38 protein-coding genes and 2 pseudogenes are annotated in these 41,364 nt (G+C 72.6%); 31 read left to right on the top strand and 9 right to left on the bottom strand.

What is annotated here, in order from left to right; all coding sequences use genetic code 11:
- Both KR546_RS16440 and KR546_RS16435 read left to right on the top strand, forming a co-directional pair.
- A pseudogene (locus KR546_RS16440) lies at positions 1-674 on the top strand (galactokinase); the annotation flags it as partial.
- A gap of 77 nt (positions 675-751) precedes the next feature.
- Positions 752-1,468: an HD domain-containing protein gene (locus KR546_RS16435; RefSeq protein WP_238445805.1), complete on the top strand. Its 717-nt coding sequence runs from the start codon at positions 752-754 to the stop codon at positions 1,466-1,468.
- A 12-nt stretch (positions 1,469-1,480) separates the two neighbouring features.
- Here the strand turns inward: KR546_RS16435 and KR546_RS16430 are convergent, their stop codons facing one another.
- The 4 genes from KR546_RS16430 to KR546_RS16415 form a co-directional block, all read right to left on the bottom strand.
- A complete protein-coding gene (locus KR546_RS16430) occupies positions 1,481-1,744 on the bottom strand; it encodes a DUF4031 domain-containing protein (RefSeq protein WP_238445804.1) in 264 nt (87 codons plus the stop codon).
- On the bottom strand, positions 1,741-2,208 hold the full coding sequence (locus KR546_RS16425) for an HAD-IA family hydrolase (protein WP_338019183.1): 468 nt from the start codon (positions 2,206-2,208) through the stop codon (positions 1,741-1,743). Before KR546_RS16425 ends, KR546_RS16430 begins: the two co-directional genes overlap by 4 nt.
- Positions 2,209-2,420: 212 nt before the next feature.
- The gene (locus KR546_RS16420) at positions 2,421-3,374 is read right to left on the bottom strand and encodes a S66 peptidase family protein (RefSeq protein WP_238445802.1); all 954 of its coding nucleotides are present in this window, start codon (positions 3,372-3,374) and stop codon (positions 2,421-2,423) included.
- Complete coding sequence (locus KR546_RS16415; RefSeq protein WP_238445801.1) at positions 3,371-5,680, bottom strand: DUF6351 family protein; 2,310 nt, start codon at positions 5,678-5,680, stop codon at positions 3,371-3,373. Before KR546_RS16415 ends, KR546_RS16420 begins: the two co-directional genes overlap by 4 nt.
- A gap of 169 nt (positions 5,681-5,849) precedes the next feature.
- Here KR546_RS16415 and alaS point away from each other — a divergent pair, with 169 nt between their 5' ends.
- The 12 genes from alaS (at position 5,850) to nusB (ending at position 17,695) form a co-directional block, all read left to right on the top strand.
- A complete protein-coding gene (gene alaS / locus KR546_RS16410; RefSeq protein ID WP_238445800.1) occupies positions 5,850-8,486 on the top strand; it encodes an alanine--tRNA ligase in 2,637 nt (878 codons plus the stop codon).
- Positions 8,479-8,952 carry a Holliday junction resolvase RuvX gene (gene ruvX / locus KR546_RS16405; RefSeq protein ID WP_238445799.1) on the top strand — a complete coding sequence of 158 codons (474 nt, stop codon included), beginning with the start codon at positions 8,479-8,481 and terminating at the stop codon, positions 8,950-8,952. The genes alaS and ruvX overlap by 8 nt, the downstream gene beginning before the upstream one ends.
- A 31-nt stretch (positions 8,953-8,983) precedes the next feature.
- Positions 8,984-10,054, top strand: a complete 1,071-nt coding sequence (gene mltG / locus KR546_RS16400; protein WP_238445798.1) for an endolytic transglycosylase MltG — start codon at positions 8,984-8,986, stop codon at positions 10,052-10,054.
- Positions 10,039-10,911, top strand: a complete 873-nt coding sequence (locus tag KR546_RS16395) for a shikimate dehydrogenase (protein WP_238445797.1) — start codon at positions 10,039-10,041, stop codon at positions 10,909-10,911. The genes mltG and KR546_RS16395 overlap by 16 nt, the downstream gene beginning before the upstream one ends.
- Positions 10,908-11,711, top strand: a complete 804-nt coding sequence (locus KR546_RS16390) for a prepilin peptidase (RefSeq protein WP_238445796.1) — start codon at positions 10,908-10,910, stop codon at positions 11,709-11,711. Before KR546_RS16395 ends, KR546_RS16390 begins: the two co-directional genes overlap by 4 nt.
- Positions 11,712-11,843: 132 nt before the next feature.
- A complete protein-coding gene (aroC, locus tag KR546_RS16385) occupies positions 11,844-13,022 on the top strand; it encodes a chorismate synthase (RefSeq protein WP_238445808.1) in 1,179 nt (392 codons plus the stop codon).
- A 37-nt stretch (positions 13,023-13,059) separates the two neighbouring features.
- Positions 13,060-13,608 (top strand): shikimate kinase, encoded by a 549-nt coding sequence (locus KR546_RS16380; protein ID WP_238445795.1) that lies wholly within the window; start codon positions 13,060-13,062, stop codon positions 13,606-13,608.
- Positions 13,605-14,786: a 3-dehydroquinate synthase gene (aroB, locus tag KR546_RS16375; protein ID WP_238445794.1), complete on the top strand. Its 1,182-nt coding sequence runs from the start codon at positions 13,605-13,607 to the stop codon at positions 14,784-14,786. Before KR546_RS16380 ends, aroB begins: the two co-directional genes overlap by 4 nt.
- On the top strand, positions 14,783-15,250 hold the full coding sequence (gene aroQ, locus KR546_RS16370; RefSeq protein ID WP_238445793.1) for a type II 3-dehydroquinate dehydratase: 468 nt from the start codon (positions 14,783-14,785) through the stop codon (positions 15,248-15,250). Before aroB ends, aroQ begins: the two co-directional genes overlap by 4 nt.
- Entirely contained in the window at positions 15,247-16,353 is a 1,107-nt protein-coding gene (locus tag KR546_RS16365; protein WP_238445792.1) for a M24 family metallopeptidase, read from the top strand. Before aroQ ends, KR546_RS16365 begins: the two co-directional genes overlap by 4 nt.
- Positions 16,354-16,488: 135 nt before the next feature.
- On the top strand, positions 16,489-17,046 hold the full coding sequence (gene efp, locus KR546_RS16360) for an elongation factor P (protein ID WP_238445791.1): 558 nt from the start codon (positions 16,489-16,491) through the stop codon (positions 17,044-17,046).
- Between the two features lie 67 nt (positions 17,047-17,113).
- Positions 17,114-17,695 carry a transcription antitermination factor NusB gene (gene nusB, locus KR546_RS16355; protein ID WP_238445790.1) on the top strand — a complete coding sequence of 194 codons (582 nt, stop codon included), beginning with the start codon at positions 17,114-17,116 and terminating at the stop codon, positions 17,693-17,695.
- Positions 17,696-17,736: 41 nt separating this feature from the next.
- Here nusB and KR546_RS16350 read toward each other — a convergent pair whose 3' ends face one another.
- Positions 17,737-18,009, bottom strand: a complete 273-nt coding sequence (locus KR546_RS16350) for a hypothetical protein (RefSeq protein ID WP_238445789.1) — start codon at positions 18,007-18,009, stop codon at positions 17,737-17,739.
- 544 nt (positions 18,010-18,553) lie between these two features.
- On the opposite strand from KR546_RS16350, the gene KR546_RS16345 reads away from it, so the two are divergent.
- The 10 genes from KR546_RS16345 (at position 18,554) to KR546_RS16300 (ending at position 31,630) form a co-directional block, all read left to right on the top strand.
- Complete coding sequence (locus KR546_RS16345) at positions 18,554-19,369, top strand: transglycosylase family protein (protein WP_238445788.1); 816 nt, start codon at positions 18,554-18,556, stop codon at positions 19,367-19,369.
- A 338-nt stretch (positions 19,370-19,707) separates the two neighbouring features.
- The gene (gene pyrR / locus KR546_RS16340; protein ID WP_238445787.1) at positions 19,708-20,277 is read left to right on the top strand and encodes a bifunctional pyr operon transcriptional regulator/uracil phosphoribosyltransferase PyrR; all 570 of its coding nucleotides are present in this window, start codon (positions 19,708-19,710) and stop codon (positions 20,275-20,277) included.
- Positions 20,274-21,212, top strand: coding sequence for an aspartate carbamoyltransferase catalytic subunit (locus KR546_RS16335; protein WP_238445786.1), 939 nt, complete (start codon positions 20,274-20,276; stop codon positions 21,210-21,212). Before pyrR ends, KR546_RS16335 begins: the two co-directional genes overlap by 4 nt.
- Before the next feature lie 5 nt (positions 21,213-21,217).
- A complete protein-coding gene (locus KR546_RS16330; RefSeq protein WP_238445807.1) occupies positions 21,218-22,528 on the top strand; it encodes a dihydroorotase in 1,311 nt (436 codons plus the stop codon).
- Positions 22,525-23,715, top strand: coding sequence for a glutamine-hydrolyzing carbamoyl-phosphate synthase small subunit (carA, locus tag KR546_RS16325; RefSeq protein ID WP_238445785.1), 1,191 nt, complete (start codon positions 22,525-22,527; stop codon positions 23,713-23,715). The genes KR546_RS16330 and carA overlap by 4 nt, the downstream gene beginning before the upstream one ends.
- Positions 23,716-23,717: 2 nt before the next feature.
- The gene (gene carB / locus KR546_RS16320; protein ID WP_238445784.1) at positions 23,718-27,086 is read left to right on the top strand and encodes a carbamoyl-phosphate synthase large subunit; all 3,369 of its coding nucleotides are present in this window, start codon (positions 23,718-23,720) and stop codon (positions 27,084-27,086) included.
- On the top strand, positions 27,083-28,054 hold the full coding sequence (locus KR546_RS16315) for a dihydroorotate dehydrogenase electron transfer subunit (protein WP_238445783.1): 972 nt from the start codon (positions 27,083-27,085) through the stop codon (positions 28,052-28,054). The genes carB and KR546_RS16315 overlap by 4 nt, the downstream gene beginning before the upstream one ends.
- Positions 28,051-29,025, top strand: coding sequence for a dihydroorotate dehydrogenase (locus KR546_RS16310; RefSeq protein ID WP_238445782.1), 975 nt, complete (start codon positions 28,051-28,053; stop codon positions 29,023-29,025). Before KR546_RS16315 ends, KR546_RS16310 begins: the two co-directional genes overlap by 4 nt.
- Before the next feature lie 78 nt (positions 29,026-29,103).
- Positions 29,104-30,138 carry an adenosine deaminase gene (locus KR546_RS16305; protein WP_238445781.1) on the top strand — a complete coding sequence of 345 codons (1,035 nt, stop codon included), beginning with the start codon at positions 29,104-29,106 and terminating at the stop codon, positions 30,136-30,138.
- Positions 30,139-30,232: 94 nt separating this feature from the next.
- Complete coding sequence (locus KR546_RS16300) at positions 30,233-31,630, top strand: NCS2 family permease (protein WP_238445780.1); 1,398 nt, start codon at positions 30,233-30,235, stop codon at positions 31,628-31,630.
- Between the two features lie 62 nt (positions 31,631-31,692).
- Here KR546_RS16300 and KR546_RS16295 read toward each other — a convergent pair whose 3' ends face one another.
- The 4 genes from KR546_RS16295 to KR546_RS16280 all read right to left on the bottom strand — a co-directional run bounded on the left by KR546_RS16295 (position 31,693) and on the right by KR546_RS16280 (position 35,121).
- Entirely contained in the window at positions 31,693-31,845 is a 153-nt protein-coding gene (locus KR546_RS16295; RefSeq protein ID WP_238445779.1) for a hypothetical protein, read from the bottom strand.
- Between the two features lie 252 nt (positions 31,846-32,097).
- Complete coding sequence (locus KR546_RS16290) at positions 32,098-33,369, bottom strand: aspartate aminotransferase type Ic (RefSeq protein WP_238445778.1); 1,272 nt, start codon at positions 33,367-33,369, stop codon at positions 32,098-32,100.
- A gap of 85 nt (positions 33,370-33,454) precedes the next feature.
- A complete protein-coding gene (pyrE, locus tag KR546_RS16285) occupies positions 33,455-34,117 on the bottom strand; it encodes an orotate phosphoribosyltransferase (RefSeq protein ID WP_238445777.1) in 663 nt (220 codons plus the stop codon).
- Positions 34,118-34,200: 83 nt separating this feature from the next.
- Positions 34,201-35,121, bottom strand: coding sequence for a 1,4-dihydroxy-2-naphthoyl-CoA synthase (locus KR546_RS16280; RefSeq protein ID WP_238445776.1), 921 nt, complete (start codon positions 35,119-35,121; stop codon positions 34,201-34,203).
- A gap of 108 nt (positions 35,122-35,229) precedes the next feature.
- On the opposite strand from KR546_RS16280, the gene KR546_RS16275 reads away from it, so the two are divergent.
- The 7 genes and pseudogenes from KR546_RS16275 to KR546_RS16245 form a co-directional block, all read left to right on the top strand.
- Positions 35,230-36,072 (top strand): class I SAM-dependent methyltransferase, encoded by an 843-nt coding sequence (locus tag KR546_RS16275; protein ID WP_238445775.1) that lies wholly within the window; start codon positions 35,230-35,232, stop codon positions 36,070-36,072.
- 143 nt (positions 36,073-36,215) lie between these two features.
- Entirely contained in the window at positions 36,216-36,527 is a 312-nt protein-coding gene (mihF, locus tag KR546_RS16270) for an integration host factor, actinobacterial type (RefSeq protein ID WP_238445774.1), read from the top strand.
- Positions 36,524-37,135, top strand: coding sequence for a guanylate kinase (gmk, locus tag KR546_RS16265; protein WP_238445773.1), 612 nt, complete (start codon positions 36,524-36,526; stop codon positions 37,133-37,135). Before mihF ends, gmk begins: the two co-directional genes overlap by 4 nt.
- Before the next feature lie 205 nt (positions 37,136-37,340).
- Positions 37,341-37,568: pseudogene (gene rpoZ / locus KR546_RS16260) on the top strand (DNA-directed RNA polymerase subunit omega); the annotation flags it as partial.
- A 131-nt stretch (positions 37,569-37,699) separates the two neighbouring features.
- A complete protein-coding gene (gene coaBC / locus KR546_RS16255) occupies positions 37,700-38,995 on the top strand; it encodes a bifunctional phosphopantothenoylcysteine decarboxylase/phosphopantothenate--cysteine ligase CoaBC (protein WP_238445806.1) in 1,296 nt (431 codons plus the stop codon).
- A gap of 72 nt (positions 38,996-39,067) precedes the next feature.
- Positions 39,068-40,249, top strand: a complete 1,182-nt coding sequence (gene metK, locus KR546_RS16250) for a methionine adenosyltransferase (RefSeq protein WP_238445772.1) — start codon at positions 39,068-39,070, stop codon at positions 40,247-40,249.
- 52 nt (positions 40,250-40,301) lie between these two features.
- On the top strand, positions 40,302-41,364 hold a 1,063-nt coding region (locus tag KR546_RS16245; RefSeq protein ID WP_338019178.1), incomplete at its 3' end, for a primosomal protein N' family DNA-binding protein.

Raw genomic sequence — 41,364 nt, 5'->3', positions numbered from 1 at the left:
GGATCCTCGACCAGGTGACGGTGGCGCACGCCCGTGCCGGCCACGCCATGTTGCTCGACTGTGCGACGACGACGTGGGAGCACGTGCCGGTCCCGGACGACGTCGAGGTCGTGGTGCTGGACACGGGAGCACGTCGCCAGCTGGTCGCGTCTGCCTACGACGAGCGCCGCCGGGAGTGCGACCGGGCCGCCTCGGCGCTCGGCGTGGCGACCCTCCGGGAGCTGGGGTCCGGCGACCTCGGTCGACTCGACCGGCTGCCGCCGCGGCTCGCCGCGCGCGTCCGCCACGTCGTGACCGAGAACGCGCGCGTCCGCGTGGTCGCCGCCGCCCTGGCCGCGGGGGATGTCGCGTCGCTCGGGGCGGCGCTGGCGGCCTCGCACGCCTCGCTGCGGGACGACTACGAGGTGACCGGACCGGAACTGGACACGATGGCCGACCTCGCCAACGCCACCGAGGGGGTGCTCGGGGCGCGCATGACCGGGGGTGGCTTCGCCGGCGCCGTGGTCGCCGTCGCCCCCGCCGACGTGGTGGCGTGGGACGAGTTGGTCGCCCGGTACCGCCGGGTCCACGACCTGCCGGGCCGGGCACGGCTGGTCCGTTCCGTCGACGGGACGGGACCGTCCGGCGACATGCCGGTCGACGGGTCGGCGCCCACCCCGGGCCGACGTGGTTGACTGGACGCTCGGGGCGCCCCGCCCGCACGTCTGGGACGAGCCGGACACGCGGGCGGTGAACGCGGTGAGGAGGGGCGATGGGCGGCACGTCGATCGATCCCCTCGTGGCGCGCTGTCGTGACGCCCTGCTCGCGGCCCGTGTCCGCGAGCCGGCACTGCGCGAGTCCGCGAGCATGCCGGACCCGGAGGTGTTCGCCACCGTCGCCCACCGGGAGCTGGGCCATCACGACCGGCCCGGTCGCCACCACCATTCCCGCCGGCACCTGGCGGAGGTGCTCGCGGAGGTCGATCGACTGGTCGCGCTCGACGGCAGCTGGGGCCAGGTGCCGCTGCAGGTCGAGCTCGCCGTACTGTTCCACGACGTCGTGTACGTCCCCGGCCGCGACGACAACGAGCAGCGCAGTGCCCAGCACGCGGACGCCGTCCTGGGCGAGCTCGGCGTGGGGCGGGTCGTCCGCGAGGAGGTCGCCCGGCTGGTCCTGCTGACCGCGACGCACGACCCGGGCCGTGACGATCCGCCCGGCCGGCTGCTCGTGGACGGGGACCTGTGGATCCTGTCGTCGCCTCCGGACCGCTACGACGCCTACGTCCGCGACGTCCGCGCCGAGTACGCCGGCCTGGACGATGCGCAGTGGCGACGGGGCCGCACCGACGTCCTCGACCGGCTCGCGACCCGGCTGGACCGGTCGGGCTTCCTGGTCGGGCCGTCGGAGGATCGCGCCCGTCGCACCGCGGCGGCCCTGGCCAACATCACCCGCGAGCGCCGGGCGTTGCAACCCGACGACGAGTCCTGACTGCCGAAGGGGTCAGCGGCGGCCCCGGCGCGGACGACGCAGGCCGGCTGCCCGCAGGCGTCGGACCAGCTCCCGGGCTGTCACCGGGACGGCACCGGCGTCGACGGCGTCCTCCCAGCGATGCTCCGGCAGGTCGTAGTGGTCGCGGTGGAACGCGCGGCCCGGCAGGCCGAGCTCCGCGGCGAAGGTGTGCAACTCGACCACCGAGGTGTCGCTGACCAGATGTGACCACCGCCTGCCGTGGGCATGCCAGATCGGCCGGTCGACCAAGATCACGCCACGTCCAGCACGTGGGCGACCGCTGCGACCGTCGACACCACCGGGTCCGGCGGTCCGGGCAGGTGCCACCGGTCCGGTCGTCGGGCCAGCAGCACGCCCTGCAGTCCGGCGGCCCGCGCCCCGGCGACGTCCCAGTCGTGCGCGGCCACCAGCGTGACCTCGTCGGCGAACGCGTCCAGTTCGCGACACAGGTGGACGTAGGCGGCCTCGGCGGGTTTGAACCGACCGCCACCGTCCACCGAGACGACGAGGTCGAGGTGCTCGTCGAGGCCGGCATGGCCGAGCTGGGCCGCCAGGGCCTCCGTGGACGAGTTCGAGAAGGCGACCAGTCGGTGTCCGTCGGCACGCAGCGCGACCAGCCCACCGACGACGTCGTCGTGGGGAGGCAGGTGCCGCATGGCGTCCACCACGCGCGTCGCCTGGGCGTCGTCCAGGGTGCGGCCCCGGTNCGGCCGCGACACGTCCCAGGGCGCGGACCGCCACCCGGTCGAAGGGCTCGTGGTGGTCGAGGTGGTCGACGACCAGCGAGGTGTGCAGCAGCCGAGCGAACCACTCGCCGGTCGCGGCGGGATCGCCCACCACGTCGCCGAGGACCGGCCCGAGCGGTGCCAGGCTCAGCAGGGTCTCGTTCACGTCGAAGGCGATCGTGGCCACGTGGGCTCCGGTGCGGATGTCAGGGTCGAGGTGCCTGGGACAGGGTCGCCGTCGCCGGGTCCAGTGTGGCGGGTCGCCCCAGCCACAGCGAGGCCTGGCGCGGTCCGTGTCCGAAGGACAGGCCGACCACGACCGGGAGCGCCACCCGCCGGGCGAAGTCCGCCACGACCGCCATCGTCTGGTCGGCCGGCTCGCAGTCGACGAGGTCGCCGACCGCGATCCCACGACAGCCGTCGAAGAAGCCGGCACGGAGCAGGTGGGTGAGGAAGCGCTCGATCCGGTAGGGGCGCTCGCCGACGTCCTCCAGGACCGCGATCGCCCCATCGGCGCGCTGGTGGCCCGGCGTGCCCACCATCGCCGACAGCAACGCCAGCGTGCCGCCGACCAGTGGTGCCGTGACGGCAGGACCGTCCACGAGCGTCTGCCCCGCCAGCACCAGCGGGTCGCCCCGGCCCGTCAGTGCCGCCAGCAGTCCGGCCCGGGACCACTCGTCCGGCGCGGTGCCGCCAAGCACCGCCGTGCCGGGCATCGGTGACCACAGCGTGGCCCAGCCCAGGCGTCGGGCCAGCGCCTGGTGCAGGCAGGTGAGGTCGGACAGCCCGGCGACGATCGTGGGTGGCGCCGCGGCCAGCTCGTCCCAGGGCATCGCGTCCAGCAGGCGTGGGGTGCCGTCGCCGCCACGTGCCGCGACGACCGCGCGGACGTCCGGGTCGCGCAAGGCGGTGACCAGGTCGTGGCGCCGGCGGTCGTCGTCGCCGGCAAGGAACGGCAGACCGTGGCCGCTGCGCCCACGCAGCGCGGCCGCCTCGACGACGTCGAAGCCACTGGCGCGCAACCAGGCCAGGCCCCGATCCAGGCGGTCGCGTGGCACCGGCCCCGCCGGGGCCAGGACCACCACGCGGTCCCCGGGTCGCAGGGGCTCGGGCATGGTCAGCGACGTCGCGCTGCCACCCACCGGGTCGGAGGTGTTCACCAGTCGCACACGCCGGTCGGGAAGATCGCCTCGAGGCGTGCGACGGCCGCGGCGTCCAGGACGACGTCGCCGTACACGCCGGCCTGGACCGCGTCGGCGACCGGCTGCAGGTCGCACTGGAACACGTCGCCGGTGATGGGTCCGCCGGCCCGGATCCGTGACGTGGAGTACAGCGGGAACGCCTCGGTGCACGGTCCGGCCGGTGCATCGTCGAGGATGCCGGCCCAGGCGTCCTCGCCGGCCGCGAGGAGGGTGCCGGAGGCATCGAAGCACGAGTCGACGGCGGCGGGGGGACGATTGTCGGCCACGGAGCGTCGCGGGTTGGCCACGATCGCGGCCATCCAGTCGTCCATCACCTCCAGGGCGAGCCCGGTCTGGTCGTACTCGTCGCCGTCGTCGTTGCCGTCGGTGAACCAGATCACCTGGTTGCCGGCGTCGCCGTCGTGGTCGAGCAGCCGCTGGCGGGAGGCGAACGACTGGTGCGAGTTGTGCATGTCGAGCTCGCGCTCGAGGTAGTTGCGCCAGTCGATCACGGGGATCTCGAGCTCGCCCCTGAACACCAGGCCCGCCTCGTGGGCGGCCTCGACGGCCCCGGGGTCGGCACTGGCACGGGGTGCCGGCGTGGCGCCCCCGTCGGGCGACAGCGCCATGTTGCGCCACGACCACGGGTCGACCAGGTCCGGCCAGATCTCGCCGAAGCCCAGCCCCGCGAGGTCCGCGGGGTCCGGGCAGGCCGGCTGGATGAACGGGCAGCCCTCCTGCACCATGTCCGGCTCGTTCTTCCACGATCCCGCCCGGGCGTTGACGTCGAGGAACTCGGCGACCGTCAGGTCGCCCGCGACCAGGGACTCCAGGCCGTACTGCACGCCGACGTTGTCCCACGTGCGTCGGGCGAACCCGTCGTCGGCGAGCCCGTAGACGTTGATCGCGTCCCCGAAGTGGGTCCACTCGGTGGCCGCCTGCTGCGCCGGGGTGATGCCGGGGGCGGTCCCGAAGTTCGGGTTCAGCACCAGGGGGGACAGGCCGCGCCAGCCGTTGATGCACTCCGAGCTGCCGGCCGGGAAGCCCGGTGGCATGACGGCCAGGTAGTCGTTGTCGAACCCGTTGATGGCGTTCATGCCCTCCAGCAGGGTGCGGTTCGTCCAGTCGGCCCACTTCGCGGACCCGGACACGACCTGCAGGTCGATCCAGCGCTCGAGCAGCTCGCAGTCACCGACGTGGATCGTCTGGGTGATCATGTCGGGGTAGGAGTACACCGGGATCGCCGCGTCGATCAGGCCCGGGTGGTTCTGCCCGTAGACGTACTGCTGGATCGCGCCCCCGGACGCGCCCAGCCCGACCGTGTAGTCCGGGTCGGCGTAGTGGGTGACGAACCGGTCCTTGACCATGATCGCCGTCTCGCCGCCCACCACCAGGTTGTAGTGCTCGCCGGCCTTGGTGCCGGTCGAGTAGGCGATCGCGTAGCCCCGTGACAGCGCCTGGTCCTCGAGCATCCGGCTGCGTGACGGATCACCCTGGTAGTGGCCGATGCCGACCCCACCCTGGAAGCGGTAGATCAACCGGCCGTTCCACGCCGACAGGTCCGGGGCCGTCTCGGGGTCGTTCGACGCGCCGCCGGGGGACAGCACCGCGATCGAGTAGATGAACCGGTTGATCGTGCCCCGCTCCCACCGCACGACGTAGTCCACCGTCGTGCCGTCGATCGTGGTGGTCGTGGCCATGTCGTCGGGCCGGGGGGCATCCGGGTCGTAGTCGACGAACCTGCCGTCGGTGGTGCGGTACTTGTGGCTGACGACGGTGTCCATCGAGCAGTCGTCGTCGACCGGTCCGGCCAGCTCGGCGTTGCCGTAGTCACCCGGGGTGGAGCACAGGAAGGGCTGCTGCTGGGGCCCGGAGAACATCGGTCCGGTGATCGGGTGGTTGGTCAGCACGGTCTGGGACATCGCCACGCGGCTGTTGTTGGCCCGGACCACGCTCACCGTGTTCGGTCCCAGGTCGAGGCCGTCCACGACCCCCTCCAGCCGGCCCGCGCCGGTCGGCACGAAGGCGTCGGTCTGGTCACGGTCACCGACGAGCACCGCCACCTTGCCGACCTGGCCGGGGGGCAGCTCGATCGCGAGCCGGGCGTCGCCACCCGACACCTGGTCCGGCGGCGACGACAGGACCTCGATCGACCAGCCACCACGGGCCGCGGGGGGCGCGGCGGCGGAACTCGGTGTCGCCAGGGGGAGCGCGAGGGCCAGCAGGGCCAGCAGGACGAGCGGGCGCAGCCACGGTCGGGTGGTCACGTTGGTCGTGCGGTCCATCGCGTCGATCCTTCAATCGGTGGCCCGCCCCGTGGGCCCGTGCCTCGACCCTAGGGGGCGCAGCGCCGCTCCGGCCCGGGATCGCGCCCTGCTCCCGGTCGGCGAGGTGGGCCGGGATAGCATGCAGGGTCCGTCCCGACCGGCCCCGAGCCGCAGGAAATCCACCCCCGTGAACACCTTCGAGATCCGCGAGACCTTCCTCGACTTCTTCGTCGAGCGGGACCACCGGCGCGTGGCGTCGGCTCCCCTGATCCCGCAGGACCCCACCGTCCTGCTCAACATCGCCGGGATGCTCCCGTTCGCCCCGTACTTCGCCGGTGACGCCGAGCCCCCCGCACCGCGGATCGTCAGCTACCAGAAGTGCGTGCGCACCAACGACATCGAGAACGTCGGTCGGACCGCGCGGCACCTGTCGTTCTTCGAGATGCTCGGCAACTTCAGCTTCGGGGACTACTACAAGCGCGACGCGATCCGCTGGGCGTGGGAGCTGTCGGTCGACCACTTCGGGCTGGACCCGGAGCGGATCTGGGCCAGTGCCCACGTCAACGACGACGAGGCCGTCGAGATCATCCTCGAGGAGACCGACATCCCGCGCGAGCGGATCCAGCGCTTCGACAGCGACAACTTCTGGTGGACGGGCCAGGCGGGGTCGGCGGGCTACTGCGGCGAGTTCTTCTACGACAAGGGCCCCGAGTACGGCGAGGACGGCGGCCCCGCGGTCGACGACGAGCGCTTCGTCGAGTACTACAACCTCGTCTTCACCGAGTTCGTCTGTGACGACGACGGCAACATCGTCGGCGAGCTGCCGGCGAAGAACGTCGACACCGGGCTGGGCCTGGCCCGGCTCGCGACGATCCTGCAGGACGTGCCGACGCTGTACGAGACGGACGTGTGGGTCTCGCTGCTCGCGGCCGCCAGCCGGGTGACGGGGGTCGAGCGCGGCGACAGCGACGAGCACGACGTCAGCCTGAAGGTCCTGGCCGAGCACGCGCGTGCGACCGCCTTCCTGATCGCCGACGGGGTGCTGCCCGCCAAGGAGGGTCGGGGCTACGTGCTGCGACGGCTGCTGCGACGCGCGGTGCGCCACAGCCACCTGCTGGGTGTCACCGACGCCGATGCCCGGGTCCTGCCCCCCATGATCGACGCCGTGATCGAGGTCATGCGACCCGGCTATCCCGAGCTGGAGCGCCAGCGCGAGCTGATCATGCGGGTCGCGACGGCCGAGGAGGCAGGCTTCCGGGACCGCCTGGCGGCCGGACTGGCGATGCTCGACGACGAGTTGGCCGACCTCGGGGACGGCGACCCCCTGTCCGGCGACGTCGCCTTCCAGCTGCACGACACCTACGGCTTCCCGATCGACCTCACCGCCGAGATCGCCGCCGACGCCGGGCTCGAGCTCGACCAGGACCGGTTCGACGAGTTGATGACGGCCCAGCAGGAACGCGCGCGGGCCGCGGCCAAGTCCGGGTCCGGGGGAGTGCCGGCCAGCGTCTACCGCGAGGCCGCCGCGGCCACCGGCAGCACCGAGTTCGTGGGCTACGACCACCTCCGGGCCGAGTCGACCGTGGGGGCCCTGGTCACCGTGGCCGGCCTGGTCGACGTGGCCAGCGAGGGTGACGAGCTCGAGGTCGTGCTGCCCCGGACCCCGTTCTACGCCGAGGGTGGTGGCCAGGTCGGCGACGCCGGACTGCTCGTGACGCCCAGTGGCCGCCTGGAGGTGCTCGACACCCAGGAGGCCATCGAGGGCGTGTCGACCCACCGGGTCCGGGTCGTCGCCGGGGAGGTGACCCCCGGCCAGGAGGTCGTCGCCACCGTCGACCCCGACCGCCGGATCGCCACGGCCCGGTCGCACTCGGCCACCCACGTCCTGCACGCCACCATCAAGGAGGTGCTCGGCGAGCACGCCCAGCAGGCGGGTTCGCTGGTCACGCCGGGGCGGCTCCGGTTCGACTTCCCCCACTTCGAGGGCGTGGCCGACGACCAGCTCGCCACCATCGAGGGCACGATCAACGAGCGTGTCCTGCGGGACCCCACGGTCCGGACCGAGATCATGGACCTCGACGACGCCCGTGCGGCCGGCGCCGTGGCCAACTTCGGGGACAAGTACGGCGACGTCGTCCGGGTGGTGACGATCGGTGACTTCTCCAAGGAGTTGTGCGGTGGGACCCACGTGCCCCACGGTGCGGAGATCGGCACGATCGTCATCGCCCGCGAGGAGTCGATCGGCGCCAACACCCGACGGGTGGAGGCGCTGACCGGCATCGACGCCTACCGCTACCTGACCAACGAGCGGTTGGTGGCCGAGGAGGTCGCGCGCACGCTCAACACCCGCTCGGACGAGGCGGTGGCGCGCATCGAGTCGCTCGTCGAGCGGCTCCGGGCCGCCGAGAAGGAGTTGGTGCGCCTGCGCCAGGCCGACCTGGCCGGCCGTGCCGTCGACCTGGCCGACGAGGTCGAGCGTGACGCCGACGGGCTGGGGATCGTGGCCGTGTCCCTGGACGGGCTGGACATGGACGGCCTGCGCCAGGTCGCCGGTGACATCCGCCAGCGGCTCGGTGAGCGGGGCGTCGCCGTGGTGGGCACGGGCAGCGACGACGGCAAGGCCCAGCTGGTCGCGGCCCTGACCGACGACCTGGTCGAGGCCGGCGTCGCGGCCCGGGACGTCCTGCAGCCGGCGGCGAAGCTGGTCGGTGGCGGCGCCGGTGGCAAGGGCGGCATGGCCCAGGCGGGTGGCCGCGACGGCTCCCGGCTGGACGAGGCGCTCCAGCGGGCGGCCGACGAGGCGCGCGAGCTCGCCCGTGGATGACGTCGCCCTTGGCAGCCGCGGGCTGGACACGCTGCCGGCGGCGGGTCGGTTGCTGGGCGTGGACGTGGGCGACGTGCGGGTCGGGCTGGCCGTGACCGACCCGGGCCAGGTCGTGGCCACGCCCCTGGACACGGTCCCCGGATCGACCGATCCCGAGGAGGTCGCCGACGTCGTGCTGGCCGCGATCCACGACGAGCAGCCCGTCGCCGTGGTCGTGGGCTACCCACGTACCATGGCCGGCCGCGAGGGCAGCGCCGCCCAGCAGTGCCGGGTCGTCGCCGAGGAGATCGCGAGTCGCTCCGGCCTGCCGGTCCTGCTGTGGGACGAACGCCTGTCGACCGTCGAGGCCGAGCGGGCGCTGCTGGAGGGCGACGTACGTCGTCGCCGACGACGCGACGTCGTGGACCGGGTCGCCGCCAGCCTGATCCTCCGAGGCGTGCTGGACGCCCGGCGCCTCCGCCGATGAGTGGACGCGTCCCCAACGGGAGAGGAACGTCGTGGCGCTGAGCCGGGGATCCAAGATCTTCGCCGTCGTGCTGGTCGCGATGGTCGCGGCGGCCATCTGGGGGCTCAGCAGTGGGCTCGAGCGCATCGCCGGCGGGGTCCTGCCCGACCCCGTGGAGCCCGGCCTCCCGGTCGACTTCGAGATCGCGCCGGGCCAGTCCGCGACGATCGTCGCGAGCAACCTCGACGACCAGGGCGTGGTGGGCGCCAACGACTTCATCGACGAGGTCAACCGACGCGACATCGCCGAGACGATCGCGCCGGGCAACTACGAGCTCGAGACCGGCATGGACGTGGTGTCGGTCGTGGACGTCATCGAGGCCGGCCCGAGCCTGCTGCGGATCACCGTCGCGGAGGGGCTGCGGATCGACCAGACGCTGACCCGCCTGGCCGAGCAGACCTCCTTCGAGGCCATCGAGTTCGCCGACGTCCTCGACGCCCAGCGCAACGACCCGGAGGGCGGCCCGCTGGTCATGCCGGAGTGGGTGCCGCCCCTGGACGAGCTGCCCGATTCCAACCAGGCCTTCGAGGGCCTGCTGTTCCCGCTGACCTACGACTTCGAGCTGGACGCCGAGCCGACCGAGATCCTCCAGCGGCTCATCGACCAGACCGGCCAGACGATGGACGCCGTGCCCCCCGAGCAGGTGACGGCCGCCGCCGAGGACGACGTGGACCGCTACGACGCCCTGATCATCGCCTCGATGATCGAGCGCGAGGCCCAGGTCAGCGAGGACCGGCCGCTGATCGCCTCGGTGATCCGCAACCGGCTCGACATCCCGATGCGTCTGCAGATCGACGCCACCAACGAGTACGCCCGTGCGATGGAGGGCGAGGCCGAGGGCTCCGCCTGGAACACCTACGAGATCGACGCACTGCCGCCGACCCCGATCGCGGGAGCCCGCGCCCAGGCCATCCAGGTGGCGTTCAACCCGGCCGAGACCGACTTCACGTTCTACGTGCTGGACGACGCCTGCGACGGCACCCACGTGTTCGCCGAGTCGGCCGAGGAGCACGAGGAGAACGTCGCGGCCTACCGGGAGGCCGGCGAGTGCGCCGACGCGTGATCACGTCGTCGACCGGGCTGTTGGCCGTCATCGGCCACCCCGTGGCCCACTCGGTGTCCCCGGCCATGCACAACGCCGCGATCGCGGCCGCCGGGCTCGACCTGGTCTACGTCGCGCTGGACGTGGTGCCGGCGTCACTGCCGGGCGCGCTGGACGGGCTGGTGTCCCTGGGCCTGCGGGGGGCGAACGTCACGGTGCCCCACAAGCAGGCCGTCATGTCGGCGTGCGTGGACCTGACCGCGACCGCGCGGGCCGTCGGCGCGGTGAACACCCTGACGGTGACCGACGCCGGGCTGGTCGGCGACAACACCGACGTCGCGGGCTTCCTCGCCGGCCTCGGGGACCTGGTCGTCGACCGCGCAGTGGTGCTCGGTTCCGGTGGGGCCGCCCGCGCCGTGGTGGCCGCGCTGGTCGGGCGCGGGACCACCGTCACGGTCGTGGCACGCGACCCCGGGCGCGGTCACGAGCTGGTCGCGGCCGTCGGGGCGTCGTCGTCGACCGTGGCGGTGACCGCCGTGGACCGCACGGAGCACGTCGCGGCCGCCGTGGCCGGGTCGGACCTGGTCGTCAACGCCACCCCGCTGGGCTGGCACGGTGAGCGACTGCCCGCACCCCTGCACGAGCTGCATCCGGGCCAACTCGCCTACGACTGCAACTACGCGTCCCCGCCGTCGCCGTTCCTGACCGATGCGCGGCGGGCCGGTGCCGCCACGGTCGACGGACTCGAGATGGTGGTCGGGCAGGCCGCAGCGGCCCTGCAGGGCTGGACCGGGACGGCGCCCGACGTGGATGCCATGCGTTCCGCTGCCCGCGACGAGCTGGCGGCACGCGCCGACGGTGGTGGGGAGGGGTCGTGACGGACTGGTGGAGTCCGTGGGGGCAGGTCCTGGCCGCGATCCTCGTGTTGGCGTCGATCCATCCCGCCACCACCGCGGTCGTGCGTTGGGGTGACGGGCGGGCCGTCCGCCGGCCCTGGCGGCCCCGGTGCCTCACCGACGACCACGACCTGGCGTGGGGCGACGTCGTCCCGGTGGTGTCGTGGATCCGGCTGGGCAGGACCTGTCGCACCTGTGGCGTGGCGATCCCGTGGGCCCTGCCGGTCGTGGAGCTCGCGGTCGTGGTGGTCGTGGGTGGTGTCGTGGTCGTCCACCCGGGACCGGTCCTGGTCCTGCTGGCCCCGGTGGCGTGGTCGGTCGTGGTCGCGACCCCCATCGACCTGGCCCACATGATCATCCCCAATCGCCTGACCCTGCCGCTGGCTGGCTGGAGCCTCGCGGCGGTCACTGGCCTCGCGCTGACGGTCGGCACGTGGGTCGACTGGCGCCGGGCCGTGCTGGTCGGGCTGGCCGTGCCGGCGGTGATGCTGGCGATGTCGCTGCTGTTCGAGCTGGTCCGGGGCGAGCCGGGCATGGGCATGGGCGACGTCAAGTGGGCGCCGTCACTGGGGATGGCGGTCGGGTGGCTGGGCGCCGACGTCGCGCTGGTGTTCGTCTACACCACGGTGGTGGCCGCGGGCGTGGTCGCGATCGTGCTGCTGGCCACGGGGCGGGCCGCCAGCGCCCGTGTCCCGTACGGGCCGTACCTGGCGGTCGGGGCCGTGACGGCGCTCCTCGTGGGTGGCGACCTGCCGGGGCTGGGGGGGCTGGCCCTCGCCTGACGGTCACCGTCGGGGCGCGTGGCGGATCGGCCTCGCGCGGACACGCCGTAGGCTCGTCCTCCGCCCGGTCCGCACGACGCGGTCCGGTGCCCCGACCAGCGAGACCCCGCCCCGGAGCCGACCGTGACGCGACTGCGCTACCTGACCGCCGGCGAGTCCCACGGACCCGCCCTGGTGGCCACCGTGGAGGGGCTGCCGGCCGGACTGGAGCTCGAGCGCCAGCAGTTCGACCACGAGCTGTTCCGACGTCGGCTCGGGCACGGTCGCAGTCCGCGGATGGACTTCGAGGTCGACCGCCTGGAGTTCCTCGGCGGGCTCCGCCACGGTCGCACGCTGGGGACGCCGCTGGCCGTGGTGATCCACAACACCGAGTGGCCCAAGTGGGTCGACGCCATGGACCCGCTGGCCCGGGACGACCTCGACGAGGTCCGCGACACCGGCCGTGGGCGACGACTGACCCGGCCTCGACCCGGCCACGCCGACCTGGTCGGTGCGCTCAAGTACGGCTACGACGACGTCCGCGACGCGCTCGAACGAGCCTCGGCCCGCGAGACTGCGGCACGAACCGTGGTGGGCACCGCCTGCAAGGCGCTGCTGGCCGAGGTCGGGGTGACGGTGGTCAGCCACGTGACGAACATCGGCGGGGTGACCCTGCCCGACGACGCCCCGCGCCCGGGACCCGACGACCTCGCCGCGGTCGACGCCAGCCCCGTGCGGACCCTCCACGGGCCGACGGCCGAGGCGATGGTGGCCCGCATCGACGCGGCCCACGCCGACAACGACACGCTCGGCGGGGTGATGGAGGTGATCGCCCACGGCCTGCCGCCCGGGCTCGGCAGCCACGTCCACCGTGACCGGACGATCGACGCCCGCCTGGCCGCGGCGGCCGTCGGGGTGCAGGCGATGAAGGGCGTCGAGTTCGGCCTGGGCTTCGCGGTCGCGGACACGCCCGGGTCGGCCGCCCACGACGAGATCGGGCACGACGGCGCCCGGTTCACCCGCGCCACGAACCGGTCGGGCGGGATCGAGGCCGGCATGACGACCGGCGAGCCGCTGGTGATGCGGGTGGCGATGAAGCCGCTGTCGTCCCTGCCCCGTCCCCTGGCCACCGCCGAGCTCGACACCCACGAGGACGCGGTCGCGATCACGCAGCGGTCCGATGCCTGTGCCGTCCCCCGGGCCGGCGTGGTCCTCGAGCACGTCGTGGCGTTCGAGCTCGCGGCGGCACTGCTGGAGAAGACGGGGGGCGACACCGTCGACGAGGTCGTGCGCAACCTGGCCGCGTACCGCGACGCGATCGCGGACCGATGACGGGCTCGGCCAGCCCGGCACGGCCGGGGCGTCGTCCATGAGCTCCACGATCTCGCTGTCGGGGATGATGGGCGCGGGCAAGTCGACCGTCGGACGCGCGCTCGCGGCCCGGCTCGGCCGACGACTCGTCGACACCGACGAGGAGATCGCCCGCTGGGTCGGACGCAGCATCCCCGAGATCTTCGCCCAGGAGGGCGAGGGTGCCTTCCGCCACTACGAGGCGGTGGTGGTGCGCGAGCTCGCCGCCGTGCCCGACCTGGTGCTGGCGCTGGGCGGTGGCACGGTGCTGGCCGACGGCCCGGTGGCCGACCTGACCCTCACCGGGGTCCTCGTGCACCTGGACGTGCCCGTGGACACGCTGGTGGCCCGGGTCGGGACGGGTGACGGCCGCCCGCTGCTCGGTGACGATGCGGCCACCCGGGTGGCCGAGGTGAAGGCCGCCCGCGACGACCGCTACCTGGCCGTGGCCGACGTCGTGATCGACGCCGACCAGCCCGTGGACGAGGTCGTGGATGCAGTCCTGGGTTGGTTGCGCCACCATCGTGACGTGCTGACACCCTCCGAGCTCGAGGCGATCCTGCCGTGAAGATTCCCGTCGAGGTTCCCGACCATCCCTACGACGTCCACGTGGGGCCCGGCATCCGTGGCCGGGTGGGCCCGCTGGCCGCCGACCACACGCGCGCGTTGCGTGCGCTGGTCGTCACCCAGGACCCGGTCGCGGCCCACTGGCTCGACGACGTCCAGACCTCGCTGGAGGAGGCAGGGCTGGAGGTCACCGTGGTGACCGTCCCCGACGGCGAGACCGCCAAGACGTCCGAGACGCTGGTGGACCTGTGGTCGCGGTGCGCAGCGGCCGGCCTGCAGCGACGCGACGTGGTCGTCGCGCTCGGTGGCGGCGTCGTGTGCGACCTCGCGGGCTTCCTCGCCGCCACCTACAACCGCGGGATCGACGTCGTGCAGGTCCCGACCACCCTGCTGGCCCAGGTCGACGCCGCGATCGGTGGCAAGGCCGGGATCGACCTGCCGGTCGGCAAGAACCTGGTCGGGGCCATCCACCAGCCGGCCGCCGTGGTCGCCGACACCGACCTGCTGGAGACCCTGCCCCGCCGGGTCCTGCGCGAGGGGTTCGGCGAGGTCGTCAAGCATGCGTTGATCGCGGCCCCCGACCTGTTCGACGACCTCACGACCGCCGGGGCAGCCGTGCTCGACGACCGCGACGGCCGGGCGGACCTGGTCCGGCGCAACGTCGAGGTGAAGGCGGCGGTCGTGGCGGCCGACGTCGACGAGCAGGGTGTGCGAGCCCATCTCAACCTCGGACACACCTACGCCCACGCCCTGGAGTCCCTGACCGGCTACGACACCTGGTGGCACGGCGAGGCCGTCGCCGCGGGCATCCTGGTCGCGCTGGCACTGGGTGAGCAGATGAAGCTGCACGGTCGTGCCATCCGGCGTCGCACGACCGAGCTGTTCGGCGCGCTCGGACTGCCCACGGGCGTGCCAGTGCTGGACCGCGACGCCGTCGCCGACCTGATGGCCCGGGACAAGAAGGCCGACCGGGTGGTCCGCTACGTGGTGCTCGACGCCATCGGGAGCCCGACGGTGGTCTGTCCCACCCGGGCCGAGATCGATGCCGCCATCGACGTCGTCGAGGACGCGGCCGTGCGGCCACCCGGCGACGACGCGACGGGCGAGGTGGCCGACGAGGCCCCCGACGAGTCCACGGACGCCGCCACGGCGGCCCACGACGGACGGGTGCGCGGATGAGCCTGCGGATCCTGCTGCTCCACGGTCCGAACCTGTCCCAGCTGGGTGCCCGCGACCCGGCGGTGTACGGCACGGCCACGCTCGACGACGTGGTCACGGTGGCCCGACGGGCCGGCGAGCCGGCCGACGTCGAGATCGACGCGGTCGTGTCCGAGTACGAGGGTGACCTGGTCAGTCGCGTGCACGCGGCCCGCGACGACGGCACCGACGCGGTGGTCGTCAACGCCGGCGCGCTGACCCACACCAGCCATGCGCTGGCGGACGCCCTGGCGATCCTGGACCTGCCGAAGGTCGAGGTCCACCTGTCCAACGTCCACGGCCGGGAGCGCTTCCGCCACACCTCGGTGATCGCCCCCGTGGTCGACGGCACGATCGCCGGCTTCGGCGTGAACGGCTACGCCCTGGCCGTCGGTGCCGTCGTGGGACTGTTGCGTGCACGCGCCGCCGCCGGGGAGGGTTCGTGACGGCGGGCGGTGGCGACCTGCCCACCCCGGACCTGGTGGCGCGCCGTGCCCGGCTGGCGGAGACCCTGGCGACGGAGGGCCTCGCCGGGCTGTGGGTGACTGGCGCGGCGGACCTTGCCTGGCTGACCGGGTTCACCGGGTCCAACGGGGCGGTGTTCGTCCGGGCCGACGGGCGCCACCTCCTCGCCACCGATGCCCGCTACGCCGGCCGGGTCGACGACACCGACGACCTCGAGGTCCGGATCGACCGCGACCTGTTCGCCCCCGTGGCGACCGCCGTGTCCGACGGGCTCGGTCCGGTCGCCTTCGACCCGACCGCGGTGAGCCACGCGCGGGCGCGGACCTGGTCGGAGCGCACGGGCGACGCGCTGGTGGCCCGGACCGGGCTGGTCGGCGGGCTGCGCCTGGTCAAGGACGACGCGGAGGTGGGACGCCTCGCGCGGGCCTGTGACCTGACCGTCGCGGCCTGGCGAGTCGAGGTCGTCGCGGCCGGGACCGACCTGGTCGGGGTCACCGAGCGGGAGCTGGCCACCCGGATCGAGCGCACGATGGTCGACCTGGGCGCCGACGGCGTGGCCTTCCCGAGCATCGTCGCCGCGGGCACCAACGGCGCGGTGCCACACCACGAACCGACCGACCGGCCGATCCGTGCGGGGGAGCTGGTCACCACCGACATCGGTGCGCGCGTCGACGGCTACCACGCCGACTTCACGCGGACCGTGGCGGTCGGCGAGGTGGACGACGACCTGCTGGCCGTGCACGCCCTGGTCGAGCGGGCCCAGGCCGCCGGCGTCGCGGCCGTGCGGGTCGGCGAGCCCGTCGTCGAGCTCGACACGGTCGCGCGACGGGTGATCACCGAGGGTGGACACGGCGACGCGTTCGTCCACGGGGTGGGCCACGGGGTCGGCCTCGAGGTCCACGAGGACCCGATCATCGCGTTGGCGACCACTGATAGGCTGTCCGCCGGCATGGTGCTGACGATCGAACCCGGCATCTACCTCCCGGGGCACGGCGGGGTCCGGATCGAGGACACCCTGGTGGTGACCGACGACGGACCACGGGTCCTGACCGACGCACCGACCGGGGCGCACCCGTCCGCCTGACCAGACCCGCCTGACCAGACCCGCCTGACCAGACCATGGCCTCGTCACCGCCCCTCCGGCCAACCCGATCCGCCCTGCGTTCCGCGCTGCCGGCTGCACGCCGACCGCCTCGACGCACGCGACACAGGAACCCCGATGGTCTCCACGAACCAACTCAAGAACGGCATGACGCTGCTGCTGGACGGCAAGCTGTGGACCGTCGTCACCAACGAGCACCACAAGCCCGGCAAGGGCCAGGCGGTCGTGCGCACGAAGCTCAAGAACCTCGAGACCGGCAAGGTGCTGGAGCGCACCTTCCGCGCGGGCGAGGACGTCGAGCAGGCCTACGTCGAGCGCAAGGCACTGCAGTTCCTGTACCGCGACGGCGAGGCCTACGTCCTGATGGACACCGACACCTACGAGCAGCGCCACGTCCAGCCCGACGTCATCGGTGACCAGGCCAACTGGGTCCGCGAGGGCGACGAGCTGCAGGTCGAGGAGTACGACGGGCGACTGGTCGGCGTCGAGGTCCCGGCCTCGGTGGTCCTGGAGGTCACCCACACCGAACCCGGCCTCGCCGGGGACACCGCGACGTCGACCTTCAAGCCGGCCGAGCTCGAGACCGGCGTCGAGGTGCAGGTGCCGCTGTTCATCGACGTCGGCGAGAAGATCAAGGTCGACACCCGTTCCGGCGAGTACATCTCGCGTGCCTGACGACCCCGCCCCCGATCCCGTCACGTCCGGCCCGCGTCCCGGCACCACCGATCCGCGCCGATCCCGGATGCGTGCCCTCAAGGTGCTGTTCCAGGCCGACCTGCGCGATCGTGACCCGTCGGCGACCATCGCCGAGATCGCGGTGGATCCGGCCGCGGTCGCGTTGCTGGACGACCTCGACGACGAGCAGGCGGTCGACGGGGCGCCCATGGACGACTACGCCCGAGTGCTGGTCGACGGCGTGGCCCGGCACCGCCATGCGCTGGACGGCATGATCGGGCGCTACTCCCACCGCTGGGAGGTCGCGCGCATGCCGGTGATCGACCGCAACATCCTGCGCATGGCGACGTGGGAGCTGCTGGCCGAGGACGTGTCGGCCGCCGTCGTCATCGACGAGGCACTCGAACTGGCCAAGGAACTGTCGACCGACGCCTCCCACCGGTTCGTCAACGGCATCCTGGAGGCCATCCGACGCCACGCCGACCAGTTGCGTGTCGAGCTCGACGCGCCGGCGGAGCCCGAGCCGGACGTGACCGACGAGGCCGAGTCGGACCTGGCGGCCGATCGCGAGCCGGATGTGGCGGACGATGCCGACACCGACGCCGTGGAGGCCTCGGCGATCACGGAGTCACGCGACCCGGTCCGGTAGTCGGTGACGCGTCCGGGTGACCCGGACGCGTCACCGGACGGTCAGCCGCAGCTGGTCTCGTCGAGCCCGTCGAGGCTCGCCAACAGGGTGCCGAGCTCGCCGACGTGGTCCAGCCCGAAGATCCTGGTCACGTTGCCGAGGCCGGAGCGTGGCGTGGCCTGGGCCGCCGAGTGCTGCCCGAGGTCACCGAGCTGGGCGCGCTGGGCCGAGACCACCCCCCAGCAGTTCTTGTCCGGCGTGTCCGCTGCGGCGGCCGTGGCCGAGCCGACCAGCACCGTGGCGGCGAGCAGGACGCTCATCCCGAGTCGCTTCATGTCATTTCCTTCCCCCGGGTCCCCCCGAGACGTGGTCCACGTCCGGCGACCCAACGACGACGTGCCGGCGTCCGAAACTGCTCGGAATCCCGGTCCGCCTCCTCGGTCGATGCCCGGAGTGGGCGATCCGTCGTCGCACTCGACGCCGGTGGTGGCAGTCCGTCACCCGCCGCACGGGGGATTGGTCGGGGCCCGGGGCAGGGGTGGACCGCACGGCACAGGCCCCTCGCGTGCGGTCAGTGCTCACGCAGCGGCCCGGTGGACAGGGGCGCCCGCCGGGCTGGCCGGCGCCACGGGATCGGCCGTTGTGGCCGCCGTCGAGGCCACGATGAGCCGTTGCTCGGTGGCCACTGGACGTTCCGGCAGGTGTCCGATCGGCACCCCGGGGACCGGCGACGCGACCCATACGGTCGCCGACCCGCGACCGGCCGAGTGCGTTGCCCGCAGGGGTGCGTGCGGTGCTGGTCGTGACGGTTTCCCCGATCGAAAGCAGTGCATGACTGTCCGACCATCCACGCGTTCATGGACCCGGCGAGGTGTCGCCGTGGCGGCTGCCACCGTGTCCGCCGTCGCCCTCGGCGGCTTGTCGACCGCGGCCAGCGCCGACTCCAACTGGGACCGTCTCGCCGAGTGCGAGTCCGGCCAGACCTGGGACATCGACACCGGCAACGGCTACTACGGCGGTCTCCAGTTCGCCAAGTCCTCGTGGGACGCTGCCGGCGGCGAGCAGTACGCCGAGTACCCGCACCAGGCCTCCCGCAGTGAGCAGATCGCCGCAGCCGAGACCCTGCTGGACATGCAGGGGGCCGGTGCATGGCCTGCCTGCACCGCCAAGCTCGGCCTGAGCACCGCCGACCTGTCCGGCTCCGCCGAGGCAGCGCCATCGGCCGACCAGTCCGACGACTCCGACGACCAGTCCGACGAGTCGAGCAACGAGCAGTCCAGCGACTCCGACGACGATGCAGACGACTCGTCCTCCGACGACACCGTCGCGGTCGAGACCGACGGGACCTACACCGTCGAGCGTGGTGACACGCTGGCATCGATCGCCGCCCGGCTGGGCGTCGACGGTGGCTGGCGCACCCTCTACGAGGCCAACGCGGACGCCATCGGCACGCCGGGCCTGATCTTCACGGGCCAGGAGCTGGCGCTGCCGGCGTCGGCCAACGACCGGGCGGCCGAGGAGGCCGACCTGGGCGAGTCGTCGGGCACGTATCGCGTGCAGGCCGGTGACAGCCTCGCCGAGATCGCCCGCGAGTACTCGCTGGCGGGTGGCTGGCCGTCGCTGTACGACGCCAACGACGACGCGATCGCCAACCCGAACCTCATCGTCACGGGCCAGGTCCTCGACCTGCCGTGACCCGTCTCCCGGGCGCGCACGACCGGCGTCCGTGGACCGTCGATGGCCACGTCCCTCCACGGGCGTGGCCATCGGTCGTTCGGTCCACGGTGACCAGCGGCGTGGTCGGTCCGTCAAGACGTCCCCGGGTGGGCAGCGCCCGAGGGCGCTCGCTATCGTGACCGGCGTTGCCCAGCGTCCTTTAACCGCGGTCCCGTGAGGCCGGGAAGGAGACGGCTCGTGCCGTCGCGTGTGCCACCACCAGTTCGTCCACTGCTCGCCGATCCCGTTCCCGGGGTCGGCATCGTCGTGTCGGGGGGTCCGACGGCCGTCGTCCACGCCGGACCACGGGGTCCCCGATGAGCCGGCTGCTGGACGCCGACGACATCCGGCGGGCGCTGCGCCGCCTCGCCCACGAGCTGGTCGAGGCCAACCACGGCGCCGACGGGCTGGTCCTGATGGGGATCCAGACCCGTGGGGTCCCGCTCGCACGACGCCTGGCCGCCAACATCGGCGAGATCGAGGACGTCGAGGTCCCGGTCGGCCCGCTCGACGTGACCCTGTACCGCGACGACGTCGCCTCCCGCCCACCCCGCGCCCTCGCCGACACGCGCTTCCCGGTCGACGTCGACGGCACGACCGTGGTCATCGTCGACGACGTGTTGTTCACGGGCCGCACCATCCGCGCGGCGATGGACGCGATCCTCGACGTCGGGCGTCCGGACGCGATCCGGCTCGTCACCCTGGTCGACCGCGGTCACCGCGAGCTGCCGATCCGCGCCGACCACGTCGGCAAGAACCTGCCGACCGCCCTGGCCGAGCGGATCAGCGTGCGCCTGGCCGAGATCGACGACGTCGACGAGGTCGTCCTCGAGGCCGTCCCGACCCACGATCCGGCCCCTGCCGGCGAGTCGGGAGCCCGGGCATGAAGGCGACGCGACTGATCAGCATCGACGACCTGGACGCCGAGGACCTCGCCCTCGTGCTGGACACGGCCGAGGTGATGGACGAGATCTCGGCCCGCCGCATCAAGAAGGTCCCGACCCTTCGTGGCCGGACGGTCTGCAACCTGTTCCTCGAGGACTCGACCCGGACCCGGCTCAGCTTCGACATCGCCGCCAAGCGCCTGTCGGCCGACGTGATGAACTTCTCTGCCAAGGGGTCGAGCGTGTCCAAGGGCGAGTCGTTCAAGGACACGGCCCTGACCCTGGACGCGATGGGCGTCGACACCGTGGTGGTGCGATCGGGCTCGTCCGGGGCGCCGCTGCAGCTCAGCCAGTACCTCGACGTGCCGATCCTCAACGCCGGGGACGGGTGGCACCAGCACCCGACCCAGGCCCTGCTCGACCTCTACACCATGCGGAGCCACTTCGGCCACCTCGCGGGGCTGACGGTCACGATCTGTGGGGACATCATCCACTCGCGCGTGGCCCGCTCCGAGATCGAGGCGCTGACCCTGGCCGGCGCCACCGTCCGCCTGGTCGCGCCCGACACGCTGCTGCCGACCGACTTGTCCGCATGGACCGACGGGGGCAACGTCGAGGTCATCACCGACCTCGACGACGCGTTGGGCGACTCCGACGTGCTGTACCTGCTGCGGGTCCAGCGCGAGCGCATGCACCGCGCCTTCTTCCCCTCGACCCGCGAGTACCACCGTCTCTACGGCATGGACGCCCGGCGCCTCGCCGCGCTGCCGGACCACGCGATCGTGATGCACCCCGGCCCGATGAACCGCGGGGTCGAGATCACGCCGGACGTCGCCGACTCGCCACGGGCCCTGATCACCGACCAGGTCAACAACGGGATCGCGGTGCGCATGGCCTGCCTGTACCTGCTCATCGCCGGCTCGGAGGTCGACGCATGACGTTGATGCTGAAGGGTGGCCGGGTGGTCGACCCGACCCGCGGACACGACGACGTCGCCGACGTGCGCCTGGACGGCGAGCGGATCGTGGAGGTCGGACCGGACCTGGCCGACCAGGCCGGCGACGAGGTCGTCGACTGTGCCGGGCTGTGGGTCCTGCCCGGGCTGGTCGACCTCCACACCCACCTGCGCGAGCCCGGCTTCGAGGATGCCGAGGACATCGCCACCGGGTCCGCGGCCGCGGCGGCCGGCGGCTACACCGCCGTGGCCCCCATGGCCAACACGCTCCCGGTGTGCGACACCGCGGCTGTGGCCGAGCTGGTCGAGCGTCGCGGTCGCGACGTCGGGCTGGTGGACGTCCGCCCGGTCGGGGCGATCACGGTCGGACTGGCCGGGCAGCGACTGGCCGAGATGGGCGAGCTGTACGACTCGCACGCGCGGGTCGACTTCTTCTCCGACGACGGCATCCCGGTCACCGACACCCTGATCATGCGCCGCGCACTCCAGTACGCGGCGCGGTTCGACGCGGTCGTGGCCAACCACAGCCAGGACATGGACCTCACCGAGGACGCCCAGATGAACGAGGGGCGGATGTCGGCCGTGCTGGGCCTGCCGGGCTGGCCGCACGAGGCCGAGGAGGTCATGATCGCGCGCGACCTGCTGCTGGCCGCCGGGCTGGGGGCGCGCCTGCACGTCCCACACGTGTCCACCGCCGGCAGCGTGGAGTTGATCCGCCTTGCCAAGCAGCGTGGCGTGCGGGTCACCGCCGAGGTCACCCCGCACCACCTCCACCTCGACGACACGGTGGTGGCGACCTACGACCCGGTCTACAAGGTCAACCCACCCGTGCGGACCCGCGACGACGTGCTCGCCCTGCGGGCCGCCCTGGCCGACGGGACCATCGACGCCGTCGCCACCGACCACGCCCCGCACCCCCATGAGCAGAAGGACCAGGAGTGGGACCACGCCCCGTGCGGGATGCTCGGGCTGGAGACCGCCCTGGCGGTCGTCGTCACCGACCTCGTCGAGCCCGGTGACCTGCCCCTGCTCGACGCGGTCGCGGCGTTCACGACCCGACCGGCCGGGGTCCGCGACATGGGTGGCCACGGGGGGCCGATCGCACCCGACGCCCCGGCCAACCTGGTGGTGGTGGACCCCGACGCACGCTGGACCGTAGACGGCCGGGCCCTGCACTCCCGTGCCCACAACACCCCGTTCCACGGCGAGACCCTGACCTCCCGGCCGGTCCACACCCTGCTCCGTGGCCGCTTCACACTCAGAGACGGGGTCGTCGCCGACCCGAAGGTGCCCGCATGAGCCGCCTGCCCGTGACCCCCGACCGACCGGCCCTGCTGGTGCTCGAGGACGGCTCGGCCTTCCGTGGCCGTGCGTTCGGCGCCGACGGGACCGCGTTCGGCGAGTCGGTGTTCAACACGGCGATGGCCGGCTACCAGGAGGTCCTCACCGACCCGTCGTACCGCCGACAGGTCGTGACGATGACCGCGCCGATGGTCGGCAACTACGGCACGTGCGAGGCCGACGCCGAGTCCGACCGGATCCAGGTCGCCGGGTTCGTCGTGACCGAGGCCGCCCGTCGGGTCTCCAGCCACCGCGCCACGTCCACCCTGCGCGACGACCTGCTCGACGCCGGGGTGGTCGGCATCGAGGGGGTCGACACCCGTGCCGTCACCCTGCGCCTGCGCGACCACGGTGCGATGCGCTCGGGCGTGTCGACCGAGGTGCTCGACGTGGACGAGCTGCTGGCCCGGGTGCGCGAGTCGCCGACGATGGGGGGTCGCGACCTGACCGGCGAGGTCACCACCGCGCAGGCCTACGACGTCGCGGCCACCGGCGAAGCCCGGTTCCGGGTGGTCGCGATCGACTACGGCGTGAAGCGACGGATGCTGCGGCTGCTGGCCGACATGGGCTGCGACGTCCGCGTCGTGCCCGCCACCTCCACCGCCGAGGACGTGCTGGCCCACGAGCCCGATGGCGTGCTGGTGTCCAACGGCCCCGGTGACCCCGCGGCGGTCATCCATGGCCAGGCGACCGTGCGTGGCCTGCTGGGCCGGGTCCCCGTGTTCGGCATCTGCCTGGGCTCGCAGCTGCTGGGCCTCGCACTGGGCGCCGAGACCACCAAGCTCGCCTTCGGCCACCACGGGGTGAACCAGCCCGTGCAGCGACGCCGCGACGGCGTGGTCGAGATCAGCTCGCACAACCACGGGTTCGCGGTCGTGGCCGACAGCCTCGGTGCGCTGGCCGGCGACGGGGTGTTCACCACCGCCGACCACGGCCGGGTGGCTGTCACCCACGTCAACCTCAACGACGACTGCGTCGAGGGCCTGGCCTGCCTGGACCTGCCGGCCTTCGCGGTGCAGTACCACCCCGAGGCCTCCCCGGGGCCGCACGACTCGCGCTACCTGTTCGACGACTTCGCGCGTCTCATGGAGACCGGGCAGACACCCGCGCACCACGCCTTCGCCACCGCCCCCGCAGGAGCCTGAGCATGCCACGTCGTGACGACCTGACCTCGGTCCTGGTCCTCGGGTCCGGGCCGATCGTGATCGGCCAGGCCTGCGAGTTCGACTACTCCGGGACCCAGGCCTGCAAGGTGCTCCGGGAGGAGGGTCTGCGGGTCGTGCTGGTCAACTCCAACCCGGCGACGATCATGACCGATCCCGAGCTGGTCGACGCCACCTACGTCGAGCCCCTGACGGTCGCGTCGGTCACGCGCGTGCTCGAGGCCGAGCAGGTCGACGCGGTCCTGCCGACCCTGGGGGGCCAGACCGCCCTCAACCTCGCGGTCGAGCTCCAGGAGGCCGGGGTCTTCGAGCGGCTGGGTGTCGAGGTGCTGGGAGCGGACCTGGACGCCATCCAGACCGCCGAGGACCGCCAGCGGTTCAAGGACGCCATGACCGAGATCGGGCTCGAGTCGCCCGCCTCCACCCACGTGCACTCGGTCGAGGGGGCCCTGGAGGCCGCCGACGAGTACGGGTTCCCGGTCGTCCTGCGCCCGTCGTTCACCCTCGGGGGCAAGGGTGGCGGCATCGCCCACGACCCCGACGAGCTGCGCGACATGGCACGGCAGGGCCTGCACGACTCGCCGGTCCACCGGATCCTGGTCGAGGAGTCCGTGCTGGGCTGGAAGGAGTACGAGCTGGAGGTGATGCGCGACACTGCGGACAACTGCGTCGTGATCTGCTCGATCGAGAACGTCGACCCGATGGGGGTGCACACCGGCGACTCGCTGACCATCGCCCCGGCGATGACCCTGTCCGACCCCGAGTACCAGCAGATGCGCACGGCCTCGTTCGCGGTGCTGCGTCGCATCGGCGTCGAGACCGGCGGGTCCAACGTGCAGTTCGCGGTGGATCCCGCGACCGGTCGCCAGGTGGTCATCGAGATGAACCCTCGCGTGTCGCGGTCGTCGGCCCTGGCGTCCAAGGCCACCGGGTTCCCGATCGCCAAGATCGCCGCGAAGCTCGCGATCGGCTACACCCTCGACGAGATCCCCAACGACATCACCCGCGAGACCATGGCGGCCTTCGAGCCCACGATCGACTACGTGGTCACCAAGGTCCCGCGGTTCGCCTTCGAGAAGTTCCGTGGCACCGACGACACGCTGACCACGAAGATGAAGTCGGTCGGGGAGGCGATGGCGATCGGCGGCACCTTCCGCGAGTCGGTGAACAAGGCACTGCGCTCGCTGGAGGACGGCCGGGTCGGCTTCGGGGCCCAGGCGCCGCTGGAGGTCGACGACGAGGACCTGCGGGCACGGCTGCGCCGGCCCACCGCCGACCGGCTCCGCGCCGTCGACGAGGCGCTGACCCGTGGCTGGTCGGTCGACGACGTGTCGTCGCTGACCGGCATCGACCCGTGGTTCGTCGACCAGTTCCTCCAGCTGGTCGAGCGTCGTCGCGAGGTGCGTGGCGTCGAGCACCTGCACGCACTCGGCGACGACCTGCTGCGCGCCGCCAAGGCCGACGGGTTCAGCGACGACCAGCTCGCCGCGCTGCTGTCGACCACGTCGGACGCGATCCGCCAGCGCCGGATCGACGCCGGCATCCGCCCCGTCTTCAAGACCGTGGACACCTGTGCCGGCGAGTTCACCGCCCACACCCCGTACCACTACTCGACCTACGACCTGGTCGACGAGGTGGTGCCGGCCGACCGCGACACCGTCATGGTGCTCGGCTCCGGCCCCAACCGGATCGGGCAGGGCGTCGAGTTCGACTACTGCTGCGTCCACGCCGTGCAGGCACTCGGCGAGGCGGGCTACGAGACCATCATGGTCAACTGCAACCCCGAGACCGTCTCGACCGACTACGACACCTCCGACCGGCTGTACTTCGAGCCACTGACGTTCGAGGACGTCATGGAGGTCGTGGACCGCGAGCAGCCGGTCGGCGTGGTGGTCGCGATGGGTGGCCAGACCCCGCTGAAGCTGTCACGTCGCCTGGAGGCCGCCGGGGTGCGGATCCTGGGCACCTCGCCCGACGCGATCGACGCGGCGGAGGACCGGGGCCGGTTCGGGGCCCTGATGACCGAGCTGGGCGTGTCGATGCCCGCCGGCGGCGTGGCGCACTCGGCCGACGAGGCCCGGGCGATCGCGGCACGGCTGTCCTACCCGGTGCTGGTGCGGCCGTCCTACGTGCTCGGTGGCCGGGCCATGGAGATCGTCGACGACGAGGCCGGCCTGGACACCTATCTCGCCACCGCCCTGGCCGACGAGGACCTCCATGCCGAGGGTGGCGTGTCGATCCTCGTGGACCGGTTCCTCGACGGCGCCATCGAGGTCGACGTCGACGCCGTCTACGACGGCATCGAGTGCTTCGTCGGGGGCGTGCTCGAGCACATCGAGGAGGCCGGGGTCCACTCGGGTGACTCGGCGTGCACGCTGCCCCCGATCACGCTGTCGCGTGGCACCGTGGCGCAGATCGCCGAGATCACCCGGGGCATCGCCGAGGGCCTGGGGGTGCGTGGGCTGGTCAACATCCAGTTCGCCACCCGGGACGACCAGATCTGGTGCATCGAGGCCAACCCGCGGGCGTCGCGCACCGTGCCGTTCGTGTCGAAGGCGACCGGCGTGCCGCTGGCGCGGGTGGCCGCCCGGGTGATGGCCGGTGAGACCCTCGCCGAGTTGCGGGCCAAGGGGCTGGTCCCGGAGCACGACGCCGTCACCGGGCCGCGGCCCGGACACGTGGCGGTCAAGGAGGCCGTGCTGCCCTTCGATCGCTTCCCCGGCGTGGACGCCCTGCTGGGACCGGAGATGCGCTCCACCGGCGAGGTCATGGGGATCGACACCACCTTCGGGGCGGCCTTCGCCAAGTCCCAGGCCGGCACCGGGTCGATGGTGCTGCCCACGTCCGGGACGGTGTTCGTCTCGGTGGCCAACCGGGACAAGCGTTCGATCGTGTTCCCGGCCAAGCGCCTGGCCGACCTCGGATTCGACCTGGTCGCGACCGAGGGGACCGCGGACCTGCTGCAGCGCGCCGGGGTGGCCGCGGACGTCGTCGCGAAGGTGTCCACGGGCGACACCGAACTGCTCGACATGGTCGCGGACGGTCGGGTGACGCTGGTCCTCAACACGCCGAGCGGACCGGGGACCCGCGACGACGGCTACATGATCCGCCAGGAGGCGATCGCGGCCGGGGTCCCGTGTGTCACGACGCTGTCGGGCATCCTGGCCGCCATCCAGGGCATCGAGGCGGTCCAGGCCAACGGCATGCAGGTGGCCAGCCTGCAGCAGCACCTCGCGCGTGTGGCCAGCGCGCGCGACGGTGGCGAGGGCGACGTCGACACGGCGATGTCCGGCAGCGACGACCCGGACGTGGCACCGTCGGGGACGACCGCCGGGGTGGGAGCAGCCAGATGAGCGTGCAGGGACGCGACGTCGGACCCGTGTCGATGACCTGCGAGGTCCTCGACCGGCGCCGACTCGGCCGGTACTGGGGCCTGACCCTGTCCGCGCCCGAGATCGCCCGTCGGGCCGCACCGGGCCAGTTCGTCAACATCGCGGTGTCGGCCCCCGGCACCCTGCTGCGACGACCGTTCTCGATCGCCGGGGCGGCGCTGGGGGGCCACGTGGCGGGCACCATCGACGTGGTGCTCGACCCGCACGGCCCGGGCACCGACATGCTGGCCGGCGTGCCGCCGGGGGCGAGCCTCGAGGTGCTCGGTCCGCTCGGCCGGGCCTTCCCCCTGCCACAGCGACGGGTGTCGGCGCTGCTCGTGGGTGGGGGCTACGGGGCGGCCCCGATGTACTACCTGGGGGAGCGACTCCGGGCCGAGGGCCACCGGGTCAACTTCCTGGTCGGGGCAGCAGACTCCAGCCGGATCATCGACCCGATCGTGCCCAAGCGCATGGCGACGTGGTCGTCGTTCACCACCGAGGACGGCTCGATGGGCCACCGTGGCCGGGTCACCGACCTGCTCGCCGAGGACCTCGAGACCACGGCCGCGGAGGTCGTGTACGCCTGCGGACCCAACGCCATGCTGGCCGCTGTCGGCGACATCTGCGAGGCGGCCGGGGTGCCCTGCCAGGTCGCGGTCGAGGAGCACATGGCCTGCGGTGTCGGGGTGTGCATGACCTGCATCCTGCCGATCCACACCCGCAAGGGTGTCCAGAACCGTCGTGTCTGCGTGGACGGCCCCGTGTTCACCTCGACCCGGATCGCCTGGGAGGAGTCGCGCTACACCGAGACCGCCCACGAGCCGGTGGACGACGACCTGGACGACCGCGATGCGTCCGACCACGACGGTCGCGGGCCCGACGACTCCCGGGCCGACGAGGGCCACTTCACCGCTGGCGTCCGCACGGTCCGGACGGGGGGTCGGCGATGAGCACGACGACCCGGCCCACCGGACGCACCACCGGGGTCGACCTGTCGGTCGACCTCGGTGGCCTGGTGCTGCCGAACCCGATCATGACTGCGTCCGGGTGCTTCGCGTCGGGGCGCGAGATCGACGCGCTGTGGAACGTCTCCGAGCTGGGTGCGGTGGTCGCGAAGTCGGTCACGCTCGAACCCCGGGAGGGCCTGCCGACCCCGCGCATGAGCGAGACCCCGTCGGGGATGCTCAACGCCATCGGCCTGCAGAACCCCGGCGTGGACGCGTGGCTCGAGCGGGACGTCCCGTGGCTCGCCTCCCGCGGTGCCCGGGTGGTCGCGTCGATCGCCGGCAACAGCGTCGACGACTACCGCGAGGTGGCCCGGCGCGTCGCGGCCTCCCGCAGCGTCGCGGCGGTCGAGGTGAACCTGTCGTGTCCGAACGTGTCACACCGAGGGTTGGTGTTCGCCTGTGACCCCGGCCGCTCGGCAGAGGTCGTGCGGGCGGTCCGCCAGGCGCTGCCCGACCGCCCGCTGTTCGCCAAGCTCACCCCCGACGTCACCGACATCGCCCGGATCGGACGCTCGGTCGTCGAGGCGGGCGCCACCGGGATCTCGGCCATCAACACGACGTTGGGCATGGCCATCGACGCCGAGACGGGGCGTCCCAAGGTCGCCAACGGGTTCGCCGGGCTGTCGGGTCCGGCGATCCGCCCGATGGCCGTGCGCGCCGTCCACCAGCTGTTCACCGAGCTCGGCCCCGAGGTGCCGATCATCGGCATGGGCGGGGTCCGGACCGTCACCGACGTCGTGGAGATGGTGCGCGCCGGTGCGTCCGCCGTCGCCATCGGCACGGCCACGTTCGCCGACCCGTTCACCGCCGCGAACCTGGTCCGCGACCTCGGTCCGTGGCTGGGGCGACGTGGCCACACCGCGCTGGCCGACCTGCGGGGCCGCATCGAGCCGTGGCCGCACCACCCTCGCTGAGGTCCGGCCGGTGCCCGGTCGGGCGGCGGCCGACCGGGACGCTCGCCTAGCGTGGGCACCCCCGACACGAGGTCCCGTGTGACCGAGTCCCGAACCGCCACCGACGAGTCCGTGACGTTGCCCGAGTTCGTCCGCTCCCTGCCCAAGGCCGAGCTCCACCTCCACGTCGAGGGGACCCTCGAGCCCGAGCTGCTGGTCCGGCTCGCCGAGCGCAACGACGTCGACCTGCCCTGGTCATCGGTCGACGAGGTCCGATCGGCCTACGACTTCGTCGACCTCCAGTCCTTCCTCGACGTCTACTACGCCGGCATGGCGGTCCTGCGCACGCCCGACGACTACGCCGAGCTGATGACGGCCTACCTCGACCGCGCGGTCGCCGACGGCGTGGTCCGGGCCGAGATCTTCTTCGACCCGCAGGCACACGTGGAGCGTGGGGTGGGCTTCCCGGGCTTCATGGAGGGCTTCCGGGCCGCGATGGCCGATGCCCGCCGGGTCCACGGGATCACCAGCGAGCTGGTGCTGTGCGTCCTGCGACACCTGTCCGGCGAGGACGCGCTGGCGACCGTGGAGGCAGCCGAGCCGCACCTGGACGGGGTCGTCGCCATCGGGCTGGACTCCGCCGAGGTCGACAACCCGCCCGAGCGGTTCGTCGACGCGTTCGCCCGGGCACGCGAGCTCGGCCTGCGTGCGGTGGCCCACGCCGGGGAGGAGGGGCCACCGTCGTTCATCACCGGCGCGCTGGACGAGCTGGGGGCCGAGCGCATCGACCACGGCGTGCGCTGCCTCGAGGACACCGACCTGGTCGCACGGTTGCGACGCGACCGGGTCCCCCTGACGGTGTGTCCGCTGTCCAACGTGGCCCTGCGCGTCGTGGACACGCTCGCGGACCACCCGCTGCCTCGGCTGCTGGCGGAGGACCTCGTGGTGACGATCAACTCCGACGACCCGTCGTACTTCGGTGGGTACGTGGGGGACAACCTCGTCGCCGTGGCCGAGACCTTCGACCTCGACCGCGACGTCCTGGTCGAGCTGGCCGCCAACTCGATCACGGCGTCGTTCCTGGAAGACGACGTCAAGCAGATCCACCTCGCCGACCTCGACGCCCGTCCCTGAAACGGGGTGTCGTCGCGGGGCGAGGACGTTCGTCTAGGTTGCCGGGCACGCGGTCCGACCCCGCCCCCCCACGCCCGTGCGAAGGTCCCCCCACATGCCCGAGTCGATCACCGATCCCACGTCCACCGCCACACCGTCATCGGGCCGCGGATCGGGCCTCGACCGGTACTTCCACGTCACCGAGCGTGGCTCGACCATCAGCACGGAGGTCCGGGCCGGGATCACGACGTTCCTGACGATGGCCTACATCATCTTCGTCAACCCGTCGATCCTGTCCAACGCGATCGACGTCGAGGGCGCGTTCCCCCAGCTGCTGACGGTCACCTGCCTCGCGGCGGCGTTCGGGACCCTGGTGATGGCGCTGTGGGCCAACCTGCCGTTCGCGCTCGCCCCGGGGCTGGGACTCAACGCCTACTTCGCCTTCACCGTCGTCGGTGGGCTGGGGTACTCGTGGCAGACCGCGCTCGGCGCGGTGTTCGTGTCCGGGCTGCTGTTCCTGGTCATCTCGTTGACCGGGCTGCGCCAGTGGATCCTCGAGGCGATCCCGCTGTACCTCAAGCACGCGATCACGGCCGGGATCGGGGCGTTCCTCGCGATCATCGGCTTCGCCGGTGCCGGCCTGATCGGGGACTCGCCCGACACCCTGGTCACGCGTGGCGACTGGACCTCGCCGACCCTGTGGCTGGCCGTTGGTGGCGTGGTGCTGGCCGGCGCGCTGCTGGCCCGGCGGGTCAAGGGCGCCCTGGTGATCGCCATCGTGGCCGTCACCGTCGTCGCCATGGTCTCCGGCCTGGAGGTCTACCCAGGTGCCGACGGCCCCGTGGCCTTCCCGGGCTTCACCGACGGCGTGGTCGGGTTCACCTGGCCCAGTGACCTGGTGGGGGCCCTGGACATCCCGGCCGCGTTGGGCACCGGGGTGCTGTCGGTGGTGTTCACCTTCCTGTTCGTCGACTTCTTCGACACGGCCGGGACCCTGATCGGCCTGACGGACAAGGCCGGCATGATGGACGAGGACGGCACCATCGACGCGCCGATGCCCGCGTTCGCTGCCGACGGGCTGGCCACCAGCGTCGGGGCCGTGCTGGGCACGTCGTCCACGACCACCTACATCGAGTCGGCTGCCGGTGTCGAGGAGGGCGGGCGGACCGGCCTGGCCTCCCTGGTGGTCGGGGGCCTGTTCCTGCTCGCGATGGTGTTCGCGCCCCTCGCCAGCGTGATCCCCGAGGTCGCGACCGCCCCGGTCCTGGTCGTGATCGGGGCGATGATGATGACCTCGGTCACGAAGATCGACTGGACCGACGTCACGCAGTCGGTGCCGGCCTTCCTCGCCATCGTGGGGATGCCGTTCACCTACTCGATCACCGACGGCATCAGCCTGGGCATCATCGCCCACGTCGCGATCATGACCCTGGCCGGCCGGGTCCGCGAGATCCGACCGGTGATGGCGATCCTGGCCGTGCTGGTCGCCTGGCGCTTCTTCGTCCTCGGATAGTCCGACACGAGAACGGGCAGCCCGTCTCCGGGCTGCCCGTTGGTTCGTGCGGCGGGGGTCGGTCAGAGGCGACCGGTCCCGTCGCAGGCGGGGCAGGTGATGAGCTGGAAGTGGAGGGGGGCGCCGAGCGGCGTCTGGCCGGTGGCCAGGCAGGTGGGGCAGTTGCCCGCGCGACGGATCGCGTCACTGGTGGGCTGGCGGCGACGGAGCTTCATGGGTGTTCCGATGTGGGTGCTGCGGTTGTGTGCGGTCGGTCGAGGATCTGCACCGGGTTCGTGGTGCGGACGCTCGGTCGTCGGGGGTGGTGACACCCGCTCCTGGCGTGGCGAAACACGGCACCCGCGACATCGTCGACGGTATCCCTGGCGTGGTCGCCGGGGGAGGCCCGGGGCGGTCCCGACCCGTCCGGACGATCACCGCACCGACGTCACGTCCGGTGTGGCCGTCGGATGGTCGTCACGGACCGGTCACGACGTCGTGTCGGCCCGGGCGGTCGCGAGCTTCACGCAGGTCACGAAGACCTCCATCGCCCGGCGGACGTCGTCCTGCGCCGGGTAGGTCGGCGCGAGCCGGATGTGGCTGTCGTCGGGGTCGTCGCCGTACGGGAAGGCAGCCCCCGCCGGGGTCAGCTTCACCCCGGCTCGCGCGGCGAGGTCGACGATCTCGCCGGCGAGTCCCGGTCGGGACCAGAACGAGACGAAGTAGCCCCCGCTGGGCGTGCTCCAGTGGCCGTGCCGGCCGTCGTCGCCCAGCCCGTCGGCGAGGACCTCCTGCACGATCGCGAACTTGGGCCGGATCAGCTCCGCCTGCGCCGCCATGTGGTCGCCGATGGCGCGCGAGCCACCCAGCTTGCGGACGTGGCGGAGGTGGTTGACCTTGTCCGGCCCGATGGTGAAGTACTGGAGGTGGTCGCGGAACGCGGCGAGGTTGCCGAGGCTGGTGCCCAGGAAGGCCACACCGGACCCGGCCAGGGTGATCTTGGAGGTCGACGCGAACTGCACCACCGAGTCCTGGGTGCCGTTGACCTCGGCCTCGGTGAAGATCGACTCGAGGTAGTCGGGTTGGTCGGTCAGGTCGTGCACGGCGTAGGCGTTGTCCCACATGATCCGGAAGTGGTCGGAGGCGACCTGGCCCAGCCGGGCGAGCCGACGCACGACCTCGGTGGCGTAGGTGATCCCGGTGGGGTTGGCGTACTTCGGGACGCACCACATGCCCACGACGTCGTGGTCGTTGCCGACCAGCTCCTCCACCCGGTCCATGTCCGGACCGTCCTCGGTCAGCTCGACCGGGACCATCTCGATGCCGAGGTGCTCGGTCAGCGAGAAGTGGCGGTCGTAGCCCGGCACCGGGCACAGCATCTTCGGCTGGCCCCGGTTCCAGGCCGTGTCGGGGCCACCGACACCGAACACGTGCGCGTGCACCAGGTAGCGCCCCATCAGCTCGAGGCTGGAGTTGCCACCCGCGAGCACGTTGGTCGCCGGCATCCCCAGGAGCCGACCGCCGATGGCCTTGATCGACGGCAGGCCGTCGAGCGAGCCGTAGTTGCGCGTGTCGACCCCGTCGAGCATCCAGTCGTCACCGATGATCCCGTCGAGGTCCGTCGACAGGTCGAGCTGGTCCGCGCCGGGCTTGCCACGGGTCAGGTCGAGGTCGAGGCCGGCGGCCACGAGGTCGGCATGGGCCTGCTCGAGTTCGTCGAGCGAGGCTGCGGGAGCGGTGGTGCTGGCGAGGTCGGACATGGCGAGACTTCCGGGAATGGCTGCCGGGGCGGGGTGGGTGGAGGCGTGCAGGCTGCCGTGACAGCCTATGTCGCGTGCCCGAGGGTCAGGACACGCCCCACCGGTCCCGGTAGGCGGCCAGTCGATCGAGGTCGTCGGCGGACAGGACGTCACGACCGGGGGCCGTCAGGACCTCGACGACCCGGTCGATGTCGGTGATCGCCGTGGCCCGCAGGCCGAACTCCTCGGCGACCTCGTCCAGGGCGGTGACGTCGTCACGCGTGCCGCGCTCGCGACGGTCCACCGACACCACCAGCCCGACCACGTCGACGTCGGCCACGGCGCGCAGCTTCGGGACCGTCTCGCGGATCGACGTCCCGGCCGTCGTGACGTCCTCGACGATCACCACCCGCTGGCCGTCGGTGGGGACGTGGCCCACCAGCGAGCCCCCCTCGCCGTGGTCCTTGGCCTCCTTGCGGTCGAAGGTCCAGGCGACGTCGAGCCCGTGGTCACGCTGCAGCGACACGGCCGTGGCCACGGCCAGCGGGATCCCCTTGTAGGCCGGCCCGAACAGGACGTCGACGTCGTCGCCGAAGGTCGCGACGACGTGGTCGGCGTAGGCCCGGCCGACCGTGTCGATCTGGGCACCGGTCCCGAGGTTGCCGAAGTTCAGGAAGTACGGCGTCGCCCGACCCGACTTCGTCGTGAAGTCGCCGAACGCCAGCACGTCGTGCTCCAGCAGGAAGTCCACGAAGTCGGCCGTGTCCATGGCAGTGCCTCCCAGGTGTCGAGGAGCCCGAGTGGGTGCAGTTCGGTGCGCGTTCCGCTCGGTCCTGCACCCACTCGGGCGAACTAGTAGTGCCAGGGGACGCCGGACCAGTCGCGGGGGCGCTTCTCCAGGAAGGCGTCGCGGCCCTCGACGGCCTCGTCGGTGCCGTAGATCAACCGGGTCGCCTCGCCGGCGAAGACCTGCTGGCCGACCAGGCCGTCGTCGGTGAGGTTCATGGCGAACTTGAACATCCGCGTGGCGGTGGGCGAGTTGGACAGGATGGTCCGGCCCCAGTCGATCGCGGTCTGCTCGAGCTCGTCGTGGGGCACGGCCCGGTTGACCGTGCCCATGCGCACGCCGGCCTCGGCGTCGTAGGTCTCGCCCAGCAGGAAGATCTCCCGGGCGAACTTCTGGCCGACCTGCTTGGCGAGGTAGGCCGACCCGAAGCCGCCGTCGACCGAGGCCACCGCGAGGTCGGTCTGCTTGAACCGGGCGTGCTCCCGTGACGCGATGGTCAGGTCGCACACGACGTGCAGCGAGTGGCCGCCGCCGGCCGCCCAGCCGTTGACCACGGCCACGACGACCTTGGGCATGTGCCGGACCAGGCGTTGCACCTCGAGGATGTGGAGCCGCCCCGATCGCCCCGGGTCGACCCCCGAGGCGTCCTCGGCCCCATCCACGGTCGTGGAGTAGCGGTAGCCGTCGGCCCCACGGATGCGCTGGTCGCCACCGGAGCAGAACGCCCGACCGCCGTCCTTGTCACTGGGCCCGTTGCCGGTCAGCAGGACACAGCCGACGTCGGAGGACTGGCGGGCGTGGTCCAGTGCCTGGTGGAGCTCGTCGACGGTGTGGGGTCGGAAGGCGTTGCGGACCTCGGGACGGTCGAAGGCGATGCGCACGATGCCGGCGTCGACGTGGCGGTGGTAGGTCAGGTCGGTGAGGTCGAACCCCGCGACGGCCTGCCACGCGGACGGGTCGAACAGTTCGGACACCTCGGACACCATGGGGGATCGGCCTCGCTCGCGGACGGCGCCAGCCTAGGTGATCGGCGTCTCCGCCAACCTCGCCGGGTCGGCTCCTAGGATCGTGCCCCGCCGACATCGGGAGCCGCCGTGGCCGACCAGCAGCGCTTCATCGACGACAACCGCGCGATGTGGGACGACCGTGCGCCCGCCCACGCCGCGTCGCGCGACTACCGGGTCGAGGAGTACCGGACCGACCCGGACGCGCTGTCGACCGTCGTGGCGTTCGACCGCCAGTGGCTGGGGGACATCGCCGGCCGCAGTGCGGTCCACCTCCAGTGCCACATCGGGACCGACACGATCTCGCTGGCGCGCCTGGGTGCCACGCCGGTCGTCGGGCTCGACCTGTCGCCGGCGTCGATCGAGCAGGCGCGGGGGTTGGCGGCGGACACGGGCGACGAGGTCGAGTTCGTGGTCGGGCCGGTCGACGACGCCGTCGAACTGCTTGGCGGGCGCACCTTCGACCTGGTCTACACCGGGGTCGGGGCGCTGTGCTGGCTGCCCGACATCGACCGTTGGGGCGGGGTGGTCGCCGACCTGCTGGCCCCCGGCGGGACGGTGTTCGTCCGGGACGCCCACCCGGTCCTGTTGTCGCTGGACGACGAAGACGACACCTTCACGCTCCGGTACCCCTACTTCGAGACCGACGAGCCGATTACCTGGACCGGCGACGACACCTACGTGGACGTGGCCGACCACCAGGTCGCCGACCTGCCGAGCCACGAGTGGAACCACGGGCTGGGCGAGATCGTCACCGCGCTGCTGGACCGCGGGCTGGTGGTCGACCACCTCGTCGAGCACACCTGGACCGACTGGCCGCCCTGGGGCCTGTGGGAGCCGGTCGCCCCGGGGTTCTGGGCCCTGCCCGAGCCGCTCCGTGCCCACCTGCCGACCATGTTCTCGGTACGGGCCCGGCGACCGTCGTCGACCTGACCCCCGACCGCGCCGGTGCCGAGGTCGCCTAGCCTGACCCTCGGCCCACCCCGACGCCGACGTCCCTCCGCGGAACACCGGCGCGGGGTCGGGTCCGTGCGCCGGCGGCCGACGCACGCCGTGCACCAGTCCAGGGGGCGACCATGGTGGTACCCGAGCGAACCGACGAGCAGCGTCGCGCGGCCCTGGAGCGGGCCCAGGAGGTCCGCACGACCCGGGCCTCGATCAAGCAGATGCTCGGCGCCGGGGAGATCTCGCTGGCCGACCTGCTGGAGCGGGCCGACGACAACGACGTGGTCGCCGGGATGCGGGTGTCCGACGTGCTGCGCGCCCTGCCGAGGATCGGCCCGGTGCGCAGTCGTCGGCTGATGGAGGGACTGGACATCGCCGCGTCCCGCCGCCTGGGGGGGCTGGGTCCTCGCCAGCGGCGCGACCTGTTGGACGCGCTGTCGTGAGTGGCCTGCTGGTGGTGGTCGCCGGCCCCTCCGGGGTGGGCAAGGGCACGGTGCTCGGCGGGGTCATGGACGTCCTCGACGAGGCCGAGAAGTCGGTGTCGGCGACGACCCGCGAGCCCCGACCGGACGAGCGGGAGGGGGTGCACTACCACTTCGTCGAGCCCGACGAGTTTGCCCGGCTGGTCGCCGCCGACGCCTTCCTGGAGCACGCCCAGTTCGCCGGGCACTGGTACGGCACCCTGCGCACGGCGGTGGCCGAACGCCTCGCCCGCGGGCGCGTGGTGATCCTCGAGATCGAGGTCCAGGGCGCCGCCCAGGTCGCCGAGCGGGTCCCGGAGGCACTGCGCATCTTCCTGGCGCCGCCGGACATGGACGAGCTGAGACGCCGGCTGGCCGCCCGGGGCACCGAGGACGACGCGCAGGTCGAGGCGCGGCTCGACCGTGCACGGGTCGAGCTGGCCGCGGCCGACTCGTTCGACCACGTCGTGGTCAACGACCAGCCGGATCGCGCCGTCGCCGAGGTGGTCGAGCTGATCGAGCGTGCCCGGCGCGACCGGATCAGCCGGGGCGCGTCGGCCCGGCTGCCCGAGGGTTCGTCCGGCCGGTGACCGCAGCCGGCAACCGACGTGCGACCCGGTAGAATCACGTCAACCACCTCGGCGTGCCCGATCCGTGCTCCTCCGTGGAACTGCGGGGCCGCGCGCGAACACGTCGCGGCGGCGACCCTCGCCATCCCCGGTGACCACGCTGCCGCCCGCACGATCGTGGCGACCACGCCCGTCCGCACGCTCCCGAACTCGTCAGGCAACCTCCATGGCCCACATCGACGACCTGATGGACGCCACCTCGTCCAAGTTCCACCTCACCATCCTGGCCGCCAAGCGCGCCCGGGAGATCAACGCCTACTACCAGCAGCTGGGCGAGGGGACCGGGCGACTGGTGCCGCCCCTGGTGTCCACCGAGTCCAACAAGCCGTTGACGATCGCCCTCGAGGAGATCGCCCAGGGCAAGGTCGAGGAGGGCGAGCCGGCCGAGGAGCCGACCCGCGACCCGCTGGCCTTCATCGAGGCCGACGAGGACCTGCTCAGCATCGTCGAGGACGAGGCCCCCTCGACGGCTCAGCCCGACGGCGACGCCGGCGCGTGAGCGGCACGGTCGCCGACATCGCGTCACTGCGCAACCGGCGGATCGTCATCGGGGTGACCGGTGGCATCGCGGCCTACAAGGCACCCCTGGTGGTGCGTCGGTTGGTGGCGGCCGGCGCGGACGTCGACGTCGTGCTGACCCGTGGCGGCGCCCGGTTCGTGGGTGCTGCAACCTTCGAGGGGCTGACCGGACGCGCGGTCCGCAGCGAGGTGTGGGACGCCGTCGAGGAGGAGACCCACGTCGCGCTGGCACGGCACGCCGACGTCGTGGCGGTCTACCCGGCGACGGCCCACACGATGGCCCGGGCCGCCAGCGGGCTCGCCGACGACCTGTTGACCACCACCCTGCTGGCGACCACGGCGCCGGTCGTCATGGCACCGGCGATGCACACCGAGATGTGGGAGCACCCGGCCACCCGGGCCAACGCCGCCGTGCTGCGTGAACGCGGTGTCGCGCTGGTCGGTCCCGCCGAGGGCGCCCTGATGGGCGGAGACGTCGGCGCAGGGCGCGCGGTCGAGCCCGACGCGTTCGTCGCGGCCGTCGTCGCCGCCCTGGGCCAGGACCGGGAGACCCCCGTCGGTGGCGTGCCCGACCTCGAGGTCGTGGCGGACCCCGACGAGCAGCCGTGGGCCGGACGTCGCGTGGTCGTGACCGCCGGGGGGACCCGCGAGCCGATCGACCCGGTGCGCTGGCTCGGCAACCGCTCGACCGGTCGCATGGGCATCGCGATCGCCGCGGCCGCGGCTCGCCGTGGTGCCGACGTCGACCTCGTCATCGCCGGCTCCGAGCTGCCGACACCCCCCGGGGTCACCCGGGTCGAGGTCACGACCGCCAGCGAGATGCACGAGCAGGTGCTGGCGCGCGCCGATGCCGACGTGGTCGTGAAGGCCGCCGCGGTCGCCGACTTCCGCCCCGCGGACGTGGCCCAGCGCAAGCTGAAGAAGGCGGACGGCACCCCGACGCTGTCGCTGGTGCCCAATCCCGACATCCTCGCCGACCTGGGCCGGCGACGCGCCGAGGGCGGAGGCGGCCCCACGGTGCTGGTCGGGTTCGCCGCCGAGACCGACGACCCGGTCGCCAACGGCCGGGACAAGCTGGCGCGCAAACAGGCCGACCTGCTGGTCGTCAACGACCTGACCGCGACCGGTGCCGGCTTCGGCCACGACACCAACGAGGTCGTCATCCTGGCGGCCGACGGCAGCCGGACCGACGTCGCGCTGACCAGCAAGGACGAGGTGGCCGACCGACTGCTGGACGTGGTCGATGTTCGCCTGGCCGCCGCCGATCCGGCACCCTCGCGGGAACCGGCACCGGGCCGCTGACCGACCTCGCGGCGCTGCCACCCACACCACCCCTTCCACCCCTTCCACCCCACCAGAACCGAGGAGCCGTCCGTGTCCCGACGACTGTTCACCTCCGAATCCGTGTCCGAGGGCCATCCCGACAAGATGGCCGACCAGATCTCCGACAGCATCCTGGATGCGATCCTGGCCGAGGATCCGGACGGCCGCGTCGCCTGCGAGACGCTGGTGACGACCGGCATGGCCGTGGTCGCCGGCGAGATCTCGACCTCGACCTACGTGGACATCCCACGGGTGGTCCGCGACACGATCCTGTCGATCGGCTACGACTCCTCCGACCTGGGGTTCGACGGCAACACGTGTGGTGTCCTCGTCGCCCTCGACGAGCAGTCCAGTGACATCGCGATGGGGGTCGACGAAGCGCTCGAGCACCGTGGCCAGACCACCGAGGACCGCTACGCCACGCTCGGCGCCGGTGACCAGGGGATGATGTTCGGCTTCGCCTGCCGCGAGACCGAGTCGATGATGCCCCTGACCATCGACCTCGCCCACCGCATGGCACGCAAGATCGCCGACGTGCGCCACAAGGGCGAGCTGACCTGGCTGCGGCCCGACGCCAAGACCCAGGTGACCGCCTGGTACGAGGACGATCGCCCGGTCGGGGTCGACACGGTCGTGGTCTCCACCCAGCACGACGACGACGTGACCCTCGACCAGGTCCGTGCCGGCGTGACCGAGCACGTCGTGCACCCGCTGCTGCCCGACGACACCGACCCCGACGACGTGCGGATCATCGTCAACCCGACCGGACGCTTCGTGTCCGGGGGGCCCGTCGCCGACGCCGGCCTGACCGGCCGCAAGATCATCGTCGACACCTACGGCGGCGTGGCCCGACACGGTGGTGGGGCGTTCTCGGGCAAGGACCCGTCCAAGGTCGACCGCTCGGCCGCCTACGCCACCCGCTGGGTCGCCAAGAACGTCGTGGCCGCCGGGCTCGCGGACCGCTGCGAACTCCAGGTCGCCTACGCGATCGGCAAGGCCGAGCCCGTGTCCCTGATGGTCGAGACCTTCGGGACCGAGACCGAGGACCCGGCCCGCATCGAGGAGGCGATCCGCCAGGTCTTCGACCTGCGCCCGGCCGCCATCATCGACGCGCTGGACCTGAAGTCGCCCGGCTACCGCGAGACCGCCGCGTACGGCCACTTCGGCCGTGACGGTGACCGCTTCACCTGGGAGCGCACCGACCGCGCCGACGCCCTGCGCGACGCGCTGTAGGACGCTGACGGACCCGTCCGCCGCCGCCGACCCGTCGTCCGACCCGACGGGCGTGGCGGGCGGTCCGGTCGGGCCCACGTCCGCCTCGACGCGGACGTCGAGCGATCCCGGGGCCCGGACCGACCTGCTCCGGGCCATCGTCGAGGTCGAGCCGTACCACCTCGACCGGCCCTTCGACTACCTGGTGGGTGACCTGCCCGACGCCGTCGACGTGGGCTGGCGCGTCGAGGTCGTGTTCGCCGGCCGGGTCCGTCGCGCCCTGGTCGTCGAGCGCCCGTCCCACACCGACGTCGACGAGGGACGCCTGCGGGCGGCCCGCCGGGTGCTGGGGGACTACCCCTGGGCGACGCCCGACGACCTCGCGCTGTTCGACTGGGCGGCACGGCGCTGGGGTGGGACCCGCGCCGACGTCGTGCGACATGCGCTGCCGGGCCGCGTCGTGCGTGTCGAGCAGTCCCTGGCCGAGGCGGGCCTGCTCCCGTGGGGGCCCGACGCCGAGCGGCCGGTCGGTGCGCCGGACCCGTTGCCACTGGGCTGGGCCGCCTACGAGCACGGCGGTGCCGACGTGTGGCAGTCGTTGCACGCGGGCGCCGACGCGCGGGTGTGGCGCCCGCTGCCGGCCGAGGATGTCGCCACCCGGCTGGCCGAGGCCGTGCGCGCCACCGTCGCGGGAGGACGCGACGCCCTGGTGGTGGTGCCCGACGCGGGATCCCGGGTCGCCGCGCGGCTGGTCACGATCCTGCGGGAGACCACCGACCTCGCCCGCGACGAGCTTGTGGACGTCACCGGCCTGAGCTCGGGGTCCGCGGTCACCCGGGCGTGGCTGCGCGCCCGGGTCGGGCGTGCGCGGGTCGTCGTGGGCGAGCGCCGGGTCGCGCTGTGGCCGCTGGCCCACCCGGGCCTGTTCGTCGTCCTCGACGAGGCCAACCCTGCCCTCAAGGAGCGTCGCAGTCCCCGTCACCACGCCCGTGAGGTCGCGCTGGAGCGTGCCCGCCGGGCCGATGCGGTCGCGGTGCTCACCACCCACGTGCCGTCCGCCCCCGCGTGGGCGCTGCTGCGCGCCGGCCGGATCGGCGGGGTGACCGCGGCACGCGCCGCCGAGGTCGCCGCCGCGC

The sequence above is a fragment of the Salsipaludibacter albus genome, assembly GCF_019798055.1.
GTDB classification, from domain to species: domain Bacteria; phylum Actinomycetota; class Nitriliruptoria; order Nitriliruptorales; family Nitriliruptoraceae; genus Salsipaludibacter; species Salsipaludibacter albus.
The sequence above is the reverse complement of the archived record's forward strand: the minus strand, read 5'-3'. Positions and strand labels throughout refer to the sequence as shown.

Bases quoted from the DNA above. Each gene is read 5' to 3' on its own strand.
- KR546_RS16435 (WP_238445805.1), top strand. From the start codon at position 752: ATGGGCGGCACGTCGATCGATCCCCTCGTGGCGCGCTGTCGTGACGCC.
- KR546_RS16415 (WP_238445801.1), bottom strand. From the start codon at position 5,680: ATGGACCGCACGACCAACGTGACCACCCGACCGTGGCTGCGCCCGCTC.
- KR546_RS16380 (WP_238445795.1), top strand. From the start codon at position 13,060: ATGAGCTCCACGATCTCGCTGTCGGGGATGATGGGCGCGGGCAAGTCG.
- aroQ (WP_238445793.1), top strand. From the start codon at position 14,783: ATGAGCCTGCGGATCCTGCTGCTCCACGGTCCGAACCTGTCCCAGCTG.
- efp (WP_238445791.1), top strand. From the start codon at position 16,489: ATGGTCTCCACGAACCAACTCAAGAACGGCATGACGCTGCTGCTGGAC.
- nusB (WP_238445790.1), top strand. From the start codon at position 17,114: ATGCGTGCCCTCAAGGTGCTGTTCCAGGCCGACCTGCGCGATCGTGAC.
- KR546_RS16350 (WP_238445789.1), bottom strand. From the start codon at position 18,009: ATGAAGCGACTCGGGATGAGCGTCCTGCTCGCCGCCACGGTGCTGGTC.
- pyrR (WP_238445787.1), top strand. From the start codon at position 19,708: ATGAGCCGGCTGCTGGACGCCGACGACATCCGGCGGGCGCTGCGCCGC.
- KR546_RS16335 (WP_238445786.1), top strand. From the start codon at position 20,274: ATGAAGGCGACGCGACTGATCAGCATCGACGACCTGGACGCCGAGGAC.
- KR546_RS16330 (WP_238445807.1), top strand. From the start codon at position 21,218: ATGCTGAAGGGTGGCCGGGTGGTCGACCCGACCCGCGGACACGACGAC.
- carA (WP_238445785.1), top strand. From the start codon at position 22,525: ATGAGCCGCCTGCCCGTGACCCCCGACCGACCGGCCCTGCTGGTGCTC.
- carB (WP_238445784.1), top strand. From the start codon at position 23,718: ATGCCACGTCGTGACGACCTGACCTCGGTCCTGGTCCTCGGGTCCGGG.
- KR546_RS16315 (WP_238445783.1), top strand. From the start codon at position 27,083: ATGAGCGTGCAGGGACGCGACGTCGGACCCGTGTCGATGACCTGCGAG.
- KR546_RS16310 (WP_238445782.1), top strand. From the start codon at position 28,051: ATGAGCACGACGACCCGGCCCACCGGACGCACCACCGGGGTCGACCTG.
- KR546_RS16300 (WP_238445780.1), top strand. From the start codon at position 30,233: ATGCCCGAGTCGATCACCGATCCCACGTCCACCGCCACACCGTCATCG.
- KR546_RS16295 (WP_238445779.1), bottom strand. From the start codon at position 31,845: ATGAAGCTCCGTCGCCGCCAGCCCACCAGTGACGCGATCCGTCGCGCG.
- KR546_RS16290 (WP_238445778.1), bottom strand. From the start codon at position 33,369: ATGTCCGACCTCGCCAGCACCACCGCTCCCGCAGCCTCGCTCGACGAA.
- pyrE (WP_238445777.1), bottom strand. From the start codon at position 34,117: ATGGACACGGCCGACTTCGTGGACTTCCTGCTGGAGCACGACGTGCTG.
- KR546_RS16280 (WP_238445776.1), bottom strand. From the start codon at position 35,121: ATGGTGTCCGAGGTGTCCGAACTGTTCGACCCGTCCGCGTGGCAGGCC.
- mihF (WP_238445774.1), top strand. From the start codon at position 36,216: ATGGTGGTACCCGAGCGAACCGACGAGCAGCGTCGCGCGGCCCTGGAG.